At 68.9% G+C, this 40,783-nt stretch carries 42 protein-coding genes; 24 read left to right on the forward strand and 18 right to left on the reverse strand.

The features are described from left to right. The 8 genes from ASG69_RS08560 to ASG69_RS08595 form a co-directional block, all read right to left on the reverse strand. A partial coding sequence (locus ASG69_RS08560) for a 5-dehydro-4-deoxyglucarate dehydratase (RefSeq protein WP_056695747.1) occupies positions 1-917 on the reverse strand: 917 nt, incomplete at its 3' end. A gap of 73 nt (positions 918-990) precedes the next feature. Then, positions 991-2,589 (reverse strand): aldehyde dehydrogenase (NADP(+)), encoded by a 1,599-nt coding sequence (locus ASG69_RS08565; protein ID WP_056441962.1) that lies wholly within the window; start codon positions 2,587-2,589, stop codon positions 991-993. Between the two features lie 184 nt (positions 2,590-2,773). Next, positions 2,774-3,571 carry a TspO/MBR family protein gene (locus ASG69_RS08570; RefSeq protein WP_056441965.1) on the reverse strand — a complete coding sequence of 266 codons (798 nt, stop codon included), beginning with the start codon at positions 3,569-3,571 and terminating at the stop codon, positions 2,774-2,776. A gap of 120 nt (positions 3,572-3,691) precedes the next feature. After that, a complete protein-coding gene (locus ASG69_RS08575) occupies positions 3,692-5,233 on the reverse strand; it encodes a signal peptidase I (RefSeq protein WP_056441968.1) in 1,542 nt (513 codons plus the stop codon). Next, positions 5,230-5,793, reverse strand: a complete 564-nt coding sequence (locus tag ASG69_RS08580; protein WP_082544325.1) for a SipW-dependent-type signal peptide-containing protein — start codon at positions 5,791-5,793, stop codon at positions 5,230-5,232. Before ASG69_RS08580 ends, ASG69_RS08575 begins: the two co-directional genes overlap by 4 nt. After that, positions 5,790-6,347, reverse strand: a complete 558-nt coding sequence (locus ASG69_RS08585; protein ID WP_056441975.1) for a signal peptidase I — start codon at positions 6,345-6,347, stop codon at positions 5,790-5,792. Before ASG69_RS08585 ends, ASG69_RS08580 begins: the two co-directional genes overlap by 4 nt. Then, entirely contained in the window at positions 6,344-6,904 is a 561-nt protein-coding gene (locus ASG69_RS08590; RefSeq protein ID WP_056441978.1) for a hypothetical protein, read from the reverse strand. Before ASG69_RS08590 ends, ASG69_RS08585 begins: the two co-directional genes overlap by 4 nt. A gap of 16 nt (positions 6,905-6,920) precedes the next feature. Further along, positions 6,921-7,475 (reverse strand): alternate-type signal peptide domain-containing protein, encoded by a 555-nt coding sequence (locus tag ASG69_RS08595; RefSeq protein WP_056441982.1) that lies wholly within the window; start codon positions 7,473-7,475, stop codon positions 6,921-6,923. 248 nt (positions 7,476-7,723) lie between these two features. Between ASG69_RS08595 and ASG69_RS08600 the strand changes: the two genes are divergently transcribed. From ASG69_RS08600 to ASG69_RS08610, 3 genes are all read left to right on the forward strand, one after another. Next, positions 7,724-8,230, forward strand: coding sequence for a mycothiol transferase (locus ASG69_RS08600; protein ID WP_027504721.1), 507 nt, complete (start codon positions 7,724-7,726; stop codon positions 8,228-8,230). A gap of 62 nt (positions 8,231-8,292) precedes the next feature. Beyond that, complete coding sequence (locus ASG69_RS08605; RefSeq protein ID WP_056441988.1) at positions 8,293-8,844, forward strand: hypothetical protein; 552 nt, start codon at positions 8,293-8,295, stop codon at positions 8,842-8,844. A gap of 46 nt (positions 8,845-8,890) precedes the next feature. Further along, on the forward strand, positions 8,891-9,358 hold the full coding sequence (locus ASG69_RS08610; RefSeq protein WP_056441990.1) for a phosphoribosyltransferase: 468 nt from the start codon (positions 8,891-8,893) through the stop codon (positions 9,356-9,358). Positions 9,359-9,368: 10 nt separating this feature from the next. Here ASG69_RS08610 and ASG69_RS08615 read toward each other — a convergent pair whose 3' ends face one another. Together ASG69_RS08615 and ASG69_RS08620 are read right to left on the reverse strand one after the other, a co-directional pair. Then, positions 9,369-10,679, reverse strand: coding sequence for an MCE family protein (locus ASG69_RS08615; RefSeq protein WP_056442420.1), 1,311 nt, complete (start codon positions 10,677-10,679; stop codon positions 9,369-9,371). Positions 10,680-10,745: 66 nt separating this feature from the next. Next, the gene (locus tag ASG69_RS08620) at positions 10,746-11,774 is read right to left on the reverse strand and encodes an NADPH:quinone reductase (RefSeq protein WP_056441992.1); all 1,029 of its coding nucleotides are present in this window, start codon (positions 11,772-11,774) and stop codon (positions 10,746-10,748) included. A gap of 98 nt (positions 11,775-11,872) precedes the next feature. On the opposite strand from ASG69_RS08620, the gene ASG69_RS08625 reads away from it, so the two are divergent. Genes ASG69_RS08625 through ASG69_RS08635 form a run of 3 tightly spaced genes read left to right on the forward strand, consistent with a single transcriptional unit; the run spans position 11,873 to position 15,330 of the window. Then, on the forward strand, positions 11,873-13,519 hold the full coding sequence (locus ASG69_RS08625) for an alkaline phosphatase D family protein (protein WP_056441995.1): 1,647 nt from the start codon (positions 11,873-11,875) through the stop codon (positions 13,517-13,519). Positions 13,520-13,564: 45 nt separating this feature from the next. After that, positions 13,565-14,413 (forward strand): oxygen-dependent tRNA uridine(34) hydroxylase TrhO, encoded by an 849-nt coding sequence (gene trhO, locus ASG69_RS08630; protein WP_056441999.1) that lies wholly within the window; start codon positions 13,565-13,567, stop codon positions 14,411-14,413. Then, the gene (locus tag ASG69_RS08635) at positions 14,410-15,330 is read left to right on the forward strand and encodes a pseudouridine synthase (protein ID WP_056442002.1); all 921 of its coding nucleotides are present in this window, start codon (positions 14,410-14,412) and stop codon (positions 15,328-15,330) included. Before trhO ends, ASG69_RS08635 begins: the two co-directional genes overlap by 4 nt. Here the strand turns inward: ASG69_RS08635 and glsA are convergent. Then, positions 15,323-16,516 carry a glutaminase A gene (gene glsA / locus ASG69_RS08640; RefSeq protein ID WP_056442424.1) on the reverse strand — a complete coding sequence of 398 codons (1,194 nt, stop codon included), beginning with the start codon at positions 16,514-16,516 and terminating at the stop codon, positions 15,323-15,325. The genes ASG69_RS08635 and glsA overlap by 8 nt on opposite strands. Then, entirely contained in the window at positions 16,513-17,343 is an 831-nt protein-coding gene (gene thiM, locus ASG69_RS08645; protein WP_056442004.1) for a hydroxyethylthiazole kinase, read from the reverse strand. Before thiM ends, glsA begins: the two co-directional genes overlap by 4 nt. Positions 17,344-17,597: 254 nt before the next feature. Between thiM and ASG69_RS08650 the strand changes: the two genes are divergently transcribed. The 8 genes from ASG69_RS08650 to ASG69_RS08685 all read left to right on the forward strand — a co-directional run bounded on the left by ASG69_RS08650 (position 17,598) and on the right by ASG69_RS08685 (position 25,497). Further along, a complete protein-coding gene (locus ASG69_RS08650; RefSeq protein ID WP_027504730.1) occupies positions 17,598-17,798 on the forward strand; it encodes a cold-shock protein in 201 nt (66 codons plus the stop codon). A 171-nt stretch (positions 17,799-17,969) separates the two neighbouring features. Next, positions 17,970-19,049, forward strand: coding sequence for a BMP family lipoprotein (locus ASG69_RS08655; RefSeq protein WP_037184768.1), 1,080 nt, complete (start codon positions 17,970-17,972; stop codon positions 19,047-19,049). Positions 19,050-19,051: 2 nt separating this feature from the next. Beyond that, on the forward strand, positions 19,052-20,629 hold the full coding sequence (locus ASG69_RS08660; protein ID WP_056442006.1) for an ABC transporter ATP-binding protein: 1,578 nt from the start codon (positions 19,052-19,054) through the stop codon (positions 20,627-20,629). Then, positions 20,626-21,825, forward strand: a complete 1,200-nt coding sequence (locus ASG69_RS08665; protein WP_231476227.1) for an ABC transporter permease — start codon at positions 20,626-20,628, stop codon at positions 21,823-21,825. Before ASG69_RS08660 ends, ASG69_RS08665 begins: the two co-directional genes overlap by 4 nt. Beyond that, positions 21,825-23,090, forward strand: coding sequence for an ABC transporter permease (locus ASG69_RS08670; RefSeq protein WP_027504732.1), 1,266 nt, complete (start codon positions 21,825-21,827; stop codon positions 23,088-23,090). Before ASG69_RS08665 ends, ASG69_RS08670 begins: the two co-directional genes overlap by 1 nt. Before the next feature lie 97 nt (positions 23,091-23,187). Then, on the forward strand, positions 23,188-23,835 hold the full coding sequence (locus ASG69_RS08675) for an SDR family oxidoreductase (protein WP_056442008.1): 648 nt from the start codon (positions 23,188-23,190) through the stop codon (positions 23,833-23,835). Positions 23,836-23,874: 39 nt separating this feature from the next. Then, the gene (locus ASG69_RS08680) at positions 23,875-24,738 is read left to right on the forward strand and encodes an HAD hydrolase family protein (RefSeq protein ID WP_056442009.1); all 864 of its coding nucleotides are present in this window, start codon (positions 23,875-23,877) and stop codon (positions 24,736-24,738) included. Between the two features lie 15 nt (positions 24,739-24,753). After that, positions 24,754-25,497 carry a siderophore-interacting protein gene (locus tag ASG69_RS08685; protein WP_056442011.1) on the forward strand — a complete coding sequence of 248 codons (744 nt, stop codon included), beginning with the start codon at positions 24,754-24,756 and terminating at the stop codon, positions 25,495-25,497. A 22-nt stretch (positions 25,498-25,519) separates the two neighbouring features. Here the strand turns inward: ASG69_RS08685 and ASG69_RS08690 are convergent, their stop codons facing one another. The 3 genes from ASG69_RS08690 to ASG69_RS22745 form a co-directional block, all read right to left on the reverse strand. Next, entirely contained in the window at positions 25,520-26,080 is a 561-nt protein-coding gene (locus ASG69_RS08690) for a hypothetical protein (RefSeq protein WP_051613116.1), read from the reverse strand. 61 nt (positions 26,081-26,141) lie between these two features. Further along, complete coding sequence (locus tag ASG69_RS08695) at positions 26,142-26,948, reverse strand: ESX secretion-associated protein EspG (RefSeq protein WP_056442014.1); 807 nt, start codon at positions 26,946-26,948, stop codon at positions 26,142-26,144. Beyond that, positions 26,945-28,351, reverse strand: a complete 1,407-nt coding sequence (locus tag ASG69_RS22745) for a hypothetical protein (protein ID WP_056442018.1) — start codon at positions 28,349-28,351, stop codon at positions 26,945-26,947. Before ASG69_RS22745 ends, ASG69_RS08695 begins: the two co-directional genes overlap by 4 nt. A 155-nt stretch (positions 28,352-28,506) precedes the next feature. On the opposite strand from ASG69_RS22745, the gene ASG69_RS08705 reads away from it, so the two are divergent. Further along, positions 28,507-29,703 (forward strand): metallophosphoesterase, encoded by a 1,197-nt coding sequence (locus ASG69_RS08705; protein ID WP_056442021.1) that lies wholly within the window; start codon positions 28,507-28,509, stop codon positions 29,701-29,703. On the opposite strand, the gene ASG69_RS08710 is transcribed toward ASG69_RS08705, so the two are convergent. Continuing rightward, positions 29,666-30,982, reverse strand: coding sequence for a helix-turn-helix domain-containing protein (locus ASG69_RS08710; protein ID WP_082544327.1), 1,317 nt, complete (start codon positions 30,980-30,982; stop codon positions 29,666-29,668). The two genes, ASG69_RS08705 and ASG69_RS08710, sit on opposite strands and share 38 nt — an antisense overlap. A 167-nt stretch (positions 30,983-31,149) precedes the next feature. Here ASG69_RS08710 and ASG69_RS08715 point away from each other — a divergent pair, with 167 nt between their 5' ends. The 5 genes from ASG69_RS08715 to ASG69_RS08735 are packed head-to-tail and all read left to right on the forward strand — an operon-like array spanning position 31,150 to position 35,989. Next, the gene (locus ASG69_RS08715; RefSeq protein ID WP_056442024.1) at positions 31,150-31,926 is read left to right on the forward strand and encodes an ABC transporter ATP-binding protein; all 777 of its coding nucleotides are present in this window, start codon (positions 31,150-31,152) and stop codon (positions 31,924-31,926) included. Then, a complete protein-coding gene (locus ASG69_RS08720; protein ID WP_037184775.1) occupies positions 31,919-32,659 on the forward strand; it encodes an ABC transporter ATP-binding protein in 741 nt (246 codons plus the stop codon). Before ASG69_RS08715 ends, ASG69_RS08720 begins: the two co-directional genes overlap by 8 nt. Before the next feature lie 24 nt (positions 32,660-32,683). Beyond that, entirely contained in the window at positions 32,684-33,562 is an 879-nt protein-coding gene (locus tag ASG69_RS08725) for a branched-chain amino acid ABC transporter permease (protein ID WP_027504741.1), read from the forward strand. Between the two features lies 1 nt (position 33,563). After that, positions 33,564-34,658, forward strand: a complete 1,095-nt coding sequence (locus tag ASG69_RS08730; protein ID WP_056442026.1) for a branched-chain amino acid ABC transporter permease — start codon at positions 33,564-33,566, stop codon at positions 34,656-34,658. Next, on the forward strand, positions 34,655-35,989 hold the full coding sequence (locus ASG69_RS08735; RefSeq protein WP_056442031.1) for an ABC transporter substrate-binding protein: 1,335 nt from the start codon (positions 34,655-34,657) through the stop codon (positions 35,987-35,989). The genes ASG69_RS08730 and ASG69_RS08735 overlap by 4 nt, the downstream gene beginning before the upstream one ends. Before the next feature lie 84 nt (positions 35,990-36,073). Here ASG69_RS08735 and ASG69_RS08740 read toward each other — a convergent pair whose 3' ends face one another. Both ASG69_RS08740 and ASG69_RS08745 read right to left on the reverse strand, forming a co-directional pair. After that, the gene (locus ASG69_RS08740) at positions 36,074-36,715 is read right to left on the reverse strand and encodes a CG0192-related protein (protein WP_056442430.1); all 642 of its coding nucleotides are present in this window, start codon (positions 36,713-36,715) and stop codon (positions 36,074-36,076) included. Between the two features lie 23 nt (positions 36,716-36,738). Beyond that, on the reverse strand, positions 36,739-37,851 hold the full coding sequence (locus ASG69_RS08745) for a hypothetical protein (protein ID WP_056442034.1): 1,113 nt from the start codon (positions 37,849-37,851) through the stop codon (positions 36,739-36,741). A 163-nt stretch (positions 37,852-38,014) separates the two neighbouring features. On the opposite strand from ASG69_RS08745, the gene ASG69_RS08750 reads away from it, so the two are divergent. The 4 genes from ASG69_RS08750 to ASG69_RS08765 all read left to right on the forward strand — a co-directional run bounded on the left by ASG69_RS08750 (position 38,015) and on the right by ASG69_RS08765 (position 40,756). Further along, positions 38,015-38,644, forward strand: coding sequence for a CsbD family protein (locus tag ASG69_RS08750; protein WP_056442036.1), 630 nt, complete (start codon positions 38,015-38,017; stop codon positions 38,642-38,644). A gap of 257 nt (positions 38,645-38,901) precedes the next feature. Continuing rightward, positions 38,902-39,198: a WXG100 family type VII secretion target gene (locus ASG69_RS08755; RefSeq protein WP_056442041.1), complete on the forward strand. Its 297-nt coding sequence runs from the start codon at positions 38,902-38,904 to the stop codon at positions 39,196-39,198. Next, entirely contained in the window at positions 39,195-39,482 is a 288-nt protein-coding gene (locus ASG69_RS08760) for a WXG100 family type VII secretion target (protein ID WP_235578887.1), read from the forward strand. Before ASG69_RS08755 ends, ASG69_RS08760 begins: the two co-directional genes overlap by 4 nt. Next, entirely contained in the window at positions 39,482-40,756 is a 1,275-nt protein-coding gene (locus ASG69_RS08765; RefSeq protein ID WP_056442044.1) for a WXG100-like domain-containing protein, read from the forward strand. The genes ASG69_RS08760 and ASG69_RS08765 overlap by 1 nt, the downstream gene beginning before the upstream one ends. Positions 40,757-40,783 lie beyond the last annotated feature (27 nt).

The following is a 40,783-nucleotide window of genomic DNA, read 5'->3' on the forward strand; positions in this document are numbered from 1 at the left end:
GCGAGGGAGTCGGCGAGCACGGCGCGGCCGGCTGCGATGATCGCGGTGAGGGCCTCCACGTCCGCGGGGGCGGCGTCGATCAGCGGTGCCCGAACGGGGCCGGCGGCAACACCTTCGAGGGTGACGCCCGCCTTGATCAGGGAGACGGCGTAACCGGGTACCGAGTCGCGCAGACGCACGAGTGGGTGGAAGAACTCGCGCAGCAGGGCGTCGGTGAGCGTGACGTCGTCGTTCTCGAGCGAGGTGTAGAACGCCAGGGCCAGCTCCGGGGCGAAGGCGAACGTGGCCGACGAATAGAGCGTGACGCCGATGGCGCGGTAGGCCTGCTGCGAGACCTCGGCCGTGGGCAGTCCGTTGAAGAACTGGAACGCCTTGCCGGTGGGCGCCAGGGAGTCCTCGACCGCGCGCACGATACGCGAGACGCGATCCAGATCGCCTGTGCCGTCCTTGAATCCGACGACGGTGGGGAAGTGGGCGACCTCGACGGCGGACGCCTCGTCGTAGCGCGCGTTGCCGCGGTTGTAGACGATCACCGGCAGGTCGGTGACGGAGGTGACCTCGCGGGTGTACTCGACCAGGCCGGCCTGCGGCATGGTCACCAGGTAGGGCGGGAGCAGCAGGATTCCGTCGGCACCGTTGTCACGAGCGGCCCGGGCGAAGATCTTCGCCTGGGCCACCGAACCACCCGCGCCCGCGTAGACCGGGACGCGGCCGGCGACGGTACGCACCGCGGTGGCGACGATCTCGCCGAACTCGACGGCCTCGAGAGCGTGGAACTCACCGGTGCCGCAGGCGATGAAGACACCGCCGGGGCCCGCGTCGACACCCTTCGCGATGTGCTCGGCGAGAAGTGCGTGGTCCACCTCGCCGGAGTCGGTGAAGGGGGTGACAGGGAAGAAGAGGACGCCGTCGAGCATGAGATCTCCTGGTGTACGAGGGGGGTGGTGCGGGAAGGCCGGAGGCCGGCCGGTGTGGTGCGGGAGGGTGGAGTCAGTCGCGGGAGAGTTGGCCGTCGACACGCCGCCAGATGCCGTCGGGGTTGCCGTCGGCTATGGCGCTGGGGAGCAGCGCGGCGGGAACGTCCTGGTACGCGACAGGGCGCAGGAACCGCTCGATGGCGAGCGAGCCGACCGATGTCGAGCGTGAGTCGGACGTCGCCGGGTAAGGGCCGCCGTGGACCATCGCGTGGCCCACCTCGACGCCCGTGGGCCACCCGTCGAAGAGGATGCGTCCGGCCTTCAGCTCGAGGACGCGGAGCAGGCGTCCGGCGTCGGCGTGATCGGCGGCGTCGGCGTGGATCGTCGCGGTGAGCTGACCTTCGAGAGCGCGGGCCACGGCGGCGACCTGCTCGGCCGAGGTGCAGCGGACGACGAGCGCGGATGCGCCGAACACTTCGGCCTGCAACACGTCTCGGTCCAGGAACGTCGCGGCGTCGGTGCTGAAGAGTGCCGCGCGGCCGGCGTTGGGTGCGTCGGTGACGGTGCCGCGGGCGACCTCGTCTGCGGCGGCGCTCAGCGCGTCGACACCCTTGCCGTAGCTGTCGGCGATGTTCGGCGTCAGCATGGTGGTCGGGGTGCTGGCCGCGACGGCGTCCGCAGCGGCCGCGACGAAGGCGTCGAGTTCCGGTCCGTCCTGCGCGATGACGAGGCCGGGATTGGTGCAGAACTGTCCGGAGCCGAGCGTCAGGGAGGCGACGAAGGCGCGGCCCAGATCTGCGGCCCGCGTCTCGAGGGCGTGCGGGAACAGGAACACCGGGTTGATGGAGCTCATCTCGGCGTACACCGGGATCGGTTCCGGTCGACCGGCTGCGGCGCGTACCAGAGCGGTTCCGCCGGAACGGGATCCGGTGAAGCCGACGGCCTTGACGCGCGGGTCGGTGACCAGAGCGGTGCCGATGGTGCGGCCGTCGCCGTAGACGAGCGAGAACACTCCTGCCGGCATGCCGGTCGACGCGGCGGCCTCGGTGATCGCGCGGCCGACGTACTCGGACGTACCCGGGTGGGCGTCGTGGGCCTTGACGATGACGGGGCATCCGGCGGCGAGTGCCGATGCGGTGTCGCCGCCGCCGACGGAGAAGGCGAGCGGGAAGTTGCTGGCGCCGAACACGACCACCGGTCCGAGTGAGACCGTGCGCTGGCGGATGTCGGCGCGGGGAAGGGGTGCGCGATCCGGCTGTGCGGGGTCGATGCGGGCACCGTTCCAGCTGCCCTCGCGGAGCACCGAGGCGAACAGGCGGAGCTGTCCGCTGGTGCGGCCGACCTCGCCGGTGATCCGACCGACGGGCAGGCCGGACTCGGCCACCGCGCGCTCGATGAGCGTCTCGCCCAGCGCCTCGATGTTCTCGGCGATGGCGTCGAGGAAGTCGGCGCGCGCCTCGGACGTCGTGGAGCGGTAGGCGTCGAAGGCCTCGTCCGCCGCCGCGCAGGCCGCGTCGACGTCGGCCATCGTGCCGTGCCGGTAGGCGGGCTCAAGATCCGCGCCGGTGGACGGATCGATGCCGTGGACGGTCGTGCCGGTGCCGGGGACGGTGGACCCGGCGATGATCAGCTCCCCGGTCAGAGGAGCGGTCGTCGTCACCGTTGCAGTCATCAGTGCATCAGCCCTTCTCGCAGTGCGTGGTTGTACAGACGACGCTAAGGCGCGGTGTCATACAAGTCCAAGTCAAAATTGCACTGCAGCGATGCACTGTCGGTATCGACAGGGGTGACGCCTCGGTTCCCGCGGGCGTTGTGTGTTCCCGTGGTGGTTGCAGCGGCCGCGGGAACACGGAACGTCAGCGGGAGCGCACTCGCACGGCGACCGTGCCCACGAGAACGACGACTGCCGCCGTCGCGGCAGTCCACCCGACGGTGGTGTTCAGGACCTCGCCGGACAGGCGCCCCTGCGCGACCCACCCGAGTCCCCACGCGAGAGACAGTGCGGGCGCGATCCGTCCGGCGGAGACGGTGGCCAGGAACAGTCCGACGAGCGCCGCGACGACGAGAACGAGAACGGCCCACAGGGTGGCCGCCGACTCGACGCCCGTCGACGCGAGCCATGCGCTGACGTTCGCGACCGTCGCGATCGCCACCCACCCGAAATAGAGGCCCATCGTCCCGTCAGTGATCAGCGTGTCGACGGCGGTGGTCCGCGGAGCCGCGATCAGCCGCGCGAACACGAACGCCAGGCTCGCGAGTAGCGCGACGATCACGACGACGCTCAGCAGTACCTGCCCGAACTGCACCACGGTGATCCACGCGGCATTGAGCAGCATCGTCACGGCGATGGGTACGCGGAGTGCTCGTTGCCGCTCGGACCGGCGCTGGGCGGGCAGTGCCTGCCACACCGCGTAGGCGATCAGTCCGAGGTAGATGACCGACCAGATGGAGAATGCGGGTCCCGCCGGTGCGACCAGGGTGGCGGTCGCGCTGAGGGCGCCGTCGGCTGCTTCGGCGATCGGTGTGCCGACCACGGCGCCCGAGCCCAGGAATCCACCGACGACGGCGATGATCGCGCTGACGACGACCAGGAGAACCTGGCCCGACGATGCGGGCTCGGTGCGCTGCCGAGGTGTGGCCGTGTCATGGGTCATGGGAGTCCTTCGAGCCGACGGATCAGGTCGGCACACGGTTTCCCGGAAGTTCAGAAACTGAAACACTTCGTTCCCCGGAGCTATCAATAGCGAGCACGTCCACGCAGTTCCCGATTCGACTCACCCGAGTACGGATCGGACCTCGGCTGGGACGGAGGCGTCATCGTCCGGCACTGTCATGGCAGACCAGCTGTTGTTGGCCGCCAGCCTTCGCAGTCCAGCGGAGTCCCGGAACCACAAGGAGTCGTCATCGGCCCATACCACGAGATAGCCGCCGGACGAGGGCGGTGCCTGACCCCGATGGAGGGTCGATCCCGTCGAATCGCTGACGGTCAGGACCGCGCCGGACGTGTCCTCCAGGACACGTGCGGTGAACGCGCCTGACGGTGATGTACGCGGTCCGACGAGATCGACGGGCGCCGCTGGCGCACTGGTCGTCGTGGGTGTGGCGGTCGTGGTGGTCGTGGCGGTGGACGTCGTCGTCGGAGCCGCGGACGTGACCGACGGGGTTGTGGTCGTCGCCGCTGAGGTGGTCACGGTCGGTGCGGTGGATGTCGGTGTGGCCGACGGATTGATCGATTCTGTCGACGTGGCCGGAGGCGCTGCGACTCGCGCGGACTGAGCGGCAGTGCCCCCGCAGCGGGCGCTCGCGGCGATGCCCGCCAAGCCCGGGTTCATGGTGACAGTAAGCGAATTGCTGGGCGCCGACGTGACGCCGCCTATCGTCGCGGTGACGAAGACGGTGTAGACCCCGGTGAGTGGAGCGAGGTTGATCAGGGCCCCATTGTCGAGGTCGAACGACACGCGCCCGCTCGCCGTCGTCGTCGGTGACGCCGACTTCGCTATGTCGGCGCTCCCCGACTTCCGCAGGACATACGTATAGGTGGCGCCGGTTCCTGAGGGCGCCCAGCTCAGAGTGACCATGGAGATCAGGTTGAGAGCCCCGCCCTGCTTGTTGGCGCAGGCCAACGATCCAGGTGCGGCAACCCCCGCCCTCGTGGTCAGTGTGCCGGACACAGCAGTTCCCGAGTCCGGGGCGAGTGCTGCGTGGGCGGCAGGCGCGCCGGTGACCGACAGTGCCAACAGAGCGACAGTGAAGACGCTGACCATGACTGTCGCCGATCCTGACGACGGAGATGCGGTCTGCGCCGGCGCCGTGGCACTTGGTTTCCACGCGATGAGGACGAGGAGCCCTACGAGCAGGCCGCCGGCGACTATCGCTGTCGGGCTCGACAGCCAGGCCACAGCCCACCCAAGTGTTCCGACGTGAGCGAATACTCGATCGACCTCGGTCACCGTGTAGGGATTCGAGTCGGGGAAATCGTTGGCGTCGCCCTTGAGGATCATCGTGACCGAGTCCGAGGTGGAACCTTGAATATCGTCGACCCGGTGCGTAAGACGTGAACCGTCCTCACGCTCCACGGTCACGATGTCGCCGGCACGAACGTCGGTGGCGGGCACGGTGCGAGCCAAGGCGAGCGCACCGGTGTCGATCGCGGGGGACATGGATCCGGACTGGAACACCAGCGGGGTGATCGAGAACAGCGCGGCTGCGACGGCTGCCGTCATGCAGAGGACACCCAGCGCAGCGCCGACGGTGAGCGCCAGCTCCCGAATGACGCTGTGCTCTCGTTTTTCCGGCTGTCGGTGGTGGCCGCTCATGCGGACATCGCGTCGAACGTGAGGGTCACGGTTCCGGAGACCGGGTTGAGCGGAAGAATGGCGGAGGCGGGGATGGACACCGCCACGCAGAGCGGATCCGATCCGGACGCCGCTACAGGTCCCCTGGCGGGGAAGAGGGTGGAGTCCGATGTATTCGACAATGTTGTCGTGGAGCCTATTTCGGTCCCCGGGCAGGAGCCACTAGCGATGGCCACTCTGAGAACATTCGCGATTCCCGGTGTACTCGCCCGTACCTTGGCCGAGTACAGGTACGGCACCGTTCCGGCGTTCGACACGATGAGAGGCGTGGTGACGGTCGTGCCGGGAATCATGTCAGTCGCTTTCACGTCTTGTGTGAATTTCGCGGGCTGATCATCGACGCCGTCGAGCTTGAGATCGACGTAACCGGTGGTGAACAGGCCGGAAGTCGCCGTCGCCGTGTCGGACCACGCCGCCATGGTGCCGACGCTCCCGAGGCCCATCACTATCCCGAGGGACAGGAGCGCACGAAGTCGCGCGCTGGACATTCGACGCGGACGTCGGTCCGTCGCGTGCGTCATGTGGACGACTCCTTCTCTGTACGACGGCCGCGAAGAGCGCCACCGAACATCACCACGGCGTAGAGGAACAAGATTCCGGAGATCGCCAGTACAGAGATTCGACGTTGTTCGCCGTTGATCCATGTGTTCACGTGACCGAGAAACGGCACCGAGTACCACACCGCTCCCCTGATCTGGCCGAACTCGATGGGTTCATCGTCGGCGTTGTTGTTGTCACCTCGGGTGATGTACCGGGTGCCCCCGTCCGCAGACTCGAGAACCGAAACTATCCGGTGCGTGACCACCTCGGGACGGCCCGACTCGAGTTGATACGTCACCGGCACCCCGATTCCGAGGTCCGCGGGTCGCACCTCGCGAACGACGATGAGGGTGCCGGGTGGGTACGTCGGCTCCATGGAGCTCGTGAGGATCGTGTACGGCACCGCGCCCGCAATTCGCGGCACGACCACAGTCGCCGCCAGAATTGCCAGGGCGCCGAACAACGCTGTGTACGAGAGAATTCGGCCGATCCACCACCGCGCGCCCAGGTCGCGGGCCGAGCGGTGGCGGCTCATCCGAGCTCCGCAAGGAAGGTGAAGGTGACCTTTGTCGACGCTCTCGACGGCGGACTCGCCGTGAGCGCCACGCGGAGGCACAGAACTTCTGACGCACCCGCCGCGAGCGTGCGGAAGGCGGGTGACGCAGGACCCTGCGCGGTCGCCAGTGGTCCGTTGTAGAGCGTCGCGACGGTTCCGTTGGGTGGCGCGGCAGCCGGACATGACGCAACAGAAGCGACTTTGGATGCGACGACAGTCATCGACGACGCGAGCGGAGCAGTGGCTGCGGCGCTCTGGAGTCGATACCTCATGGCGATGTTCCCCGCATTCCTGACCGTCAGCGGTGCCTGAGAGAAGGCATCCGGGCCCAAATTCGTTCCACCCAGAGCGGCCAACTCGTAGGCGTCCACTTCCGCTCCGGACGCGCCGACCTTGATGTCGAGTGTGCCGGCGCGGATAATTCCGCCGTTGGTGACGGCATCGTTACGCCACAGCGCGCCCGTCGTCTGGGTGGATCCGAGGACCACCACAGCGACGGACGCGGCTGCGGCCACGACATATCTGATGTGTTTCACCGCGAAGATCAGAGAATCAGGGGGTGCGGGATTGCTGCAGCTTCACGGCGAACGCGGACAGATTGACTGTTCCGTTCTGCGCCGTCAGACCCGACACCGAGGTCGGGAAACTGAAGGTGACCTTGACGGTGACGGTCTGATCGCTGGAGGCGATACGGACGGCCGATCCGGTGCTGGGCAACGCGGTCGCGCCAGAGGTGCCGGACACGCTGATGACCATGTTCTCTTTGAGGTTGCCGGTTCCCGTGATGGTGTTGAGATCTACGCTGAGGTCGGCGAGAAGGTTGTTACCGCTGGCCTCGATGTCGTACGTCTTCGTGTAGGTGACCACATCACCCGGAACCACGAGGTAGGTGGCGATGTTCGGGATCGGTCCTGCGGGTTTGACGTCCGAGGTCGTCTGCTCCCACAGCCCTGCGGCGGCGTTGGCGGTGATCTTGAGGTCGCCGGCGGTGACCGTCCCGCCATTCGTCGTTGCTTCGCTGTTCCAGAGCGCGAAGCTGCCCATGCCGCCCAGGAGCAGAACGATTGCCGCCACAGCGGCCAGCGCGCCCTTTGTTGCCTTGTTCATCAGAATCGCTTTCGATTGGCCGGTGAGGGCGTTTGGTTCAGCCACGATCGTGGCGTGAACTGCGGCCCGTCAGGGCCAGATGCGATGGTGTCTGCCATTGTTTCGGCCGGGTGAACCATTTCGTTAACGTCCGTGGCAAAAAAGTCCGATAAATTGTTTTCGAGAGGTTTGAGATGCTGATGCGCTGACCGGGATGGACCGGTGCCACCATGGGAACCTCGACCGACTCGACACTGAGGAGACCACCCGTGGACCACAGAGGCGTGCTCATCGACGCGTACGACCGCATCAAGGAGACCGTGCACACGACGCTCGACGGCCTGGATCGGGAGGCGCTGACCTACCGCATCGATCCGGAGGCCAACACCATCGCCTGGCTGGTGTGGCATCTCGCGCGGGTGCAGGACGATCACGTCGCGGGTGTGGCGGGCAGCGAGCAGGTCTACACAGCGGACGGATGGAACGCCCGCTTCGCACTTCCGTTCGACGACGACGCCATCGGGTACGGGCAGTCGACGGAGGACGTGAGCAAGGTCGACGTCGACGCTGAGCTCCTCGCCGGGTACGTCGATGCCGTTCATGCGCGCACCGTCGAGTACCTCGACACCCTCACGGCAGAAGACCTCGACCGGGTGATCGACGAGAACTGGGATCCGCCGGTCACGCTGGCCGTCCGCCTCGTCAGTGTCGTGTCCGACGATCTACAGCACATCGGCCAGGCGGCATTCATCCGTGGAGTCGTCGAGCGGCGGTGAGAGAGCCCCGTGTCGGACGGCCGTGACATCGTGACGGCACTCAGCACGAGAGGACCCGAACGATGACCACCACCACCTGGCCGCTGCGTTGGCCGGCGTCCGCACGCGATGTCGCCGACGGCATCGTCCGACTCTCCGCGGCGCTGCGAGACTCCGATGCCGACGCGGTCGACGATGCTGTGTCGGAACTGGCTTCGCAGAACGGTGTTCGCGTCGAGGACGTCTACGCCGCGATCCTGCGGATGCTCCTCGAGGCTGCTCATCCCGACGGCCTCGACGGTGACGACGTGGGCGCCGTCGTCCGCGAGGCCGCCGCGAAGGACACCGGGTCGGATCCGTCCGACGTCGTGGCCGTGGTGCTCGGCACCCTGGGGGTCCATCCGGAACCGGAGCGTCGGACGAGCGGGTCGAGCGCCGAGGACGAGAGTCAGGACCCCGACGACCGGCGAGACGACGGCCAGGTGGTCGTGGCGAGAATGGCCGCGGCGCCTGCGATCCGTGCGTCGGCGGCGGTCACGGAAGTGCTCCTCGCCCGCATCGGGTCACCGATCGAGGCCGTGGTGACCATGGTCGTGGACGACATCGCCGCCGCGGAGACCATCGAGTGGCCGTGATTCCTCGTCCGGTCTGGTGTCGTCCCTACGGGTAACGTGAGCCTCCATGCGCGAGACACTGACGTGGGACCTGTTCGGCACGGCGTCGCGTGAGCTCACACGCACCATCGTGGACAGTGGCTTCCGGCCGGACATCGTCATCGCCATCGCACGCGGCGGACTCATCCCGGCCGGGGCTCTGGCCTACGCGATGGGCGTGAAAGCCGCCGGCACGCTCAACGTCGAGTTCTACACCGACGTCGAGGAGACGCTGCCGGATCCGGTGGTGCTCGCGCCGTTGCTCGACACCGATGCACTCGTGGGCAAGAAGCTGCTCGTCGTGGACGACGTCGCCGACTCCGGGCGCACTCTCGCGCTGGTCGTGGGCTTGCTGAAAGAGCATGCGGCAGAGGTGAAGTCCGCCGTCGTCTACACCAAGCCCCGCACCATCATCACGCCGGACTTCTCGTGGCGGGAGACCGATCTGTGGATCGAGTTCCCGTGGTCCTCGGAGCCGGTCATCGAACGGAATTGACCTGCTGCCGTCAGCGGATCGCCACCTCGGCGCCGCGGAGTGCGGGTGCGCCGATCAGCGTCGTCCAGGACGGGACCGCGGTGGGCTCGACGCCGCTGCCCTGTCCGTAGATGACGGCCAGCGTGTCTCGCTCGGCGTCCGATCCGGCGTACGACGCGTCGGCCGGAACGGGTGACTGCTGTGGGAGCGATGCGTACTCGATGTCCTGTGGGCCGGGATTGCGTGAGGGCACCTGGTACGACCCGTCGTTGAGTCCACTGCCCGGGTACTGCGGGAAGAACCGTCCGGGTGCGGTGACGTCCTGATAGCAGGCGGCCGGCCTGTCGTCGAAGAGGCGCGGTTCGTCCTGGTTGGGGAGGTAGCCGCCGCGCGGGTTGACGAAATTGATGGTGGCGCGCGCACCGGGGTACGGATCACCCACTCCCAGAATGCGTCTCGCCTCCCCGATCAGGCCCGCGAACTTGGGCAGCATGCACCCGAACGTGGGGGAGAACTCGGCGAGCAACTCCAACGTCTCTCTGCTGCCGTCGGCGATGGTGATGATCGACTCGGCGTTCGCCGCGAGCAGGTCCGCGGTGCTGCCGGACGATGCGGTCGCCGACGTCAGAAGCGTGTCGACGGCGGGACGTCGCTCGACGAGCGTGTTGCCCGTGACGGTGAGGTTGTCGAGCGCGTCGAGCAGATCCGGAGCCGCGGTGGAGTAGGTCTCCGTCAGGGCGGCGAAGTCGACGAGATCCTGCTGCAGCGCGGGCAGTTCACGGCTGAGGCCGGTGACGATCTCGTCGAGTCGGTCGAGGGTGCGACCGAGTGCCTCGCCCCGCCCGTCGAGGGCCTGCGACAGCGCGCCCAGAGTGGTGGCCAACTTGTCCGGGGGAATGGCGTCGAGCAAGGGCAGCAGGCTGTCCAGTAATTGGCCGACCTCGATGGCGTTGCCGCTCGTGTCCTGCTCGATGACGTCGCCTTCCGCGATGGGAGTGCCCGTCCCTCCCCGCGGAATCTGGAGTGCGACGTAGCGCTCGCCGAACAGCGTCTTGGGCAACAGACGCGCCGTCACGGACGCCGGAATCATCGGTGCCGAGTCCTCCTCGAGCGCGATGCGGGAGATCACGACACCGTTCTCCGTGGTCGACGATCGCACCTGGCCGACGATGACTCCCCGCACCTTGACGTCGGCGTCGGGTGGCAGCGCGTTTCCCACCGAATCGGTGCGCAGTTCCACCGTCACCACGGACTCGAATGTCCGGGCGTACACCGCGGTGGTGAAGCCGACGAAGGCCACCACGGCCAGAAAGAACGCGAGACCGGCCAGGCGGCGCACCATCATCCGGGAATGGTGACCGCGATCACACCATTTGTCAATGGCCTCTCGACCGTTGACACGAAAGGATCACGGGGCGCTGATGTCGATGAGCACCTTTCCGGTCACCCCGGACTCGACGGCGGCATGAGCGTCGGCCGTGGCACCGAGAGAAAAGCGGTGCAGCGGCAGCCCGTGCGACTCACCGACCGGAAGTGCACCGGCCCGAACAGCCTCGGTCACGTCGTGCTTCGCGGCCTCGAGAGCGGCGGTTCCCACGGTGTACAGCAGCACGAACTGGTACCGGATGTTGCCGACCATGCTCGGGCGGATGTCGATGGAGACCGCGTCGCCGCCGTTGTTCGCGTAGATCGCGACCGACGCGCGGGGTGCGGCGACGGCGGCATCGAGCTCCGCGTTCTGGGCGGGAGCCACCTCGACGATGATGTCCACACCGTGCGGAGCCAGTTCGCGGATGCGAGCCACAGCGTCGCCGGACTTGTAATTGACGATGTGGTGCGCACGGGCTGCGGTGGCCAGACCTGCCTTCTCCGGGCCGCTCACCGTCGTGATGACGGTGGCGCCGGCCCAGCGGGCCAGTTGGATCGCGGCGTGGCCGACCGCACCTGCACCGCCGGCGACCAGGACGGTCTTGCCGTCCAATGCGCCCGGATGGAGACGGGACGGTCCGTCCTCGGACACGGTGAGCGCGCGATGGGCGGTCACCGCCGGGACGCCGAGCGAGGCGCCGAGGTCGAAGTCGGCGTTCTCGGGCAGCCGGACCACGCGATCCGCCGGGACGACGGTGAACTCCTGGGCGGTTCCGGTGGGGCGCTCGTGCTGGGCGAGCAGCAACCACACCCGGTCACCGGTGGCGATGCCCTCGACCTCCGGGCCGACCGCGTCGACGACACCGGCCCCGTCCTGGCCCGGAACCACCTCGTCGAACGCGGGCTTCTGCCCCGGACCCGCGCCCGTCCGCGACTTCCAGTCGGTGGGATTGACCCCCGCGACGACGAGGCGCACCCGCACCTCGCCGACGCCGGGCTCCACGATGTCGCGGTCGACTGCGGTCAGGACGGAGGGTGCACCGGTCTCGGTGTAGACGATTGCCTTCATGTGTGAGGCAACGATTCGACCGGGGGGTCCTGTTCCTGAGAGGGCGCCGCTCGAACGTTCACTTGACCGATCGGCCCCCATGGCATGGACTCACGGGCGTGCACGAGACTTCTCTGAACCGCCGCGGCTTCCTCCGGACCACCACCCTCGCCGCAGGGGTGGGCGCCGCGGCGACCCTCACCGCGCGGACCGCGTCGGCGCAGTCGTCGTCCGTCTTCCGGCACGGCGTCGCCTCGGGCGACCCACTCGAGGATGCGATCCTGCTGTGGACCCGCGTCACGCCGACCCCCGACGCGACGCCGGGGTCCGGCCGTGGACCGGCCACCACCGTCACGTGGGAGCTGGCGCGCGACGCCGCGCTGACCGACGTGGTGCGCTCGGGCAGCGTCGTCACCTCTGCAGACACCGACCACACGGTGAAGGTCGACGTCACCGGTCTGAGCCCGGCGACGACCTATCACTACCGCTTCACGGCGGCGGGCGAGTCGTCGACGGTGGCCACCACCCGTACTGCCCCTGCCGCCGAGGCCGACGTCGCGCGCCTGCGATTCGGCGTCGTGTCGTGCGCCAATTGGGAGTCGGGGTACTTCTCCGCGTATCGCCATCTCGCCGCCCGCCAGGATCTCGATGCGATCATCCATCTGGGCGACTACATCTACGAGTACGAGACCGGCGGCTTCGAGGGCAAGAACGGCGTCGTGCGAGTGCACGATCCAGTGCACGAGATCGTCTCCCTCGCCGACTACCGAATCCGGCACGGCCAGTACAAGTCCGATCCGGATCTCCAGGCCGCTCACCGAGGTGTTCCGTGGATCTGCACGTGGGACGACCACGAGTCGGCGAACGACGCCTACGCCACGGGCGCCGAAAACCATCAGCCGGACACCGAGGGGGACTGGGCCTCGCGCAAGGCCAACTCGGTTCAGGCCTACTACGAGTGGATGCCCGTGCGTGCTGCGGGAACCGCGAACAACCGGCACCTGTACCGCCGACTGCGGTTCGGGACGCTGATGGAGCTGTCGATGCTCGATCTTCGCACCTACCGTACGAAGCAGGTGCTGCCGTTCCAGGGCCCGGCGGTGGACTCGCCGGATCGCACCATCACCGGCGCCGACCAGATGGCGTGGCTGACGGCAGGTCTGACGTCGTCGCCCACGCAGTGGCGCATCATCGGCAACCCGGTGATGATCACGCCGACTCTGATTCCGCCGCTGGACCCCGAGGCGGCGCGAGGTGTCACCCAGCTGCTCGGGCTCCCGGCCGCCGGCGTGTCCTACAACGCCGATCCGTGGGACGGGTACACGGCCGACCGTCGTAGGCTGCTCGACGCGATCCGTACCGCGGGAGTCGACAACACCGTGTTCATCACCGGCGACATCCACTCCTCGTGGGCGTGCGACATCCCGGTCGACGCCGCGGCGTACCCGGCGGCGGGAACGGTGGCGACCGAGCTGGTGGTCACGTCGGTCACCTCGGCGAACATCGAAGACTTCCTGAAGGTCCCGGAGCACACGGTAGGACGGGTGGCGGAGGAGGCGTTCAAGGCCTTCAACCACCACGTCAAGTACGTCGACCTCGACACGCACGGGTTCGGTGTCTTCGAGGTGACGCCGTCGGGCGCGCAGATGGATCACTGGTACGTCACCGCCAAGGAGGATCCCGCGTCGACGGCCTACTTCGGTGCGGGTTTCCGCGTCGGGTCGGGCACGCAGACGGTGGCTCCGGCTCCGCGCCTGGCTCCCTGACTGCCCTGACGTACCCCCGGCTCGGGGAATCTAGACTGTTCCTCCGTGTCGACGCCCAAGATCGTGCTGTTCTACGTGTTCACGCCGCTTCCGGACCCCGAGGCGGTCCGGCTGTGGCAGCACACCCTGGCGTCCGCACACGGGCTCACCGGCCGGATCATCGTCTCCCCGCACGGCATCAACGCGACGGTGGGCGGCGACGTCCGCGCAGTCAAGAAGTACGTCCGCGGCACTCGTGAGTACGCGCCGTTCGCGGCCGCGGACGTGAAGTGGTCGGACGGCCGCGGCGGCGACTTCCCCAAACTCAGTGTCCGGGTGCGCCCCGAGATCGTGACATTCGGAGTACCGGACGAACTCCACGTGACCGCGGACGGCGTCGTGGGGGGTGGCCGCCACCTCGCACCCGAGGAGGTGCACGACCTGGTGGCCGAGCGGGGGGACGACGTCGTCTTCCTCGACGGCCGCAACGCCTTCGAGGCCGCGATCGGACGTTTCGACGGCGCTGTGGTTCCGGACGTCGAGAACACGCGAGAGTTCGTGGCGCAGTTGGATTCCGGTGTGTTCGACCACCTGAAGTCGAAGCCCGTCGTCACCTACTGCACCGGGGGCGTGCGATGTGAGGTGTTGTCCTCCTTGATGCGCTCGCGCGGCTTCGAGGAGGTCTACCAGCTGGACGGCGGCATCGTGCGGTACGGCGAGCGGTACGGGGACGACGGGCTCTGGTCCGGGTCGCTGTACGTGTTCGATCAGCGCGGCACCGTCTCGTTCTCCGACCACCCGGCCGTCATCGGAACCTGTTCACGCTGCGGTGTTCCCACCTCGCGATACCTCGACACGGACGACGGCCACGGTCGTGGGTTGGCTCTGGTCTGCACCGAGTGCGTCCCCACGTGACCGTGCCGTTGCCGTTCCGGGACGGGCTCGCACCGCTGCGGCATCGGTTGCCCCACGGCGAGCATCCGGCGACCACGCTCGAATATCTGGAGAGCGTGCTGCCCGGCGACGCGTGGCGGGCGACGATGGCGGCGGGGGAGGTGGTCGACGAGCGCGGCCGCCCGTACAGCGAGGACACGGCCTATCGCGCCGGTGCCGTCGTGCACTTCCACCGGATCCCGGAGCCCGAGGTGCCGGTTCCCTTCGAGATGGAGATCCTGCACGTCGACGACGCGATCGTCGTCGTCGACAAGCCCCACTTCCTCGCGACCATCCCGCGCGGGCGTCACATCACCGAGACCGCGACGGTGCGGCTGCGGCGGCTCTTCGACGAGCCGGACATCACGCCGGCCCATCGGCTCGACCGCGCCACCGCGGGAGTCCTGATGTTCACCAGAGCAGCCCGATTCCGTCGGGCGTACCAGGACCTCTTCGTCGACGGGAGCGTGGACAAGGAGTACGAGGCCGTCGCCGGATTCGACCCCGGCCTCACCTTCCCGCGCAGTGTCGAGAGCCGGATCGTCAAGGAACACGGCGTCATGACCGCGCACGAGGAACCGGGTGAGCCGAACAGCGAGACACGGGTGGAGATCATCGAGAGGGTGGGCGACGCGGCGCGCTACCGGCTCTTCCCTCGCACGGGCAAGACGCATCAGCTGCGCCTGCATCTCTCCTCGCTCGGCATCCCGATCCACGGCGACCCGTACTACCCGACGTTCACGTCCGTGGCGCCCGACGACTTCTCGACACCCCTGCAGTTGCTCGCGCGCCGGTTGAGCTTCACCGATCCGCTCACCGGCGACCCCCGCACCTTCCGCTCACGGAGAGAACTCCGGCTCGTCTTATTCCGGCCGGCCTCCGGCCTTCCCGCTACATGAGTCCGTTGGGGTCGTCCACCTCGACGTCGTGGCCGTCGCCGCGCAGTCGCTCGATCAGCTCACCGAGCAGCCGCACCGCAGCTCCGTTGACCGCTCGGGCGGGCTCGAGCTCGAAGCCGATGCGTGTCGGCTCGTCCGGAAGGTCTGCCAGGACGCGGCTCATGATGTTCTCCGCGCCGGCGAACCGGATGTCGCCCTGCAGCTCGTACACCGTGCGGCCGTCCTCCTCACGGGCCCGGCGCACCGCGGAGTGACCGGACGGGGCGATGTCCATCATGTGCAGATCCATGTCCCGCGACAGTCGCTCGAACACCTCGACCCCGCGCACGCTGTTGCCCCGGTCGTCGAGTCGTGGGGAGTGGACGGCGATCCCGAGCTGACCGGGCAGCACCCCGATGATCGCGCCGGACACACCGCTCTTCGCGGGAATGCCGACGTTCGCGATCCAGTCGCCCGTGCCGTCGTACATCCCGCACGTGGTCATGGTCGAGAGCACCTGTCGCACGACGGCGGACGTCGCCACCCGCTCGCCGCTCTCGGGATGGACACCGCCGTTCGCCATCGTCGCGGCGAGCATCGCGAGATCGGGTGTGGTGACGTCGATGCTGCACTGCCTGGCGTACCCGGTGACGACCTCGTGTGCATCGCACTCGAGGACCTTCACCGAGGCGAGCATGTGGGCGAGCGCCAGGTTCCGGTCGCTCGACTCCATCTCGGCGTCGAACACGTCGTCGTCGATCGAGAGGTCGCGGCCGACGAACGCGGAGTGCAGCGCGAGGATCCGGTCGACGCGATGCTCGACGTCACGCCCCTCGACCAACGAGTGTGCCGCGATGGCACCGGCATTGATGAGCGCGTTGCGTGGTCGGCCGGTGTCGCGTTCGAGCGAGATCTCGTTGAACGCATCGCCCGACGGCTCGACGTCGATCTTGCGGTGCACGGCGTCGAGCCCACGGTCGGCCAGCGCGAGGGCGTAGGTGAGTGCCTTGGAGATGGACTGGATCGAGAAGGACGAGTCCACGTCGCCGGCGCAGTAGACCGTGCCCTCGACGGTGACGACGGCGACCGAGAACACGTCGGGGTCGGCTTCCGAGAGGATGCGGTTGCCCGTGAGGACCTCGCCGCCGTCCGAGTTCCGGCAGTCGCGCAGCACGGCCTCCAGGTAGTCGGTGATCGGTGACGTCACCGTGGCAGCCACTCGACGTGCGCGCGCCGGAGGATGTCGTCGGGAGTGACGGCGTGCAGTGCGTCCAGGTAGGCGACCGCGAACGAGCCGGGCGCGGTGGCGGTCTCGGCCGCGATGTCGGCGGCGACCGTCGCGTGCGTGTGGGCCGCGATCGTCGCGACTCCGTGGTCGTCGACGGCGGCGCAGTACGCGGCGACGAGAGCTCCGAGCGAACACCCGGTTCCGGTCACCTTCGTCATGAGGACGCTGCCGCCGTGCACCGTCGCGAGTCCGCCCTCGTGGGCGATGTGGTCGATCGCCCCACTCGCGGACACCGCTGTCGAGTAGGCGAGCAGGCCACGTGCGGCGTCGACAGCGTCCGCCGGATCGTCCGAGCTGTCCACGCCGCGTCCGGACCCGTTCCGCTCGTCGGTGTCGAGTCCGGTCAGGCGGTGGAGACCGATGATCTCGGACGCGTTTCCCCGCACGGCTGCGGGTCGGTGCTCGACAAGGTCGCGGGCGAGTGCGCCGCGCCACGGCAGTCCACCGGCAGCGATGGGGTCCAGCACCCACGGGGTGCCCGCAGCCGCGGCGGCCGCCGCGGTGGCCAGGTACACCTCACGCAGCTGCGGCTGGGGCGTGCCGAGGTTGATCAGCACCGCGTCGGCCACCCCGGCGAACAGCGCCGCCTCGTCCTCGTTGTCCACCATGGCCGCACTGGCACCGGCGGCGAGGAGCACGTTCGCGGTGAAACCCGCTGTGACGTAATTGGTCACGGCGTGGACGAGGGGCGCGCGGTCACGCAGCGCGACGAGCGCGTCGGCCACGGAGGTCGTCGGGTCGGTCATGAGACGGGTATACCCGCTCGGTGCTTCGCGTCACCTCACGCGGTACCGGTGGCGCATGGTCCCCGGTGTGTTGTAGCCTTATCGCAGCTGACAGGTCGTAGTTTTTGTGTGTTCGTGTTCATGCACGCTCGCTGGGAACTTGTAGTTGCGAGCGTGTGCGTCTTTCTGAGGAAACTCGGAGTTCGTCACGTTCAGTGCCGGCCCGGGTTTCACACGGTGTGAAACTCGAAGTATCAGCTGTAGGGAGCAACACCATGACTCAGGGCACCGTCAAGTGGTTCAACGCCGAAAAGGGCTTCGGCTTCATCGCTCAGGAAGATGGACCTGACGTGTTCGTCCACTTCTCCGAGATCCAGGGCACCGGCTTCAAGAGCCTCGAAGAGAACCAGCGCGTCGAGTTCGAGGTCACCTCGGGCGCCAAGGGTCCTCAGGCGAGCGGCGTTCGCGCGATCTGATTTCGGAGTAACCCACCGAAACTTCACACTGGGGCCGGACACCGACAGGTGTCCGGCCCCAGTGGCATGTCCGGGGGTGGGTCGCACACAGGTTTTCGGGCGGACGCTCGGCGCTCGTTCGACGCTCGGGTTAATGTTCCATCACAGCCACGAGCGAAACGGAGCACACCCGTGCCGAACACCCTTTCCAGAGCAACACTCTCCACCGTCGCAGTCGCGAGCGCGTTCACCCTGGTCACCGCCTGTGGGTCAGCGCCGGAAGACAGCGCGAGCGGCGGATCCGACTCGGGTGACTTCACCCCGTGCATGGTCTCCGACTCCGGCGGCTTCGACGACAAGTCCTTCAACCAGCTGAGCTACGAGGGCCTGCAGACCGCGGCCGGCGAACTGAACGTCGAGCCGATCACGGTGCAGTCGAACTCCCCGACGGACTACACGCCCAACCTGAACAACCTCGTCGATCAGGGCTGCGGACTGGTGGTCACGGTCGGTTTCGCGCTCGCGGACGCCACCAAGGAAGCCGCGGAGCAGAACACCGACGTCAACTTCGCCATCGTCGACGACTCGTCCATCGAACTGGACAACGTCAAGCCGCTGACCTACGACACGGCGCAGTCCGCGTTCCTCGCCGGCTACGCCGCAGCGAGCTACAGCAAGACCAACACTGTCGGTACCTTCGGCGGATCGCAGTTCCCCACCGTCACCATCTTCATGGACGGCTTCGCCGACGGTGTGAAGTACTTCAACGAGCAGAAGAACCGCGACGTGCGCGTCATCGGTTGGGACGTCGACGCCCAGAACGGCTCCTTCACAGGTGGATTCGAGGCGAACGAGGTCGCGAAGAACACCGCGCAGGGCCTCATCGACCAGAACGCCGACGTCATCTTCCCGGTCGGTGGTCCGATCTACCAGTCCGCTGCCCAGGCCATCCGTGACGCGAACCGTCCGATCGCGTTGATCGGCGCCGACGCCGACGTGTACGTCTCCGACCCGTCGGTGTCCGACCTGGTGCTCACGTCGGTGACCAAGGGCCTCGCCACCAGTACCGAGGAAGTGGTCAAGGCGGTCGGCGACGGCTCCTTCGACAACACCCCGTACGTCGGCACGCTCGAGAACGACGGTGTCGGCATCGCTCCGTTCCACGATTTCGAGTCGCAGGTCGATCCGGCTCTGCAGGGTGAACTCGACACGATCCGCGCGGGCATCATCGACGGATCGATCACGGTCACGTCGCCCTCGTCGCCCAACTGACGATGGCGTCGAACGACACCGCGTCCACGCTCGACAGCAGCCCCGTGCACGACCTGCCGAAGCTCGAACTCCGGGGCATCACCAAGCGTTTCGGTTCCCTGGTCGCCAACGACCACATCGATCTGACCGTCGAGGCGGGGGAGATCCACTGCCTGCTCGGTGAGAACGGTGCCGGGAAGTCGACGCTGATGAACGTCCTCAGCGGCCTGTACCGGGCGGAGGAGGGCGAGATCCTCATCGACGGGGAGCGGCGCACCTTCGCCGGCCCCGGCGAGGCGATGACCGCCGGGATCGGCATGGTGCACCAGCACTTCATGTTGATCCCGGTGTTCACCGTCGCCGAGAACATCATCCTGGGCAACGAGAAGACGACGTTCGGCGGTCGCCTCGATCTCGACGCGGCTCGTGCGCTGGTACGGGAGGTGTCGGCCCGCTTCGGATTCGACGTGGATCCGGACGCGACAGTGGGCGATCTCCCGGTCGGCGTGCAGCAGCGCGTCGAGATCATCAAGGCGCTCTCCCGCGAGGCCGACATCCTGGTCTTCGACGAGCCGACGGCGGTCCTCACCCCGCAGGAGACCGACGAGCTGATGACGATCATGCGTCAGCTCGCCGAGGCGGGAACGGCCATCGTCTTCATCACGCACAAGCTGCGTGAGGTGCGCGTGGTCGCCGATCGCATCACCGTCGTCCGCCTCGGGAAGGTCGTCGGCCAGGCCGAGCCGACCGCCACCGACGGCGAACTGGCGTCCCTCATGGTCGGTCGCGACGTGCAGTTGCGCGTCGCCAAGGACCCGGCGCAGCTGGGGGATGCCGCGCTGGTCGTGTCGAACCTGACGGTTCCGGGTGCTGCCGGCCCGGTGGTGAACGACGTGTCCTTCGAGGTGCGCGCCGGCGAGATCCTGGCGATCGCGGGCGTGCAGGGCAACGGTCAGACGGAGCTCGCCGAAGCACTACTGGGTCTGCATCCGGCGATGACCGGTCAGATCACGCTCGACGGTGCCTCGCTGGTCGGTCGCGACGTGAAGTCCGTGCTCGACGCCGGTGTGGGTTTCGTTCCCGAGGACCGCACCGAGGACGGACTCGTCGGCGAGTTCACCATCGCCGAGAACCTCATGCTCGACCGGTCGCACGGCGGGCCGTTCTCCGCTCGTGGCAGCATCGTGCGGTCCTTCCTCCGGTCGTTCGCGTCGGAGAAGGTGTCGGAGTTCGACATCCGCACGCCGAGCATCGACACGGCCGTCGGCAGACTCTCGGGCGGTAACCAGCAGAAGGTCGTGCTCGCACGGGAACTCGGGCGCGATCTGCGCCTGCTCATCGCGTCGCAACCCACGCGCGGAATCGACGTGGGATCCATCGAATTCGTGCACAAGCGCATCGTCGCGACGCGGGACGCGGGCACCCCCGTCATCGTGATCTCGTCCGAGCTGGACGAGGTGTCGGCGCTGGCCGACCGCATCGCGGTGATGTACCGAGGCGCCATCGTCGGCATCGTGTCCGGCGACGCCTCACGAGAAGAGTTGGGACTGCTCATGGCCGGAGGCCACTCCACCGACGCGAACACCGAGGGAGCCGCGTGACCGCGACGGACACCGCGACGCCGCCGTCCACGTCCGAGTCGGTGCTGCGCAAGATCGCCAGTGGCAGTGTGCTGCTGTCCCTGCTGTCGGTCCTGATGGCGTTCGTGGTCGGCGCGATTCTCATCGCCGTCACCGATCCGCAGGTGCGTGAGACGGCGGGCTACTTCTTCTCGCGGCCCACGGACATGCTCTCCGCGATCTGGGACTCGGTCTGGGGCGCCTACTCGGCGCTCTTCCAGGGCAGTGTCTACAACTTCCGACGGCCTCGGTTCGCGGACGGTATCCGTCCGCTCACCGAGACCCTCACCTTCGCCACCCCGCTGATCGCCGCGGGTCTCGGTGTCGCGCTGGCGTTCCGGGTCGGCATGTTCAACATCGGCGGCCGCGGCCAGATGCTGATCGCCGCCGCGTGTGCCGGCTACGTCGGGTTCACCTTCGACCTGCCGCCCTACGTGCACCTCATCGTCGCGATCCTGGCCGGTGTCGTCGGCGGCGCGCTGTGGGGCGGCATCGCCGGACTGCTGCGGGCGCGGACCGGCGCGCACGAGGTGATCGTGACGATCATGCTCAACTACGTCGCGTTCTACCTGATCTCGTACCTGCTGCGCACTCCCGGCGCGCTGCAGGCACCCGGCTCCAACAACCCCAAGACGCCCGCGATGATGGACGACGCGATCCTGCCGTCGCTGTTCGGATCGAAGTACTCGCTGCACTGGGGCTTCGTCCTCGTCATCGCCGTGACCGCAGCTGTGTGGTGGTTGCTCGAGAGGTCGAGCGTCGGCTTCCGGTTCCGTGTCGTGGGGGAGAACGCCTCCGCGGCCCGCGTGGCCGGCATCAAGGTCGAGCGCGTGTACATCTACGCGATGGTCCTGTCGGGTGCTCTGGTCGGGCTCGCCGGTGTCGCACAGGTACTCGGTACCGTCACCACGGGTTTCTCCGCTGACATCGACGCCGGCATCGGATTCGACGCCATCACGGTGGCACTGCTGGGGCGCTCGCGTCCGTGGGGTGTGTTCGCCGCCGGCATCCTGTTCGGAGCCTTCAAGGCGGGCGGCTTCGCGATGCAGGCCGCGGAGTCGATCCCCATCGACATCGTGCTCGTCGTCCAGTCGGTCATCGTCCTGTTCATCGCCGCGCCGCCCCTGGTGCGAGCGGTGTTCCGACTACCCGAACCTCGAGCGAAAGGGGTGAGCTGATGAGCACACTCGCCACGGCTCCTCCTGACGCCGGGTCCCGTCCCGCCGCCTCCTGGAAGCTTCCCGTCGTCCTGGGTGTCGTCACCGTCGTCGCGCTGCTGGCCTTCGGGCTGCGGGGCGACAGCGGCACCAGCACGTTCTCCCTGGCCAGTGACAGCGACTTCGTCAGGTTGCCGGACGTGGGGCTGCCCGCGCGCGCCACGTGCATCGCGCTCGTGATCCTGCTCGCCGCCCTCACGCTGGTCAGTGCGGTTCGCACCCGGGCGGGGCAGCGCACACCGGTGGCGGTCACCGCGGTGTTCGCCGTCGCGTTCGTCCTGCTGTTCCTCACGTGGTCCGCGGTGGGCGAGACCATTCCCGTGCCGGGCCTGCTCCTCGGAACCGTCGCCCTCAGCACGCCGCTGATCTTCGGTGCGCTCGGCGGCGTCGTCTCCGAGCGCGTCGGCATCATCAACATCGCCATCGAGGGCCAGCTCCTCGGTGGCGCGTTCGTCAGCGCGGTGGTCGCGACGCTCACCGGGTCGCCGTACGTCGGTCTCGCCGCGGCCCTCGTGGCAGGAGCCTTGGTGGGCAGCGTCCTCGCGGTGTTCTCCATCCGGTACTTCGTCAACCAGGTCATCGTCGGCGTGGTGCTCAACGTGCTCGTCGTCGGGCTCACCAGCTTCCTGTACTCCAAGGTGCTGGTCCCCAGCGCCGCGACACTGAACACGCCGCCGCGCTTCCCTCGCATCGAGATTCCGCTGCTCTCGCAGATCCCGATCATCGGTCCGGTGCTGTTCCGGCAGACGGTCATCGAGTACGTCATGTACATCGCTGTGGCGGCCGTGTTCGTCGGCCTCTTCCGCACGCGGTGGGGCCTGCGGTTGCGCGCGGTCGGTGAGCATCCGCGCGCCGCTGACTCCGTGGGTATCGACGTCGCACGCACCCGCTTCTGGAACGTCTGCCTCGCGGGCGCCATCGCCGGCATGGGCGGCGCGTACTTCACCCTGGGGTCGGTCGGTGCGTTCGGCAAGGAGATGACCGCCGGTGCCGGCTACATCGCCCTCGCCGCCGTGATCTTCGGACGCTGGGATCCCGTCCGTGCGACATTGGCGGCCCTGCTGTTCGGATTCGCGTCCAACCTGCAGAACGTGCTCGGCATCATCGGCTCGCCGGTACCCAGCGAGTTCATGTTGATGCTGCCCTACGTGGTCACCATCCTGGCGGTCGCCGGGCTCGTCGGGAAGGTGCGTGGTCCCGCCGCGGCGGGCAGACCGTATCCCTGATCGGCGTCCGATGTTTGTCGGGCGCCGACAGCAGGGAACCCCCCTCCGTGGACGGTCGTACGGCCGCCCGTGCTCGAAGAAGGGACACCCGGAACTCATGTCACGCATCGCAGTCGTCGGCGGCCACGGCAAGATCGCCCTGAAGCTCGCGAAGATTCTGACCGAGAGTGGGCACCAGGCCACCTCGCTGATCCGCAATCCCGATCAGACCGCCGACATCGAGAAGACCGGCGCCACCGCCGTCGTCGCGGACGTCGAGGCGCAGACCACCCAGGAGATCGCCGGAACCGTGACCGGCCACGACGCCGTCGTCTTCGCTGCCGGCGCCGGGGGTGGCGATGCCGACCGCACGTACGCCGTGGACCGCGACGCCGCCATCCGCTGCATCGACGCGGCGTCCGCGTCGGGCGTCCCGCGGTTCGTGCTGGTGTCGTACTTCGGTGCCGGACCGGATCACGGTGTCTCCCCAGACGACTCCTTCTACGCGTACGCCGAGGCGAAGGCCGAGGCCGATCAGCACCTGAAGAACAGCGACCTGTCCTGGACCATCGTCGCGCCGTCCGGCCTCACCGATGACGCCGGCACCGGCTCCATCACCACCAAGGAGCAGGGAGCGACGGGTGCCTCGGTCAGTCGCGACGACGTGGCCGCCGTGATCGCCACCGTGCTCGACACCCCGTCCACCGCCGGCCGCATGATCGAGTTCGACCGGGGCGAGACGCCCATCGCCGACGCGCTGAGCTGACTCCCGGTCGGAACGGTCACCGGGTGAGAGGCTGACCCGGTGACCGTTCGACTCTTCGCCACCGATCTCGACGGGACGCTGTTGCGCTCCGACCGGACCATCTCCGCGCGCACCGCTGACGCCATGGCGGCAGCGCGAGACGCGGGGATCGACGTGGTGTGGGCCACCGCCCGTGCGCGGCACTCCGTGCACGAGTTCGCCGAGCAGAGCGGTTTCCGCGGAATTGCGGTGTGCGCCAACGGCGCCGTCCTCATCGATCTCGCCGACGGGACACCCGTGATCACCCAGACGGTGGGGATGGACGTCGCCGTCGGTCAGGCCGCGGTCGACCGGGTGCGCGCCCTCGTACCGGGAACCGTGGTCGCCGCGGTCGGACCCACCTCGTTCGTCGCGGAGACGGGCTACGCCGCGTTGTGCGTGTTCTCCGACCATCACCGCGACCCGTCCACCATGGACACTGTCGTGGGTGGTGATTTCCCGTCCGACAGCGACCGGCCTCCGGCCTTCCCGTGGTTGCGGGAGGACATGGTGAAGATCGTCGCCCGCCACGCCACCGTGCCGAGCGTCGATCTCTACCGCGCGCTGCTCGCCGGCGGTGTCGACGATGTCTCGGTCACCCATTCCGGCGCGCCCTACGTGGAGATCGCCGCGCGCGGAGTGTCCAAGGCGACCGCTCTGGCGGCGCTGTGCGAGCGCCGCGGAATCGCACGGCGGGAGGTCGCGGCCGCCGGCGACGCACGCAACGATCTGGAGATGCTCGCGTGGGCCGGCACCGCGATCTGTCCGTCCAATGCCATCCCCGAGGTGCAGGCTCTCGTCGATCGGGTGGTCGCCAGCAACGACGACGACGGCATCGCGGAGTACCTCGAGGAGTTGGCGCACCCCCGCGTCGGTCAGGGTTAGGCTACCCTCAGCTGCATGACCGACGCAGCGACCAGCGAGCAGACCAAGGGCTGGCAGGGCACGGTCCTCAAGCTGATGGGCGGCTCGGACGTACTGCTCACCGTTCTCGCGGCGGAGGACGTCACCCCGCACTACCGTCGGCTGACGGTCTCCGCGGGTGGACTGTTCACGCGTAAGCCCGTGCATCCCACAATGTGGTTGCGCCTGTGGTTTCCCACCGACGACGGCAGTGCCTCGCTGCACCACCGTGCCTACACGGTCGTGAACCCGGACCCCGAGAACGACCGCTTCGACCTGGAGTTCGCGCTGCACGACGGTCCGGCCGCGCACTGGGCGCGACGCGCCGCCCCCGGCGACACCCTCGAGGCGACCTTCCAGGGCTCGAAGTACGCGGTACCGGACCCGCTTCCCGCCGGGTACCTCATCGCGGGAGACAGCGCAGCACTTCCCGCGGTGAACTCGTTGCTGGCCGCTCTGCCCGACGATCTTCCCGTCACCCTGTGGCTCGAGACCGTGCACGACGGCGACGACGCGCTCCCGCTCGCGGCGACGAGCGCCACGCAGGTACATCGAGTACGACGGCGTGACGACGGTGCCTCGATGGTGGAGGCCGTCTCGGCCGCAGCGTTCGACGCGTCCCGCCACGCCGCATGGGTCGCGTGCGACACGGTCACGACGCGCTCGATCGCGTCGATCCTGAAGTCCGACTACCGCGTTCCGCGCAGGTCGGTCAAAGCTCAGGGGTACTGGATTCCCTGAGCGTCACGCACGACGGGGGCTGTCAGGGACGACCGTGATACGTCTTCGCCGCGGTGGTGGACAGCAGGGCCACGATGACGAACCCCATCAGGCCGTTGACGATCGCGGAGCCGAACGCAGCGGTGATCGCTCCCGCAGCGAGGAACGGCAGCACGATGATCGCGACGACCACCAGTCCGGCGATCCAGCTGAAGAACGTGTTCGGTGACGGCACCGCCTGGAACAGCAGGAGCATGAACGCTCCGGCGAGGATCGCGGCGAGGGCGCCGTACACACCGGCGATCCAGGGATCCTCCAGTCCGTACATCCAGAACACGCTGGTTCCCGTTCGGTTGTAGACGGCCTGGACGATCGCCGTGGCCACCCATCCTGCGATGAACGTGGTGATGGCGGTGGCGACGACTCCGCCGATGAACGGGCCGACGTCGAACTTCAGTCCGGACGATGCGGGCTTCTGCGGCGCGTAGCGCTGACCACCGGGCTCGGCGTAGGGCTCCTGCCGACCGTAGGCCCGAGTGCGGTCGTCGTAGCCGTAGTTGCCGACGTCGCGGTTGTCGGAGTCGCGCGGGTAGCGATCGCTCATCTGCCCAGTCCTCTCGATCGGCCGCGCACGCGTCAGCGCCGCAGCGTTCAATGGCCCAACCCTAGCTGCGTGTACCCGTCACCGGTGGTACCGCACCGGCCCGTCGGATCTCGTCGTCGAGCGCCGCCGCGATGGTCTGGGCCGTGGCGGGCAGCACCGCCACCACGTCGGTCGCGTGCACCAGGTAGCGCCCGTCACCGAGCGCGTCGATCCACCGTCTGCCGGCGATCGCCTCGAGCGGGCCGTCGCCGCCGTGTCCCACGACGATCTCACCGAGCCCCTCCCGTGGCCCGTCGAGGATGTGGATCACGCGATCGCGGTCGGTGTCGCCACGCGAATCGTGCAGGTGGGACGACGGAGCGCGGACCACGTCGTCGCGGGACACGGACGACGGCGTCACCCGTCCCGCGCGGCGGTGGGGCAGCGCCGCCGTGAGGGTGTGGGTCATGCGCTCCGGTGGTACGGCGTGGACGTGGACCGTGCCGCCGGTGTCGGAGGTCGGTCCCGGGTCCTGGACCACCACGACGGCGAGCGGGAAGGCCGGAGGCCGGTCGGAATGGAGCGGGATCGCGGAGTACGAGGTTGCGGCTCGAATGCGCACGCGTCGATCGCCCGACTCCACCCCGCAGGCGGTGACCTGGAATCCGGGTCCGCCGAGCAGGGACGCGGCGGCCAGCAGCGATCGGTCGCCGAGGCGGCGGCGGGCGGCCTCGCGTTCCGCACGCAGATCCGCGGCTGTGCGGGCGTGCGTGGTCCAGGAGAAGGGGAACGGCACTCGATCGCGGCCGATCCGGTCGAGGAGTACGGCGAACTCGAGTGACGTGAGGTGCCACGAGGCGACCCCCGTGGGAGCCGCTCGAACGATCACCCGATCACCGGGGGAGCGACGAGTGGGAGCTCCCCGACCAGGCGGTCGCCGTTGTCCGCCGTGACCAGGTAGCCCGCCGTGGTGTGGTCGCCGTCCTGGTCTCCGCCGGCGCGGCTCCCCGGCATCATCGCGCCCGGTCCGTAGGCCGCCGCGCGGGTGCCCGCGCCGGAACCGCCCGCGCCGGCTGAGGTCGCGCTCTGCAGGACGGGGCCGGTGGTACCGCCCGAGGGGCCGCGCCCGGACGAGGATCCCGGACCGAGTGTCCGCGCGCCCGACCCACCGGATCCCGCCGACGGCCGCTGCCCTGCCGTCCCGTACCCGGCGGGGGCCGAGCCGCGCCCGAAGCCCGCGGGTGAGGTCACGGCAGGCCGGGACCCCGACGGGCCGACCGGTGCCGTGCTCACGGGTGCGACACCCGACGGCGGAGCTGCGCCGTTCGGGGTGCTGCTCGTGCCTGCTCCCGCGGAGTTCTGGGCGGCGGCCGCAGGCTGTGGCCCTGCGACGGGCGTCGAGTCACCGACCGATGCCGCCGTGGTCGGTGCGGGACTCGTCGCGAGCGACGAGAGTGCCGTCGAACCGAGCGATGCGGCGTCGACACCTCCGCGCATGCCACCGGCCGCCGAGGACGAGGAACCCGACGCGGACCCGCTCGCCGGATCTCCCGGCGGCGTGAGCACCGGCACGCCGTGATCGGCTCGGACGGCGGTGGGGACGTAGGTGCCGTTCATGACCGCCACGGCCTCGGCGCGCCGCTCCTCCTCCTCGGCCATCATCGCGGTGATCGACCCGGCGGCGCCGACGGGTCCGAGGAACGCGGCCGTCATCGCGGTGCGCGCCCAGTCCGAGGGCGTGAACGACTGCGGGGCGGGCATGGTGGCGCGGGTGAGCGCGAACCCGTCGCGGGACTGCTCGAGCTTGCCCGCGACGATGTCCATGAGGTCGAGGGTGCGCAGCGACTCGGTGCGGTACGTCGTGATCGCGGCGAGCGCGGAGTCGGCCGCGGCGCCCTGCCAGTCGGTCCCGAGCACGGCGCCGAGGTCGTTCCACAGGGTCCACACCAGTGCGGTCGCCCGGGTGTGGGCCTCGCGCCACATTGCGGCACCGGAATCGAGGAGCTCCGGCGTGAGTTCGGTGGTGTACGCGAACATCTCGGGGTGCGACATGCCGTCGAACGCCTCCGGGACCACGACGCTCGCGCCGCTCGCCGTGTCGCCCACCCTGGACCTGTCGACGGCCTCGCGGGCGACCCGGACGGCGTCGTCGGCGTGGAACTCCGCCGTCAGTCGTGCCGCGGACTCCGCCGCGTCGCTGTCGTGTCCCGTCGCGAAGTCGACCATCTCCGACGCCGCGTCCGAGATCGTCTCGCCCGCGGCACCGATCACCCCCGTGATGTCGAACCCCATGTTCGTGTCCTCCCCGACCGCGGTGCCACGATCCCCGTGACATTCGACGCGCGGACCGGCCGCACGGTTCCGCGTACGGTTGACGCGTCTCTCCCACGCGCGGCGATGCTCCTCGAGAGATCGCCGACGCTCCCGACACCGAAGGAACGTGCACCATGTCGGACCACTCAGTGCCGGGCGAGGTTCGCGAGAGCACTCCGTCCGGCAGGCCGCCCGTGGGCCGGCTCGCCGTCGTGACAGTCGTTCTCGCGATCCTGTTCGGGGCGCCGCTGTGGACTCTTGCGTTCACCGGCGCTGACTGGCCGATCGCCGCGAGGATCATCGCGACGGTGGTCGCGGTCGGTGCTGCCGCCGCGCTCGTGATCGGCATGGCGAAGGGGCACGGTCGGGCACACTCCGACCGATGGGCCCGCATCGGGGACACCCTGCTCGGACTGGTGTGGATCGCGTTCGTGTGGTCGCTCATCGGGCTCGTCGTACGGCTCGGGCTCGGCATCGCCGGGGTCGACGATCCGCTGCGATCACGCATCGTCGCCGGCGCCGTGCTGGCCGTCATCGTCGCGTTGGCGGTCTGGGGACGACGCGAGGCGATGCGGCTGCCGCGCACGAAGCACGTGACGGTGACGCTCGATCGACTCGGCGCCGGACTCGACGGGCTCCGCGTCGTCCTGGTGACGGACACGCACTACGGTCCGATCGAACGGTCCGTCTGGTCCTCCGACGTCGTGGCGGAGATCAATCGCCAGGACGCCGACATCGTCTGTCACGTGGGTGATCTCGCCGACGGGTCGGTGGAGCGTCGACGTGAGCAGGTGGCGCCCCTGGAACGGGTGCACGCGAAGTCGGCGCGCGTCTACGTGACGGGCAATCACGAGTACTTCGGCGAGGCCCAGGAGTGGCTCGACCACATGACGTCGCTGGGCTGGGACTCGTTGCACAACAGGCACATCACCGTCATGCGCGGTGGCGACAGGCTGGTCGTCGCCGGGGTGGACGACAGGACCGCGCGCGGGTCGGGCGAGGTGGGTCACGGCGCGGATCTGACCGCCGCGCTGACGGACGCGGAACCGTCGCTGCCGATCTTCCTGCTGGCGCATCAGCCGAAGCAGATCGACGCGGCCGTGGCGGCGGGAGTGGATCTGCAGGTCTCCGGGCACACGCACGGTGGACAGATCTGGCCGTTCGGGCTGCTCGTCCGACTCGATCAACCGGTCGTCCACGGTCTCAGCCGACACGGCGCCCGCACGCAGCTCTACACGAGCCGGGGCACGGGGTTCTGGGGTCCACCGTTCCGTGTCTTCGCACCGAGCGAGATCACCGTGCTGACGTTGCGGTCGAGCTCTCTGGTGTGACAGTCGCGGCGGCGCCGACGCCGGCCACCGCGTCCGCCCAGTGCCCGGAGCGGACCAGGGCAAGGGTGAGGAGGAGCCGGTCGTCCGGCGCGGTGATGGATCGGCCGGTCAGTTCCTCGACCTGATGAAGCCGATAGATCACCGTGTTCCGGTGGCAGTACAGCAGTTTGGCGGCGTTGGTGGGTGAACCGTCGGTGGCGAGGACGTGCGCCAGAGTTCGGAGCAGTACCTCCCGCTGCGCGGGCGGGTGTCCGTTCAGCGACCCGAGTGCGTGGGACACGACCAGATCCGAGATCTCGTCGTCGACAGACATGACGATGTGGGGCAGTCGGTCCGTGGCCACCGCGGCGGGAGTGTCGCCGGCGCCGATGGTGGCCGCCGTGCGCGCGGCAGCTCGGTACGCGGCGGCGAAGGTCACGAGTCCGTCCGTCGACGCGGCGATGCCCACCGGTCCGACCGCGCGTGCGGCGAGAGCCTCCGCCACCGAGCTGAGGTCCGCCTTGGCCGGGCACACGACGCCGAACTGAACCCCGTCGCGAATGTGCCAGTGCGACAGTGATGTCACGCCGTCGACGGCGTCCTCCGGTGAGGTCAGGGGTGGGTCACCTCGCTCGGACAGCGGGCCCACCACGCACGCGATCCGATGCTGTGCGGTGAGCCCCAGTGTGTTCCGCGCATCGACGACGAACGCGGGATCGGCTCCGCGCCCGTCGCGCAAGCCGTCGAGAACGGCGAGGATCTTCGTGACGTCGCGCTGCTGCATCCGTGCGGTCTCACGCCGGTACGAGTCGACGAGAATCGTGTTCTGCGCATCGAGTGCGTGCCACAACCGTTGGCCGGCGACGAGAAGCAGTCGCGGCTCGAGCAGCCCGGGATTCGCGCCGCGAGCGTTGACGAGTTCCTCCCACAACGTTCGACTACCGAGGGTGTACGCCTTGAGCACGAGTTCCATGGGGATGCCCTGGCGCGCGCGTTCGCGACCCGTGCGCCGCCACACCTCGGTGTTGTCCTCGCTCCCGTGCTGCGTGCCGCTGAGCTTGCGCAGCCCCAGACGGATGTGTTCCCGCGTGCTGCGACGGACCACGGCCGTGATGTCGGAGCCGGCCTGGAGATAGTCGGGGTCCTGCTCGAACAGGGCCAACGTGATGGAGTCGGCGATGGCGTCAGCCTCCGGGATCAGCGTCGCCCACGCGCGTTGGATCGCGGCTCGTTCCTCCGCCGACAGCCGTCCGCGGACAGGATGCAGCCCCGATCCACGGCCGATCGACGGCGACGCCATGCGCGCATTTTTGCGCACAGCGCCCGACGGTTCGAGCGGTTTGACCGAAATTGGTGCCCACGGCATGACCCTTTTCGTGCGCGGAGACCATATCGCCGACTGTGCGGAGTGACCATAGTGAGTGCCACCGAGATGTGAGGTGGGCCACTGTGTCAACGATCGAGACCATGACCGAGTCCGTGTTCGAGCTGTCGTCCGTCACTGTGTCGTTCGGCGGCATCGTCGCCCTGTCGGACGTCGGACTCGATGTCCGACGAGGCGAGGTCGTCGGAGTCATCGGACCCAACGGGGCGGGCAAGACGACACTGTTCAACGTCGCGTGCGGCCTCGTCGCGCCGCAGTCGGGCACCGTGACCCGGAACGGCCGGGTGGTACGCCGGCTGAAGCCGACCGCGCTGGCGGCACTCGGTATGAGCCGCACACTGCAGGGCCTCGGGCTGTTCGACCGGATGACCGTGGTGGAGAACGTCATGGTCGGTGCGGACCATCTCGCCCGGACCTCGATCGTCGCCGGGCTGCTCGGACTCGCTCGGAGCGGGGCCGACACCGCCGCGATCCGCGACCGGGCTCTGGCCACGTTGTCCGAACTCCGCATCGACGAGTACGCCGACCTGTACCCGCCCAGCCTGCCGTACGCGGTGCGCAAACGCGTCGCGCTCGCGCGGGCGCTGGTGGGGGAGCCGACGTTGCTGCTTCTCGACGAGCCGGCGTCGGGTCTGTCGAACGCGGAGATGGACGAGCTGGGTGAGCTGGTCCGCGGACTCACCTCGAGGATGTCGATCCTCCTGGTCGAGCACCACATGGATCTGGTCATGAGTGTCTGTGATCGGTTGGTGGTCCTGGACTTCGGGAAGGTCATCGCGCGCGGGACACCCGACACGGTGCGCGAGGATCCCGCTGTGCTCGCCGCCTACCTGGGGGACGAGGTGGACCGTGATGCGTGACGTCGTGCGGGACGAGGCGACCCGCGACGCCCTGACCGTGTCCGATCTGACGGTGCGGTACGGCGCCGTCACCGCGCTCGACTCCGTGTCGCTGAGGGTGCCCCGCGGCGCGGTCACCGCGGTGCTCGGGGCCAACGGTGCCGGCAAGACGACCCTGCTCCGGACGATCTCGGCGCTGCACCCGCCGGTGGCCGGCCACATCCGGATGGGCGAGGTCGACCTCGTCGGAGCGAGCCCGGAGTCGATGTCACGGCGTGGACTGTCGCACGTGCCCGAGGGCCGCGGGGTCATCGTCGAACTCACCGTGGAGGAGAACCTGCGTCTGGGGGCGTTGGGCCGCAACAGGTCCGCGGCCGCGGTGGGGATCGACCGCGTGCTGTCCATGTTCCCGGCTCTCGCGGAGCGTCGGGCGTCGACCGCGCACACGCTGTCGGGCGGTGAGCGACAGATGCTGGTGATCGGGCGCGCCCTCATGGCGACCCCCACGATCCTGCTGCTCGACGAACCGTCGCTCGGGCTCGCTCCCCGCGTGGTGGCGCAGATCTTCCAGACGCTGCGTGACTCGGTCGACTCGGACGGCCTCACCGTCGTGCTGGTCGAGCAGAACGCCCGCAGCGCGCTGTCCATCGCCGAACACGCCGTCGTGCTGTCCCTGGGGACGGTGGCGCGGGAGGGTCCGGCGGCCGACCTCGTCGGCGACGAGGAACTCCGCCACGCCTACCTCGGCTTCTGACCACCCTCACGAAAGGACGACAGAGTGCAACAACTGCTCACCATCGTCATCAACGGAGTGACCAACGGGATGGTCTATGCCGCATTCGCTCTGGCACTCGTGCTGATCTGGCGCTCGACGCGCATCGTGAACTTCGCGCAGGCGCCGATGGCGATGATCACCACCTACGTGGCGCTCGTCGTGGTCGATGCCGGCTACTCCTACTGGGTCGGCTTCGCCGCCGCGCTCGTCTCCGGCCTCGTGCTCGGCGCGCTGATCGAGCGACTGATCATCCGGTACGTCGACAGCGCGTCGCACATCAATCCGGTGATCCTCACTCTCGGTCTCTTCATCGTGATCCACGCGGTGGCGGCACTGGTGTTCGGCAACCAGTTCCGGTCCTTTCCCGCTCCGTTCGGTCTCGACGGTCGGCGCATCGGGTCCGTGGACGTGGCGCTGACGGGCAACGACATCTACAAGGTCGTCGCGGTGCTGGTGGTGCTCGCCGCGCTGGTCGCGCTGTTCCGGTTCACCGATCTCGGACTCACGATGCGCGCCAGTGCTTTCAGCCAGGAGGTGTCGCGCCTGCTGGGAGTGCGCGTGGGCCGCATGCTCACGCTGGGATGGGCGTTGGCCGCGGTGGTCGGGTCGGTCGCGGGTCTGCTCATCGCCGGCGGGTCGCTGGTGCACCCCGGCTACATGGACTCCGTCGTGGTGTTCGGATTCGTGGCCGCCGTGCTCGGCGGTCTCGACAGCCCGGTGGGCGCCGTGGTGGGCGGACTGCTGATGGGCGTCGGGCTCAGCGCGGTCAGTGGCTACATCGGGCAGGACCTCGTGTCCTTCGCGGCGCTGGTCATCCTCATCGCGGTGTTGTTGTTGCGTCCCAACGGATTGTTCGCTGCCGCGGCAGCGAGGAGGGTCTGACATGACCGTGACGACGACCGACAGGCCCACCCCCTCACCCGCACGCTCGCGCGTCGCCCGCGTGGTGTCGACTCCGGTGCGGCGGCACCTGCTCGGCGCTCTGCTGGCCCTCGTCGTGGTGATTCTCGTGCTGGAGAGCGTCAGCACGTTCCGGCAGAGCCAGCTGACGTCGGTGGCGTATCTCGCGATCGCCGCGGCCGGACTGACCGTGCTCACCGGATTCAACGGTCAGCTCTCCCTCGGGCACGGTGCGTTCATGGCGGTCGGCGCGTACACCGCGGCACTGATGTTGCGGGCGAACGAGTCCGGCTGGTCGGTGCCCCTGGTCCTGATCGCGGCCACCGTCGTGGCCGGTCTGGTCGGGGTCGTCGTCGGGGTCGCCGCGGCGCGATTGCACGGGCCCTACCTGGCCGGCGCGACATTGGCGCTCGCCGTCGCCGTCCCTGGTCTCGCGCTGTACTTCTCGGAGTACCTCGGGGGCGAGCAGGGTCTCATCGTGCCCAGTCCCGACGTGCCGTCCGCGCTCGACGACATCGCCTTCTTCGTCACCGGAAACGAGCTGACGTCCACGAAGTTCGTGGCCTACGTCGGGTGGTTCCTGCTCGTGCTGGTGTTCTTCCTGCTGGCCAACGTGTCGTCGAGTCGCGTCGGACGACGGTGGCGCGCCGTGCGTGACGACGAGGTGTCGGCCGAGATCGCGGGGATCGACCTCGGGCGGGCACGGGTGCTGGCCTTCGTGGTCAGTGCCGCGTGTGCCGGTGCAGCCGGGGCGATCATGGCGATGGCCTCCCGCATCGCCGCGCCGAGCGGGTTCACGCTGGTGTTGTCCCTGACCCTGCTCTCCGCTGTGGTCATCGGCGGACTCGGTTCGCTGACAGGCGCTCTCATCGGTGCCGCGCTCCTCACCTACATCCCGCCGGTGGTGACCAACCTGGGCCTCGACGCCGGATTGAGCAGCCTGCAGGCCGCGGAACTCGCGCCTCTGGTCACCGGCATCTTCACCGTGGTCGTAATCCTCTTCGCGCCACTCGGACTGGTCGGCACGGTCCGCGGTCGTCTCGTACAGCGTCGTCTGAAGAGAGAAGGAGTTCGATGAACAGGATCCGAACATGGGCGCAGCGGGGCACCGCTCTCGCTGCGGCCGTCGTACTGGTGGCCTCGTGCGGTGCGGGTGGCCGTGAGGAGGCGGAGGAGTCCACGGAGGGCTCGACCGTCGGGATCACCGACACCTCGGTGAAGATCGGTGCGCACTATCCCCTGACGGGAGTCGCCGCTCCCGGGTACAGCGAGATCCCCACGGGCGCCAAGGCCTACTTCGACTACGTCAACGCCGCCGGCGGGGTGAACGGTCGGCAGATCGAGTACCTCGTGCGTGACGACGCGTACGACCCGACCACCACCACGCAGGTGGTCAACGAGCTGGTCCTGCAGGACGAGGTGTTCGCGATGGTCGGCGGTCTGGGCACCGCGACACACAGCGCGGTCATCGACTTCCTCAACGAGGAGGGCGTCCCCGATCTGTTCGTGTCCTCGGGCGCGATCATGTGGGGCAACGATCCGGCCAAGTACCCCAACACCTTCGGGTGGCAGCCCGACTACCAGGTCGAGGGCAAGATCATCGGCGACTGGGTGCAGAAGAACCGGCCGGACGCCAAGGTGGGCCTGTTCCTGCAGGACGACGACCTCGGCCGCGACAGCGAGGCCGCGGTGCGCCAGTACCTCGAGGATCAGATCGTCGGCGTCGCCCGCTACACGTCCGGCAACACCGACGTCGCCCCGCAGATCGCGTCCCTCCAGGCGGCGGGTGCCGATCTGATCCTGGGCTTCAACGTCCCGTCGTACACGGCACTGAGCCAGTTGGTCTCCCGTCGACTGAACTACACGCCCGAATGGTTCTACAGCTCCATCGGTTCCGACGTGGACCTCGTCGGGTCGCTGCTCGGACGCTTCTCCCAGGGCGCGGTGACCGACGGCGCCTCGTCGCTCGAGAACATGATCTCCCTCGAGTACATCCCCGGCATCGACTCGCCGGACAACCCGTGGACGCAGTTGTGGCAGAAGGTGTGGGCCGCCAACGGAACCGGTGAGGAGCTGACCAACTACCGCATCTACGGCATGAGCCACGCCTACGCCTTCGTGCAGGCGCTGCAGGCCGCGGGCGAGAACCCGACCAGGGAGTCGATCGTGGCGGCGCTGCAGTCGCAGGGCAAGGACCTGCCCGGCCCTCAGCTCGCCCCGTTCCGCTACTCCGAGGACAGTCATCTCGGTATCTCCGGTGCCAGCGTCTACAAGATCACGAACGGCAAGCCGGAGAACCTGACCCCGGTGCTGGTCACGGACATCGGCGACTCGGCCGTCGAGGAGTACACCGGTGAGGAGGCGACCCCACCGGAGAGCGGCATTCCCGACACCCAGCCGGCGGGATGACTTGGTCGGCGGGATGACCCGGGGGCGGGGGCGTCGACACGCCCCCGCCCCCGTCACGTGTCGGCCCCGCTCGTCGGCAGTGGCCTACCCGCCGTGCGCGGTTCCATGCAGGACGGCCGTCGCGAGAACGGCAGGGTGAGCCCGTCCGGCCCACGTGCCGACAAGGGCGTCGCGATCGGCCGGGCCGTCCAGCGGGACGCGATGCAGGGTGAGCACGGCGGTGCCGACGTCGACGACGGTGTCGGTGCCGCGGGTGTCGACCGACGGCGCGTGGACGTCGGGAACGTCGGCGCCGGCCTGTCCGGTTCCGTGGACGAGTGCGGTGACTTCGCGCTCGGGCCCGGGCTCGGCGTACTCGAACGCCGCCTGAGTTCCGCCCGTGAGAACGGTCCGCAGCAGCGTCGCCAGATACACCGGATCGTGCGCCGCGTCGTGAACGTGGCGGGTCCCGAGCACGCTGTGCTCCATGGTGGTGATCAGCGCCGTCTCGGCGCCGGGTAGCAGTGCCGATCGGTACGTGAGAGGCACGTGCAGGATCGTCCCGTCGGCGGCGCGGAGCAGGTGCGACTCCAGTCCCACCTCGCCGTCGGGATCGTCGAAGCGGTAGGCGTCGACGACCTCGAGAGTGCCGGCGTCGATGCCTGCCGCCCACGGCTGCAGCGGAACCCACTGCCGCAGCAGGTCGATCTTGGTGGGAACGATGGTCGCGCGATGAATCAGGGCCACGCCGCGCACGCTACGCCGCGGTGTCAGTCCTCGGCGGAGGTCTCTGCGGCAACGGTGCCGAAGATGTCCGCGCGTCCCACGCCGTCGAGTACCGCGTGCCGGAGCTCGGGTGGCACCAGCAACACCTCTCCGCCGACGAGCAGTCCCTGGTCGATGAACGCTCGGAGCTTCGCGGTCACCAACTCCGCCGTCCGCTTGTCCTCGCCCTCGAGGTCGTCGTAGTTCTCGTCCAGGTTGCCCTCGGGCGGGTCCGGCGTCATGGCGGCCAGCACCGCCTGGGCGACGAAGCTGTCGGCCACCGAGGCGGAGACGTCGATCTCGTCGTCGGCGGACAACTGCGCCGTGACGTGCGCCGCGACGACGGTGCGCAGAGCGTCCGCCTCACGCGCCCGGACGTTCGCCGCGAGTGGTCCGGGAGCGGCGCCGGCGTCCGAGATCTCCACCACGCCGGACGACACGGCGGTGGTCCAGGCGTGGGCGAGTTCGGGCACGTCGGCGGGCATCTGGAACGTCGACGCGGGCACGGTGAGCCCCAGCGCGGCGGCCACCTCCTTCGCGTCGATCGGCCGACCGGTGCTCGACCAGGCGAGCAGGGCGTCGACGTCGCGGACGATCGCGAGCTCGGCCAGTGCCGCCGACTCCGCGTCCGCAGTCACCTCGGGCAGGGTGATGTCCTCGGGCGTCAGCGTGTCGGGGACGCCGTCGACGAAATCGGTGAGGTCCTCCATGCAGTGCTCGTAGTCGGCGTCGCTGCCGCTCCAGATGTCCTCGTCGTCGAGGAACGTCAGATAGGACAGGGCGCTGAACACGAGGTGGAGCGCGGCGTCCTCGCTCGCCTCGGTGTTCTGCGCGAGGACGGATTCGGCGGCGTCGAGAACGAGGTGGGCGTCGTCCGGGGTCCAGGCCGTGGGGGTGAATCCCTCGTGGACCCGGGTGAGTTCACCCAGGAGCGACTCGACGACGCGACGCGTCGGCTCGACGTCTCCCGCGCCCTCCTGAGCGGCCATCCACGTCACGAAGCGAGCGAGCACCCGCTCTGTCGTGGACGCCGTCGGCCCCGAGGTCTGTCGGCGTCTCCGCGCCGCGGTCTTGGCGGCGCGCTTCTGCCCGCGGTTGCCCGGTCGGTTGGATCCCATGCGCCGACCTTAATGCGGTCACCGGTCCGGTCGTCCCGTCAGGTCGACGCGGGCTGTGACCCAGATCATGTGTCGTCGGCGCGCGCTTCTCCGTTCTCTGTACGACTCACCTTCATACGAACACGAGCGCGCCCGGTAGGGGCAGCGTCGAAAGGAGTGCATCATGGCCGACTTCATCGAGAAGGCACAGAACAAGGTCGACGAGGCCGCAGGCGCCGCGAAGAAGAAGGCCGGAGAGGTCACGGGCGACGATTCGCTGCGTACCGAGGGTGCAGCCCAGCAGACCAAGGCGGACGGCAAGCAGGCCGCCGACAAGGCCGGTCAAGCTGTCGACGATGCCGCAGGTGCCGTGAAGGACAAGGCCGGGGACGTCGCAGACAAGGCGGAGAACGCGGCGAACAAGGCTTCCGACGAGGTCGCGGACAAGGCTGCCGGCAAGGCGAACGAGGTGGCCGACAAGGCCGGGGACGTCGCGGAGAAGGCAGCCGACAAGGCGAACGAGGTCGCTGCCAAGGCGCAGGACAAGGCCGGCGAGGTCGCCGATCGTGCCAAGCACGCCGCGGACAACGTCGCCCAGCAGGTGCGCAGCTTCGACGCGAACTCGTCCGACGTGAAGAAGGCCTCCGCAGTGAGCGCCCCCGTCATCGCCGCCGTCGTCGGTGCGATCGTGGCCGTCGTCGTGGTGCGCCGTCGGCGCAACGCCCCGCGCCGGGTCGCCCAGAAGCGACTGTCGGTCGCGCAGAGCTTCGGTCAGGATCTGGCCGAGACGGTGAAGCACAAGCTCGACCGCTGATCGCCGAGAGATATCCGGGTCAATGCTGCGGACTGTTCGTTCGAACGAGGGGGCAGCGTTGATCTGATCACCGTGCACCGTCACCACGGAGCACAGTGACCACCATCCGAATGCGGCGTCTGCACGGGGCAGGCGCCGCATTCGTGTGTCCGGACACTGCTGACCGGTTCCGCGGGAACCGAACGTGAGTCCTGCCCGTCCATGCCTGCACACGCCGCCGACGACCGGTCGCCGGCGCCGGGCGGGGGGAGCACGGCATGGAACACACGGCTGTCGACGCGGCGACCATGGTGGACGCGGCCAGGGCGTTGGGCAGGGTGTCGCTGGATCTCGAGCGGGAGGTCGCGGAGGCCGCCTCGGTCGTCGCCGCGGTGTCCGCCTCGTGGCAGGGCCTGGCGGCGACAGCGTTCGTCGACGGGTGGGGCACCGTTCATCACGGCGCCCGATCGGTGGTCGCGGCGCTCGAGGACTCAGCGGGTCGACTCGAGATCGCAGCCATTGCCTATGCGGGACAGGACGACACGGCCGCGGCCGCGATCGCGGGTGCGGTGTGACGGGCTACCGAGTGGACCTGGCCGAACTGGATGCCGTGGTCGTGAGGCTGACGCGGTTGGCCGAGGCCACGCGGGTCGCGCTCGACGACGTGTCGGTGCGGGTGTCCGCCTTGCCGTGGGAGGGCACGGCGGCAGAGGCTCATCGCGCCGCGCAGAGCGCATGGTCGGCCGGGGCTCGCGAGATGGCGGTCGGTGTCGAGACCATGAGAGACGCTGCGCGCCGGGCACACTCGTCGTACACCGCGGCCCTCGAGTCGAACAGCCGCATGTTCGGGCGCGACTGATGGCGCCCCCGGTCGTTCTCGACGTGTCACCCGAGGTCTACGCCGAGGCGGCTCGGTCGGTGTATCGCGCGGACGAGATCATGGCGAGTGCGGTGAACGTCCACCACGGTGCGTCGCGCGCGTGGGCCGCGATGGCGGGAAGCGACGCCGCGGGTGAGCAGTGGGGCCGGGCGTACGACGGATCCGTCGTCGACCTCTCCCGCGCACTCGCCACGACGTTCTCGGCGACGTCGGTGCTGGCGCGGCTCGTCGATCAGGCGGGTGCGAATCACGTTGCGGCGGAGTCGATCGCAGTGGTTCCGAGTACCCCGCCGACGGCAGGACGGGCACCATCCGCCGCGCGGCAGCTCGAGTACCCGAGCGCGGTGGGTGACCTCGGCCCGGGGCTCCAGGGTGCGGTGGAGCTGGCCGATGCGGTCGGCGTGCCGTGCCCCAACGGCGACACCGACGCACTGCGGGACGCGTCGAGCGCGTGGATCGTGCTGGGGCAGGCGATGCTCGACGCACGGTCCGAGGTGCTCGGTGCCGCAGCCGATCTGGGTGCCGTGGACGTGCCGGAGCGGGACGCGATGGTGCGGGACCTCCGTAGACTGTCCGAGGCAGTGGAAGCGGTGGCGGGTGCGTGCTCGGGGCTGGCCGCCGCGTGCCACGACTACGCCGAGCAGCTCGAGAAGACGCGCCGCGACATCCGCGACCTGATCGAGCAGTTCGCGGTGGAGGAGGCGGCGGCCGTCGCGGTCGGTATCGGGTTGGCCTTCGTGTCCGCGGGACTGTCGGCCGCGGCGGGAGCGGCGATCACGGCCGGTCGTTTCGCACGTACCGCCTCGAGAGTGCGCGCGGTCATCGCGGCGCTGCACGCGTTCGCTCGGATGCGGCGCACCGAGACGTCGATGGCGACGGTGCGACGAGCTGCCGACGACGTGGAGGATCTGACCACTCGTGTGCCCGTCGGCCTGGACGACGTCAGTGCGGCGGAGCGTGCGGCCGGTCCGCCGCCCGCAGGGTGGTCGTCCACTCGTGCGCTCGACGACCACTTCGCGCGCCACGGCGCCGAGGTGGGTGCACGGTCGGCCGACGAGTACGCGGACCTCGCGGCGCGGTTCCGCACGGAGGGCTCGCACCAGGTCAAGGTCGGCCCGGACGGCACCGTGCGGATGTACGACCCGGAGACCAACACGTTCGCGTCCTACACGCCGGACGGCACCACCAAGACATACTTCAAGCCCGGATCCGGTGTGTCGTACTGGGACCGCCAACCAGGAGTTCCGGAATGACCACTCACCTCTGCCCGGTCTGCCACT

The sequence above is a fragment of the Rhodococcus sp. Leaf225 genome, assembly GCF_001426145.1.
Taxonomy (GTDB): domain Bacteria; phylum Actinomycetota; class Actinomycetes; order Mycobacteriales; family Mycobacteriaceae; genus Rhodococcoides.

Coding starts and splice junctions, on each gene's coding strand:
- ASG69_RS08565 (WP_056441962.1), bottom strand. CDS start 2,589: ATGACTGCAACGGTGACGACGACCGCTCCTCTGACCGGGGAGCTGATC.
- ASG69_RS08570 (WP_056441965.1), bottom strand. CDS start 3,571: ATGACCCATGACACGGCCACACCTCGGCAGCGCACCGAGCCCGCATCG.
- ASG69_RS08575 (WP_056441968.1), bottom strand. CDS start 5,233: ATGAGCGGCCACCACCGACAGCCGGAAAAACGAGAGCACAGCGTCATT.
- ASG69_RS08580 (WP_082544325.1), bottom strand. CDS start 5,793: ATGACGCACGCGACGGACCGACGTCCGCGTCGAATGTCCAGCGCGCGA.
- ASG69_RS08585 (WP_056441975.1), bottom strand. CDS start 6,347: ATGAGCCGCCACCGCTCGGCCCGCGACCTGGGCGCGCGGTGGTGGATC.
- ASG69_RS08595 (WP_056441982.1), bottom strand. CDS start 7,475: ATGAACAAGGCAACAAAGGGCGCGCTGGCCGCTGTGGCGGCAATCGTT.
- ASG69_RS08605 (WP_056441988.1), top strand. CDS start 8,293: ATGACCACCACCACCTGGCCGCTGCGTTGGCCGGCGTCCGCACGCGAT.
- ASG69_RS08610 (WP_056441990.1), top strand. CDS start 8,891: ATGCGCGAGACACTGACGTGGGACCTGTTCGGCACGGCGTCGCGTGAG.
- ASG69_RS08615 (WP_056442420.1), bottom strand. CDS start 10,679: ATGGTGCGCCGCCTGGCCGGTCTCGCGTTCTTTCTGGCCGTGGTGGCC.
- ASG69_RS08620 (WP_056441992.1), bottom strand. CDS start 11,774: ATGAAGGCAATCGTCTACACCGAGACCGGTGCACCCTCCGTCCTGACC.
- thiM (WP_056442004.1), bottom strand. CDS start 17,343: ATGACCGACCCGACGACCTCCGTGGCCGACGCGCTCGTCGCGCTGCGT.
- ASG69_RS08650 (WP_027504730.1), top strand. CDS start 17,598: ATGACTCAGGGCACCGTCAAGTGGTTCAACGCCGAAAAGGGCTTCGGC.
- ASG69_RS08660 (WP_056442006.1), top strand. CDS start 19,052: ATGGCGTCGAACGACACCGCGTCCACGCTCGACAGCAGCCCCGTGCAC.
- ASG69_RS08670 (WP_027504732.1), top strand. CDS start 21,825: ATGAGCACACTCGCCACGGCTCCTCCTGACGCCGGGTCCCGTCCCGCC.
- ASG69_RS08675 (WP_056442008.1), top strand. CDS start 23,188: ATGTCACGCATCGCAGTCGTCGGCGGCCACGGCAAGATCGCCCTGAAG.
- ASG69_RS08685 (WP_056442011.1), top strand. CDS start 24,754: ATGACCGACGCAGCGACCAGCGAGCAGACCAAGGGCTGGCAGGGCACG.
- ASG69_RS08690 (WP_051613116.1), bottom strand. CDS start 26,080: ATGAGCGATCGCTACCCGCGCGACTCCGACAACCGCGACGTCGGCAAC.
- ASG69_RS22745 (WP_056442018.1), bottom strand. CDS start 28,351: ATGGGGTTCGACATCACGGGGGTGATCGGTGCCGCGGGCGAGACGATC.
- ASG69_RS08705 (WP_056442021.1), top strand. CDS start 28,507: ATGTCGGACCACTCAGTGCCGGGCGAGGTTCGCGAGAGCACTCCGTCC.
- ASG69_RS08710 (WP_082544327.1), bottom strand. CDS start 30,982: ATGGCGTCGCCGTCGATCGGCCGTGGATCGGGGCTGCATCCTGTCCGC.
- ASG69_RS08715 (WP_056442024.1), top strand. CDS start 31,150: ATGACCGAGTCCGTGTTCGAGCTGTCGTCCGTCACTGTGTCGTTCGGC.
- ASG69_RS08720 (WP_037184775.1), top strand. CDS start 31,919: ATGCGTGACGTCGTGCGGGACGAGGCGACCCGCGACGCCCTGACCGTG.
- ASG69_RS08730 (WP_056442026.1), top strand. CDS start 33,564: ATGACCGTGACGACGACCGACAGGCCCACCCCCTCACCCGCACGCTCG.
- ASG69_RS08735 (WP_056442031.1), top strand. CDS start 34,655: ATGAACAGGATCCGAACATGGGCGCAGCGGGGCACCGCTCTCGCTGCG.
- ASG69_RS08745 (WP_056442034.1), bottom strand. CDS start 37,851: ATGGGATCCAACCGACCGGGCAACCGCGGGCAGAAGCGCGCCGCCAAG.
- ASG69_RS08750 (WP_056442036.1), top strand. CDS start 38,015: ATGGCCGACTTCATCGAGAAGGCACAGAACAAGGTCGACGAGGCCGCA.
- ASG69_RS08755 (WP_056442041.1), top strand. CDS start 38,902: ATGGAACACACGGCTGTCGACGCGGCGACCATGGTGGACGCGGCCAGG.
- ASG69_RS08765 (WP_056442044.1), top strand. CDS start 39,482: ATGGCGCCCCCGGTCGTTCTCGACGTGTCACCCGAGGTCTACGCCGAG.